The organism is Dyadobacter sp. SRI_021, from assembly GCF_057586235.1.
Window position 1 is genome coordinate 57,672 of the sequence record NZ_JBYCZM010000005.1, and the last position, 57,671, is coordinate 115,342.

Consider the following 57,671-nt stretch of genomic DNA (forward strand, 5'->3'; position numbering starts at 1 on the left):
TTGCCCTAAACACAACTGCCGGAGCCTCGGAAGAGAGGCCCCGGCAGTCGGTTTTCTTAACGAGACGGCTGATCTTACATCAGGATTGTTCTACATGAAAGTGTGCTGTGCGTAGTATCAGACTCGGTTAAATCTCTGTTACCACCAGCCTTGTATACGCCATTGAGCCGTGCTACTGTGAATCTGACCAATTGAAGTTTGGACCGGGTTGATGCTTGTGTCTTCATCGGGTAGGTTATTGTTTTAAGTTATTAATAACCCGAAATAAGACACTTAAAACATTCTTTGTTAACTTTTTATACCAACATTCGCGAAGGTTCGACCAAAGTGCGAATCCTTTCGTGCAGGGTTATCGACGGGTATTTGTACGGAAACTTTAAATTCACTTTCGGTCTCTTCCTTTTCAAAGTTGTACCGTCCTGGGAAATAGATTGCTAGCCGTCTTTCAAGGTTAACCAACCCGATACCGCCACTGCCCGACTTACTACGCAGTGGTTGTGATGGCTTGCTGTTAGTTATTTCAAAATTTAATACGCCAGCGGAAACATAGACCTGGATGTCAACAAACGAATCGTGGCGAGTCGAATGCACACCATGTTTGAATGCATTTTCAACCAAAGTAATTAGCGAAACGGTCGGAACGCGGTATATATCCTTGATTTCCCCGTGCTGTTCGACATTAATATGGCAGCGGCGGTTGCTTCTCATCGATTCTAGTTCGACATACAAGTTCATATAAGCGAGCTCCGTTTCCAGTTTGATAAACTCATCGTTCATCTCGTAGAGCGAAAATCGTAATATTTCAGAAACTTTTTGAAGGTATTCAGCGGCTTCTTCCGAAACCGGCAAGACCTTGGCATACGCGGCGTTCAACACATTGAAAACGAAATGTGGGTTAATCTGCGACTTTAACGCCTTCAGCTCCATGTTACGCGCGTCGTCCTCAATCTTCTGCCTCATAAATCGCTCATTAGCTGCATACTTAGCTGTTTTTAAAGAAGCAGGCAATATAAAGAACTGCACATCTGAAATATCATTACCAAATACCAGCCATGCGGCCGGGTCGCGGTAATTAAATGATACGAGGTACATGCTAGCATACATCCTATACCTTTCAGTCATGTTTTCCAGCCCGAAAAAATGATCTACTGCCGAATATAATGCCACGGAAAACAGGTGGTTTACCGCTAATGCGAAGATGAAAAGAACCAGAAAAAGGAAGAAACCTTTTACATAGTCACGTAGAAGGTAAAAGAACCAGACACACAGGTAGTATTCCGGAATTACCTTCATGAAATACCCAAAGCTCGCAATGGATACGGTCGGATCAGCATTCTTCTTTAAAATCGTGGGCAATGCATAGGAGTAATGCAGCAAAATGAACAAGACCCAGAAAAGAACGTGATAGGAAATTCTTAGTTTTTGCGTTCGGGGAAACAGCAGCCTTTCTATCAATGATCCCCTTTTTGTAATATCGTTGTTCATTCAGCGAGTTATCTTTCTGTCAATTGGCGGAGCACCTCGTCGCGGGTGGGGGACACGGCGATCGACACTTTCATGCCGTTCAGCATGGTAACCATGTTTCCTTCTATCATCTTGATCATATTGCGGTTAACAATGTAGGACCTGTGTGTGCGTACGAATGTGGGTGAAGGCAGGCGGGTCGTCATGGCCGCCATGGAAGCCAACGTAACCAGCACTCCGTCGGTATAGTACACTTTAACATAGTCTTTCAATCCTTCCACAAAATAAATGTCCTTAAACCAGACACAATACATCTTGCGATCGGCGCGAATCCACATATATTCTTCCTGCACGGTCTCTGGGCGCTGTTCGGAAGGTTGCGGGGCTGGCACCTGCTGGCGATCCGCCACATCATCAGCGGCCGGCTCAGGAACCGACCGCACCCTTTCACGTGTCAAATGGCTGTCACCTATCAACCTCCTGACCTTCGTGACAGCCTTCAAAAACCGGTCGAACCCGATGGGTTTCAACAAAAAAGCGGTAACGTCGAATGAAAAACCGTCCACTGCATACTCAGGATAGGCGGTGGTCATGATCACGTGCGCATCCGGGGCGTGAACGATATTCAGCAGGTCAAGGCCCGACAGCTCAGGCATATTTACATCCAGAAAGATAATATCCGGCTTAACCTCCGGGATCATTTCCAGCGCCTCCAATGCATTGTAGCAACTTCCTGCGTAGGTCAACCAACTGAGTTTCGAGATCAGAAATTTAAGGACTTCATGAGCCGGTTCCTCATCATCCACAATGAGGCAACTAATTTTCCCTGTCATACTTAAACCGAGTCCGGGTAGTAACTTATGAACTTACTGCCCGCGCAAAGCAAATTCCGCTAGGCACAAACAAATGTCAAATGTGCCACTTTTTCCCTTCTTGCCAACTTAGACTCGTAATATTTTTTCAAATAATGATACACAACTAGCTCATGTTCACGCTGTTGAGCAACAAACAGCCTATTTAGGAACATATGGACCAGGCTACTGGCGAAGTGATTCAGAGAAATCTCGTTGCGAGGCAAAATCACCGACAGCGAAGCTCTGATGTGGATAGACCGCTTTTCAAGTAATGCTACGATGTCTTCGATACCGTTCAGCGCATCGTGCTCCGAGTCTAAAAAACTCCTGATTTCCCCAGTATGCTGGCGATATTTGTTGTTCAACTGGACATTCAGACAGGTATCTCCCCGAAACTCACGAAAGAAGCGCTCCTGCAACTGCTCGACGAATGCTTTTTTTTCTGTTAATGTTAAACCCAGGTCGTTCAGGAGCATATCCACTCCCCTCAGTCCTGTCAGCCACCGAAAATGCTCACCTTCGTCGCCCGAAAGCCTATTCAAAAGACCAGCCGTAGCAACGCTATCGGCAAAAAAAATGGATTCGATTTCCTCAAATGCCTGATGCCCGTATCGTTCCAGCTCACGCTTGTAAGTATCGAGCTGTATTTTGTGAACGGTCCCATTGCTCAAATACGGCTCCATCAACACATGCAATTGCACGAGGACAGTCTGCCAGAACGATTTATCGCTACCATGAAAAAAACGCAGCCGGATATGGTTGTCGGGGTCACCGTAGCGGATAAAAAACCATTTTTCGATGACACTTTCAGCCAAAAGACGGTCGGCAAACGGTTTAATGACCGATGTCAGCAGCCGATCAGCCGTGCGGGTCCCTGCGTAGATTTTCACATACAACCATTCACTACCCGTCATAAAATCGCGTCTGACGGCGGGCCGGGCTACCGATTGCTGCTCCCCACCTTGCCTGGGCAACGAGGAATCTTTTTTGTGCAAAAGCGGCAATAGAATCTCATTCAAATAGTTTTCTCCGTCCTTGCCCAGGAACCCGTTCTGTTCATACTCGGGAAACTCTGTCAACGTAACTTTGTCAAACTTCCTGATAACATCGGAAACTATCTCCACTGCAAAATCGGAATCTCCGTCGATCAGCAATTCGCTATCCCCTTGCCGGAGCTGAACAAAACGCGGAATGTTAAATGCGCTCCTGAGCACACGCCACTCCCTGGCTGTCAGGAAGCTGCTTCCTACAAGGTTCACCACCATCTTTTTATCAATATTCCAGGTGGCGCGGCTTAATATCCAATGCTTGTATTCAACGCGCGGCAAGAAAGTATGGGAAGCAAGATGCCCCCATTCCCAGCCCAGATAACGGTAATCATGCTGGTAGGTGAGCTCGCAGAGGAAACGGTACACCGGCAGCCCATCAGAGAAATTATGGGCATTGGTAAGTCGTGGAAAAACACGTTTGTTCAACCTTTTCGACCGCAATATCACCTCCCCGGAAACTGATACCGACACCATCAGGTCTTCCGGCAGGATCTGGTTTTCGCGTGGCATCGTGGAACCGGAGAGATAGGGTATTTCAAACTCCCGCAAATGCGGGCGCATGAGCACATTCCCTACGCGCGCCTCGGGCAGGTGCGCGATTTCTGCATACACCCCTTCTTCACCCAGTGCTTCCTCCTCGGCGACGGCGCTCTTCACCCATTCGGATAGCTGGCTGTTCCCGTGGCAAAACCGCCCGATCAGTTTCAGGCCCGAAGGCCCTCCCATCGCTTTGAATGCGAATTTGAAATTTCCATTATCGACATCCTCCTGCGAACCGGCAATGATATTTCCAAACAGGTAAAAACTATCCGGCGTCTGCGCAGTGTTGTCGACCCTCTTTCGAAATTCATTCAAAATATTATCTGTGAGGCAAATGCGCATCGTCTTATCTGCCATAGATTGCAGAAAGAGCCTGTCCCGAAGCTCCGCGATCGCAGAGACATCCGCTTGCTCAGATTTAGGTCGCCCAGGCCATTGCATATCGTCCAGCAACGGGAGGTTATCAGCCCTCCCTGCTATGGCGTCGCCATAACCGATTCCGGTTTCACAGTCCAGCACTTCCAGTAGCGGCATTTCGCGTCGTTCATACCTTGCCAGAAATCTCTTTTTGAACAGATCCAATTCCGGTATCGGGTTCCGGTAGCCCAGGCATGCCAGATTCTGATATTCCCTGGTCAGCGTAGCCACCACCTTTTCATGGATAGTGCAGGATTGCGTTTGAAGAAAAAGGTCTGTCTGCACCAGATCCTTGCTGCCTGTTGTAGCAAAATGCCTGGTCAACACGGCTTCTACCTCCCGGTATTTATCCACGCTCTGTTCACCCGATTGGAGCAGGTTGGCAATTTTGTTCAGTTGTTCCAGATCCTTCGCTGCTCCTGCTATCCCACGTAATTTGTCGACAATTGTAAAAAAGAACTCTTCGCCGGTGACCGTCGCCGCGAGCTCGGAAACAAGAATTTGTGCATGGATGATCGCGTCGACAAATTGCTCCGCTTCCTCCTGGCTAACATCTTCGCACACAATGCAATCCACCAACTCATGTATAGTAGCGCCATCGTGGGCCGTGGCAATAATCTTGTCCAGATAGGCGTCGCGATCTACCGACGCCAGTATGTACAGCCTTTTTTTATTATTTAATGTACTTTCCACATAGCGGTAAGTGTCGCCAATCGGGTAGAGACTTGTATTAGGGAAAAACTTCACCTCATTGCGAATGGTGCTTTTTTGCAAAAGCCCTTCCGACAATTCGGCAACGTAATTCATGTCCAGCCGCACATGTTTACGAAAAGGCTCAGCCTCGTCGAATGCAATACGGGTTTCCTGTCCCAGCTCACCCACAGCACATCCGGCAAAGAGGCCGTACGGAGTGCTGCGGGAGGTCATCCTGACGAGGTATTTATATAAAGTCTTTAGCAACTTGTCTACGCCGGTTCTAACCCGGCCCTCGATCAGCCCGGTGAACGAATGATATAATTCCGGCGAGGCTACATAAAGCGCCTCCAACATTGATGATTGCGAGAAAAAACGGATCAGTTCCCGCTCGAACAGCTCCGGCCGGTTGCCGGCCCGCTCATTGAATGTATAAAGAACGCTTAACGGCAGCCGGGGGCGTCTCAACACGAAGAATCCTTGGGATACAATTGACATATAATAGGAAGGTTTACAATCTCTGGATGAAGCTACCCACCAGAACTCACTGAAACCAAACTATTTATGCCAACGAGAATATTTTATCGACAAAGCTCCCGATACACAGGTCGGTCATTCCCGCATACTGTTTTGCAGTTCGTCGAACTAGATACATGGTTGGTCTAAAAAGTTCAGATCACACTCCCGTTTGTATTCACATTTGTGTATAAAAACCAACGGGTATCATGACGACATCAACAGGAATATCGGGGCTTTCGGCGATGATCGCTGCTGCTAAAATCGATGAGATCTACGAAGTTGTAAGTACACACAAAAAACAGCTGAGCAGTTTCGGTTTTACCCGGGGGTACCTCGGCGTTTCTGTTTTCACTTATTTATATGCGGTACATTCCGGCAAAAAGCAATACCTCGGTGCCGCCCGGGATGCATTCGATCATGCCTGCGACCTGGTCGATAGCGATCCGCTGAAAGCTTATCCGCTGGACTTCGCCAGTCTGGGGGCCGTCGCGCAATACCTCTGCCAGGTGAATGTGCTGGACCTTGACCCCAATGTTTTCCTGAGCGATATCGATGCTGTTCTGCTCAAAAAAATGCGTTCCGAACTGTATATCGGGAACCTGGGAGATTTTGACAGCGGGGCACTCGGGTATGGCATTTACTTTCTTCAACGGAGCTATTTCAACAGAGCATTGGCACAACCGGTTGTGGATGAACTTGTTCAGGGCATTGTGCGCTATGCAATATCCACGGGCGAGGGTTGTTACTGGAAATCGGGATTCAGTGGACGCCATTCGAAACCTGCCGTGTTCTCTCCTTCCGAAAATACAGCGGTGCTCATTTTTCTGGCACGGGCAATTGACATGGGCCTTTGCCCTGCCGACTTCCTGGAAGGGGTCGTCAATGAAGCGGTCGTTTATATAGAAAATCAGGAGATCGACGCAAATGCGGAAACCGGTTATGCGCTACTCCGTGTCGGTGCCGCATTCGGCAACCCTTCCTGGACGCGGGAAGGACTGGAAATGCTGAGAAAATTTGCAAAACGCCGACAAGGACATCCGAGCTCTACCCGAGATGCCGGAATACAAAACGGTGCCGCCGGCCTCGCATTACTTTTCGATCGCATTGCACGGCTTACCTACGACCAAACGCTTGAAAATGCCGCCGGCTTCTGGTACCGGCAAATCCTGCGGTTCGATATCCATCCCGACGGATTTGCGGGTTATAAAACGCCTGAAAACTCCTGGAACATGCAAAAAAACCTGGCGTTTGGCGAGGGCATCGCCGGCATCGGGAGTGCATTGGTGAAAGCGCTGCATCCCGAAAAAGTCGACTTCGACGACCTTATCTGGCATTTCTGACATAACGCTTCTTCAACATCCTAAGTAAATAGCGCCGGAGAAATTCCCCGGCGCTATTTGCATAAAAAGATTTAACACATGAAGCAATTATTTTGCTACAATGATCTTCTGCGACCTCACGCCTCCATCCTGGTTAACGACTTTCACCAGGTACATACCGGCACTAAGTCCGTCGACCCGGAACGTGCCACCTGCCGTAATGCCGGTTTCCTTCACAGTTTTCCCATTCATATCGATCACCGAAACGCTTTTCACATGATCCGCATGCTGAATGTACACGATGTCGCGTGCAGGGTTCGGATAAGCGAGCTGGTTAATGTTATCGAAAGTCACGCTTTTGATCGAACTGTAAGCGAATGTTGCGTCTTTATCCACCATTTTCAGGCGGTACAGGTTTTCACCGGCTAAGGGAGCAGTATCAGTAAAGGTGTATTTCACCAGCACTTTGCTTTCTCCGTTAGATGCCACAGCGCCTATCCTGTTCCAAACTTTACCATTCGCACTGCGCTCGATCTCAAAGCGGTCACTGTTGGTTTCAGCGGTAGTTGACCAGGCGAGTGAGGCCGTCGAACCTTCCTTCCGGGCTTCGAATGCAACCAGTGTGACCGGGAGCGCGATATTTGCTCCGAACGTGAATGCCGAATAGTTGTCGGGGATGACGCCGATAGCGGTAATACTACCCGTGCCGGCCAGTGTACCGGTGGTACCGCCCGCTTTGCCCAGACTTTCCCATTGAGAGGTAGCCGGATTGTACCCCACAATGATCAGATTCACCATGTTCGAGCTCGCGAGTGTGTTCAGATTGCTGGCGGCGTCCCAGGTAAGGGTGATGTTGACCGGCCCCGCGCCGTCCAGGTCCCAGTATTCCACAGCACTTACACCGGTAACATCGGAGTTCATGTTCGTCAGCGGAAACGGTGCCCCTGCTGGCAAAGTAGCCGCACCAGCGCTTTCTGACCAATATGCCGCCTTGTATACGCCAGACGTTGCAGGAGCTGAAATTCCGATTGTACGCAGTTTTGTGCCGTCACCGATTGGGAACACAAATGCACTGTTGCCGTCCTTGGACACGTAACCGTCGACATGGTTTGCATCATCCTGGCCAGTATAGGAAGCGGTAGTCCCGAAGCCCAGAATACCGGGTGACAGGGCACGGTTGGCTTTAATGATGCCAGGTTGAATGCCCGCACCGCCTGTGAGGAAAGTATGCGTACCGAACACGGTCATCTGCGTGCCTTCCGAGATGACCGTATTTCCCTGGCTACTCGACTGCGCGGCCGCGGGGTCGGTCATTAGCGTGAGCGACAGGCACAATGCCGCGCTCAGGCCAAAGAGCTTTTTATGGATGATTTTGCGCATAATTCACTCATTTTGAAATGATAGCCTCAGATTTCTGCTGTTCGGCATTGCCCAACATCGCTTTGATGCTGGCTACCTCAGCTTTGAGCGCATTCATTTCGCTCAATTGCACTTTCAGTGCGGCGATTTCCTTTTGCTGATCTTGAACGGCTTTTACGAGAAGTGGGGTGATTTTACCATAGTCAACCATCCAAGGCTTTTTACTGACATCATCACTACCTTTTGTGACAGCGTCAGGGAATACCTTGAAGAGATCCTGGGCGATAAAACCAGTTATTTGCGTTTTTGTCTCGTCATTGATGTAATTGTAGTCCACCACACCAACTTTCATGAGGTCTTCGATTGAGTAATGCGTGTTTTTAATGTTTTCTTTCAACCGACGGTCAGAAGTTAAATTATAGGAAACGCCTGTACCTGTGCGCGAAATACTTCCTATCGGATTGGGCTGGTTACCAATCACGAATTCAACAAAGTTTTCTCCACTAGCAGAACCCTTTCTGGCCAAAATCATGTTTGCGTTTTCGCCAGAAGCCTGATTGATGATTTGAGCCCTATCATTGTCGGATGGAGCGTAAACAAGCATTGTCCCATTTGTTCCCGAAGTACCAGCGACAAGACCATTTCCAGTTGCATTTTCAGCTCCGGAAAATATTACGCCGGCAACGTGCAAGGGCCGTGCTGGGGTAGACGTACCGATTCCAATCTGGCCGTTTTTATTCATAACCATCCGCATCACATTAGAACTACCACTGCCAGTCTGGAAGGCAAGCGCACCTTCATCGCCGGCAGCATCATTCCGAACACCAATTCTAAACTGGTTCAATTGAGTAGACGTATTGGTAAAATCAATGGCGCCTCCCGCGTTCGCACCCAGCGTCGGCGATCTGTAAAGTTGTAGAATGCCACCCGGCGAAATGAGCGTCTTACCCAAGTTATTTTCGCGCAAGGCTACAATTTGCCCTCTTCGGGAAATCAAACCGGTCTTGTTTGACCCCGCATCGCTGGTCGTTGTAAGTCCAGAGTAAAAGGGGGTACTGGCCGGAGCACTGTATGGGTCCCAGGCGCCATTTCTGCAAATCCATTGCTGGCCTTCGGTGGCACTTCCCTCCAAAACATCTACCCAAATATTTCCTTCTGTACAGCCTCCGGTCGCCGGTGCCGGGCCATTTTCATATTGATAACGATCAGGAGAAATTTCACTTACCAGTCTTACCCAGCGGTTACCGTCGTAATAATACTCGCCCGGTGAGATCCCATTATCGCCAGCGACAGTGGCCGTATTGTACACATGCATGCCCGCTACGGCGTTGTCGACCGGTGCTTTGGTACCAAGGCCCTGAAGTGCGACCCGAGGCAACAAAAGCGCCCTAGTAGCACTTTCCAGCTCTAGAATCGAACTTGGATTAATCGAATTCGGGTTATCCCCGATCTTCACCTGTGCCATCAAAGGCGAACCGACAAAAAGCAAACCGGTGGTAACTCCAAGTGCACCGGCAGTGCGTGTTAGTAGTTGTTTTACTTTCATTGTTCAATTGGTTTTAATTAATAATCATTGAAAACAGTATGGAATTGAAAGGGTGATTAATGCTGGATAAAAGGATACACCGCTACCGCTCGAAAACAGGGCTTTGCCGCCTGCTTTTAAATGGACATAGACGATCTTCTCGTAAAATGAATGGGGCTTAAATCAGGCCGCCGTCCCGAGGAACAGGGGCCTTGTTTGTTGCATACCTGCGATGCAAACTATATCTACAAAGTAGCGGGAAAAATGTATCCGATTCGATGGACGGACAAGGCGAAGCGAACCCAGCAATCGTACAATAAACTCATTTACAGTTAGTTGAAAATGGAATTTTTCACAAAGCATAGAAACACTTCTATTCTTTTTCCTCGTCAGAAATAGAGTATCAATGGAGATATTTTTATCCCGGTATTGAACCGGGAAAGGTATCCTATTTCTTACGGGTTGAAATAACATCACCCTTGGACAGATGATACATCTCAACCCGCCTGGCCAGATCCAGCAGATTAGTTACACCCAGCTTTTTAAAAATGCGGGCCTTGAAAGTGCTGACTGTCGTGCTTTTTAAATTCAGCTGACCGGCAATATCTTTCGTCCATTTACCTTCCAGCAACATCTCCATGACCACCAGTTCTTTGGCCGACAAAAGCTCGGCCGGGTCGGATACACCCTGTTGCAGCATGGAGCCCAGCATTTGTGCCCGGACCACCGGACTGAGGTATTTCTGCCCGCTGAGCACAACCCGGATCGCCTCCTGTAATTCAGTTGCTTTAGATTCCTTGGAAACAAATCCGGCAGCTCCCGCGCGTATGCAATGCACGCCATATAGTTCTTCTTTTTGTCCGGAAAAAACGAGTATGGGCGCACCAGGTTGCTGTCCACGCAATTTTTCGATCGTCAGTAAATGGTCGGTACCCGGGATATTCAGGTCGAGAATAACGAGTTGGTAGCGCTGCGAAGAGACTGCCCGTGCCGCTTCCTTGAAGTTAACCGCAGTGTCAACGACCGCATCGCTGATCATTTCCTGGATAAGCATACTGGTGGCGATTCGGACAATATCGTGGTCTTCAACGAGTAAGATTCGGGTGGGGAGAGATTGCAATGGTATCGTGGTTCTCAATAATGTCCCCAATTAACAAAAACTCCCTGAAATTCCATTGAAAAGTGTAGTACTATGTTTACATCCCAAGACCAACATCTCCATTGTGTGGACAGCTCTCCCTGCCTAGTTTTGATCCATAAGGCCTCATCCGCCCATGTTATGAATCAAATATACTACCATTAATGAATGCATTACTTATTGAGGATCACGCCGTTGTAAGGATGGGCATGCGTCTGGTGCTACGCGAATTATTTCAAAATGTAACGGTTTGGGAATCGGAAAATTATAATGAGGGTCTACGCACCGTTCAGGAGAAACCGGTCGATCTGGTCATTCTTGACATTCATCTTCCCGGCGGCCAGGATGTGAAGATGATCGATATGATCAAAAGAGCGAGCATAAATATAAAAATACTGATATTCAGCGGATTACCTGAGGATAAATATGCACTGAAATATGTACAGGCTGGGGCGGATGGTTATTTGTCGAAGCGATCGGATCCTGGGATGTACGGGGAAGCGGTATGGGCGGTGGCGAACGGAAAGAAATACCTCTCCGACGCGGTCCGACAGCAACTGGTGACGCAGTTGCCACATAATTACAACAAAATAAAACGACGGAAATGGATCGGATTGACGGACAGGGAGTTGGAAATCAGCAGACTGCTCATCAAAGGTTTGTGGACCAAGGAGATCGCTACCCAGTTGGAGCTGAAATTAAGTACCGTCAGTACGTTCAAGAAGAAGATTTTCCAGAAATGCGGCGTCACGAGCGCGATCGAACTTTCCAAAATCATCGACGACGTCGCTTCCACGTCCTGCTGACTTTCAGCCTCCTGCCGGGCAGGTTACCGCAACATTTCCATTTTCTCCGACAACGCCACCAGATTGCTCACTTGCAGCTTTTTGAAAACATTCGCTTTGAACGTGCTGACAGTACTTTCTTTGAGGGTAAGCATCTCGGCAATAGCCCTTATTTTGTTCCCTTCCAACAGCAAATGTACCACCAGCCGCTCCCGTGATGTCAACATTTGTAGTGGGTTGTGGTCAGAAGCGTCCACGTTGGCAATCACCTGCGAAAGCAGGCTTTCCTGTATCGCTTTGCTAAAATACGTCTTCGAATCCAGCACCATATCCATTGCAATCCGCAATTCGTCGCCAGAAGCATCCTTAGACAAGAAACCATGCGCACCGGAAGAAACCGAGGGAAGCGCATAGGTAGCTTCGCTCATCGAGGAATACACGAGGATCTTGCTGCCCCGAGCGATCGCCCGCATTTCCCGTATCGTGTGCATACCCCCGCCGGGGATACCGATTTCTACGATAATCAGGTCAAAAAATTGGTTTTCAATGGCTCCCTGGGCTTGCTCAAGCTGTGCCATCAGCGTAACCCTGGCCTGCGGTTTGTGGTCTTTTATTTCCCGTTTAATGGCCGATCTCATCAGAGGATGACCGTCAATAACGAGCACTTTCATAGTACGATGGGTTAACGCTTAAAATGGGTAAAATGAACGGCTCCGGAGAGCCGTTTTTCAGCGTGTGTATAGTGTCTTGTTTTATTGCAAACCTGCATTTCAGGATGATAAAAACTTCTTTCAGACCACCAAAATCAAACGATTGTCACTATACGTCAATATCAAAATTACTCCCGGTTATGGTATGCTATCAGATTATTATTGCACCAAAACTAACTAGAAATACATCGTATTAGCTCGTGCCGATCAAAAGTAGGCCATAGAAAGATTTCTATTAGTTTCTAAAACCGACTGCTTTTTGCGACAATTCAAATGTATCGGTCACATTCATTTTCTTATAAATGCGCTTTTTGTAAGTGCTTATGGTGTTGCATTTTACGTTGAGCAGAAAGGCAATCTCTTTTGTCGATTTTCCCTGCACCACCTCGTTCATTACCATCCGCTCGCGCTGCGAGAGCATTTCGAGCGATTCCAGGCCTTCTTTCCGATGGTTCGAATCCATCATTGAAACCAGCGAAGTCTGTAAATCCACGCTCAGATACTTGCCGCCGAAACCTACAATGGCAATAGCCCTGGCGAGATCGGCGGGCTTTTCACGCTTCATGATGAACCCATCGGCACCGGCCCGAAGCGCCGGCAAGGCAAATATCCGCTCCGACAGGCCAGAATAAAATAATATAGAAACACCCGATCTGACAGACCGAAGCACCTGGATGATCTCAGACGGAACCAGTCCGTCTATTTTCACCTCGGTGATCACCAGTTTGATATCAGGATTTTCCCGGAGAACGCTTCGGGCTATTGTCAGGTCCGCCGCCTCAAAAAGCCTGTAATCGTCGGAAATGGTTTTCAAAAATAGCCGCATTCCGGTGCGCAGCAGCGTTTGGTCGTCGATGATGAGGATTTTCATGATGGTAAAGGCCTATGGGCCGGTCAATACAGACAACGGCGCACCAGAGAGACGCGACGCGAAAGAGAAAAAGTTTATACCGGTGACATCAGTAAAAGTAGGATGAAACTATTTTTGTTACAATGGCTCTATGGTAAATAGGGCATAGAATGATTTCTATCATTTCCGAGCGGGTATTTACGATTGCTGATCATCCTTTTATTATTAGGCACGGAACGATTTCACTTACTTTGTCTGAAAATCCAGACACGCCTAAATCAAAACTGTACTTTCAGTGAAGGATCAGATACAAGAGAATGCGACGGTAGCAGCCCACGCCGGCTGTGTCGTGAAGTTGGCGGGAATCTGTATCTGTGTCTTACTACATTTTTTCACACTGTCAGCCGCTTCGCAGCCTCCGGCAAAAACTGCGGGATACGCTCTTCGGCACTATACCAGCGAAAACGGCCTGCCTCAAAATTCGGTAGCCACCATCGCGCAAGATCGCGACGGCTTTATCTGGCTGACAACCTATAACGGGCTGGTCAGATTCGACGGACAGGCGTTCCTTACGTTCGGTAAAACGGGGCTGGGATTGAAGAGTAATATGTTCGTGGGCTTTCTTCCTGACGCCGGCCGGCTGTACGCGCTGACGAATGAGCACGACTACGTTAAAATCACCGATGGCCAGGCCGTGAGTGAGGTACCCTCGCCGGTTAGACGCATCCGTTCGATGTTCAAAACCAGGGAAGGGTTTTATGACTTGTTCTTTTCCAAGGGACATGCCGATAGGCTCAATATGAACTGGTTTCTGCTCGACCACACGGATTCGTTCAAAAAGCTCTGGTTCCCGTCCCACTATGTATTTTTCGTCCCGCAATCAAACGGCCATTTTTTCATATGGCAGAAAAACGGAGGCATTGACTTTTACGCCAATTGGAAAAAAGAGAAAAGCTATCCCACACGGATAAGCTGGCCAAGAGGTGTTTTCAGGATCGGAACCAGTTTGTACAACGACGACCAGGCTGGCAATATCGAACTGCTGGCACCCGGCCCCGGAGCGGACGTTTCGGCCGGAAAAATCAAACTAACGGCCTCGCTGTCTCACGATCCAAGGCTGGACCTGGGCAAACCATACCTGGTTTATGCCCCGGATTTGTCGATGAACGCATTCATTTACCAGGATAACAAATTGTTCATGCTTTCGGAGAAGCGTCCGGGAAACATTCAAACAAGACTTTTGCTCGACGACTTCGACTTTCAGAGGAATAATGTAGCTTCTGTATTCTTTGACGAAAGACATCGAAGGCTCTTCCTCGGAACGCTCAGCAACGGGCTGTTTATCTTTGATTTTCATCCATTCGAAACACTGACAGTCAGCAGTAATGAACGGGAAGCAAATGTCTATTATGCGCAAACGGCTTTCTGGGATAGCACCGTAATTACACCGTCCTTTAATGTACTGGGCAAAAGTACTGCCGGCAACACGATCGCCTTCCAACTGTCCCGACCGGCGGGGCTTACGATGAATAAGCGTACTACGCTCACCAGCAGGAATGGTGACATTTGGTGCGTAAGCAATGATATGCTTTACCGCTTCGACGCAAAAGGCGGCAAATTGAAAAGACAATGGAATGCTGGCGGCGAAATATCCCATATATATGAAGACAAAACCGGAAGAATCTGGCTGGGCACCCGGTTCGTTGGTTTGCGTTACATTGATCCCACAGAAAAGGGGATGCCTGTGCGCCTGTTCACACCCAAAATCCCACGCATTACCTACATGCTGCAAGAAGGCGCGGAAACGCTCTGGGTCGGCGCAGACACGGGATTGTTCCGCGTTAACTTGGGTCGGAAAACTTTTTCACTCATACCACACACCGGGAACGTTTTCGTTAAGAGCCTCTGCATTCCGCATCCGGGAGAGCTCTGGTTCACTACCCGCGACCATGGCCTTTGCCTTTATCAAAATGGCAAACTCACAACGTTCCCTGTGGATAAGAACCACTTTATGGTCTCGGGACATTGCCTGGTTTTGGATAAGAACGGCTATTTCTGGATGCCCACGAACAATGGCCTGTTCCGCATTCTTCGCAAAGACTTGCTGGATTTTACCACTCACCGCGACAGCACCCGGCTTTACTACCACCGTTACATCAAGCGGGACGGTTTTCGGATCGACGAATTCAACGGCGGTTGCCAACCGTGCGCGGTCCGTCTAGGCAACGGTTATGTATCACTGCCTTCCCTCGACGGGCTGGTATTTTTCGAACCGGAGCAAACACCGGTCGATGTGCCGGATTCAAAAATCTTCATCGACCGCATTGAAAGCAACTCTCAAAACGTGCCCATGGAAGGTACCCAGGTAAAACTGCCGGCAACGGCCACCGATTTGAAGGTATTCATTTCCTCACCTTACCTCGGCAACCGGGAAAATCAGCAGCTTTACTACGCGGTAACGAGCGACCGGAGGGCGGAAACCCCTCAGATCTGGTTTCCGATTGAAAACGAGCAGCAATCCATTCACCTCAACAACCTGGAATCGGGCACCTACACGCTGAGAATCCGTAAAACTGGCGGCTTTGGAAGCAATTCGGAGCGATTAACTTCCCTGACCGTCATCGTTCCCTATCAATGGTACGAGACCTGGCCGTTTAAAGTGCTGATGGTAATTCTCGCAACGGCGACCCTGGGGATGTATTTCAAAAGCCGGCTAAAAAAGGCGGATAGACTTAACAAGGTGCTCGAATCCCGCGTATCCGAAAAAACACAAAACTTACAGGACACGCTAAACGTTCTCAAAATTTCGGAACAGGAGCTAGTCAAACAAATACGACTTCAAATGCATCTGATAGGCTCTATCAGCCATGACATTCGCAGTCCGCTCCGGTTCGTGCAATATACGTCATCACAAATCCCCGTCTTGATTCAAAAGGGTGAATACGATTTGGCGGAAAGCATAGGCGCCAGTGTGAGTGAGTCTTCTGAAAAAATCCTGCTGTTGCTGGAAAATATGCTTTCGTATGTTAAATCCCAGGTTTCGGGCGGTTCCGTGGCATTCGAGGCCGTAGCTATTCGCAAACTGGTGGATAACGTCGCTGCCATTTTCAAAGACGCGTTTATAATCCGGCAAAATACATTTGTCAACGACATCCCGGATTCGTTGATCGTCAGGTCGAACCAGCAGTTGCTGAAAGTGATCCTGCACAACCTGATCGACAATGCCAACAAATTCACATATCAGGGAGCTATTACTGTAAGTGCCCGCCAGGACGACGGCATAACCACATTGTCGGTATCAGACACCGGCGCCAATCTTCCGGACGCCGTGCGGGACTGGTTCAACGATGGCAGCACGGCATATCCGGAATCATCAGATGGTGAACAGGGTGTTAACGGCATCGGTCTGCTGATCGTCAGGGAGCTGGCCGAACTGCTGAATGCAGAGGTCCGTGCGGATGCAGGTCCCGGGGCAGCATTTTTGATAAAGTTCGGCAAACCCGGCGAATGGTGATCTGAAAGCAGTTGCTCCGGCCTCAACGCCAGCCCACACTCATCCCCACGCCCGCGTGCGAAGCGAGCGCATTAGGCAGCAGTGGCGGGGTGTAGCGTAATCTGAGCATGTAAATCCATTTTCGGGATACAATGTGAAAGCGAAAACCGGCCACACCGGAGGGCGTCAATAATCGCTGCTTCTTTGTATCGTAGTAAATGCCGTTGTCGTAGCGGTCGACGAGGAAACCACCTATTCCGGCTTCAAAATAGCTTTCGACCAGATAGTTGCCCGGCTGAGGAATGCACGATCTCCGTTTATAAGGATTTAATACGAAACAATGCGTCAGAGCCGCTAAGACAGTAGGGCTCCGAAAATTTACGCTGGTAATGACCCCAATACCCGCCTGAACATTCCAGAATGATTTTTTGAGATAACCGAAAGCTGCTTCGGCAGTAACCGCTGCCTTGGGCGCAATACCGTATGCGTCAACTCCAAAAGCCCCGCGCGTGCGCGTATAGTACGGCTGCGCGGCGGCATATTGAGAAAAGAAGAAGAGGATTACGAAATATCTTGATAACACGTATAAAGGCTTTGCCTCTTAACGGTTGAGAGTGACTGATAATTATCCCGGTTTTAATTTTGAATTATTCAATTACCTATACCAAAACTAACTCCCTAATAATCAATAATAAGAATATGTAGAATATACTAATTTCTTGTCGCCGTTAAAGCACAAATACCAGCGCTCATTCTTGCCGTTGCTGAGATCGAATGTATAACCCCGGTTGTCTTCATATTCATTGCGAAAACTACTGTTGAAGTTTACAAAGTTGTCGAGGTTAAAACCCATAAACTGCGAAGACGCAGCGAACAAATCGCGGAAATAGGTGATTTCCTTGTTAGTGAGGTTTGATGCTCCAAAACCCGGCCCACCATTGAAATCCTGATTAAACTGACGTATCCTGTTAAAGGCGCCGACCCATAACACCTGCCCATCTTCCTTAAAAAGAATGGGAAGGCTAGTCGCACCAAGGAATTTGACAGAAACCATATACTGCTTGGTTCCGTCGGGCATTACATTGACCGTACACTGGGAAAAAGCCAATTCATTATTATTGATAATGTACTGGCGGCTCGCCTCATTAAGGTTGGTGAGCGAATTCACAAATGCCGGGTTCGGCTTGTTTCGTGCAGCAATATATTGCTGGATCACATCGGGCAAATCCTGAATTTCGTTTGTAACAAATCCTCTTTCATAACTTGTAAGTGTTGCGCCCCCATTAACGAACCGCACTAAATATTTCAACCCATTCAATTCATAATCAGCAGCATACAAATTCTGTTCATTGAGATATGTAAGCTTTCTGTAATTGCTCAATTTACCTCCCCGGATTGTCAGGCGCTGGATCGAAGCAACCAGTGAATCCGGTACCGCTTCTCCGACCGTAGCAGCCAATCTGAGAATATCGGATGTACCGACGATTGCATTATAGCCGGTATTGTTATTTTCAAAAGACAGCTCATACACCCGCCCTTTTTCCACCTCTGAGAGGCCTTTCAAATTGGTTGCCGACGGGTATGATTCATAAATCAAATCCTGAACTGACTGCGGTAATTCCAAAGAAGGCTGAGGCGCAGTTCCTGGATTTTCAGGGGATTTACATCCATGAATGGCTAACAGTACTATTGCGAAAAGTAAAAAGAATCTCATTGTTTTTCGGCGTAGTTTTGCGGACTCAAATCATAGACCTGTTTTCGAGTTTCAAACGTTGCCCGATATGGAAATAAATCATTTCCGATTTTAGTCCTCAAAAACATTTCAAAAAAATTCCTCGGCTCAGGCAACATTTTCCAGCGACTCCCCTGTCTGTTAGGCAAACATGTCGGTAATACGCTCTATTATATATTAATGAACTTCGAAAAGATTGCACTTTTTGTCACAATCCTCTGCTTATCGATTCTGATCGGCTGCAATAAGGTTGTCGATGTGCAGGAACCCGATACTGAAACCGTTCCCGAGGCCACCATTACGGCTATAAAAAACGACTACCCGAATGCCGAGAAGTTTGTGTTCAAAACTTTATTGAAAGACAAATTATGGAAAGCAAAATTTGTCAGCAATGCTTCCAATTTTGAAACGCAGGTGAGCCCTACGGCGATCGTTGCCCAGGTTTACCGGGAGTCTTCCGATATCACATTATACAAAGACCTGACCGACAAGCTGAAAGTAAGAGGAGGAGCAATTTCCGGCGTTCAACTGGCCGACAAGGCCACCGATAACGGGGCGAGAATGAAATACGTTTTCAATGGCAAGCCGTTCCTGCTGGATTACTATATCCTCAACGACTGGCACATTATTAAACTGACTTCGAAAGCTCCTTCCGAGTCCATTGCACTGGAAGTCGTGGATTTACCAGAGAATATTCAATCGTTCTGCCAGCAAAAGGCCATATCGCTGACCAACGCCACTATCAATCTGATCACCGATTCCGAAGGCAAAAAAGCCTATTACATCTATCCCGTGGCGCAATTGTATCCGGTTATCTTCAATGAGGCAGGCGAATTGTTGTGGATAGCCCGCAATTCCAATGGCTCGAATGTCGTCAACAAGCCTAATAATGAGGTAGGCAATGCGGAACTGCTTGCGAAAGTGAGCGAGGGATATGAGGACTTCACGACGCCCACCGCTGTCGCTTTCGAAGCGCAGTTCGACAGCCTGAAAAGTATCCGGTATGTATTCCAGAAAAAATCCGGGGTGGAAGGCACACGCACATTCATTAACGAACTGAGAGAAGTTTTTGTCAACGCCGCCACAGGGGAAATCATTTATGACCAATACTCATCCTATGTTTTTAGATAGCTTGTTCATGCAGGACCTTCGAACAGTCAGCAATTAACAGCCTCTGTTTCGATCATACTTGCGAATGGCCTTATTTCAAACAAAAACCAAAATGGAACTAGCGGAGCTCGTGAAGGCTTGCCAAAGGCAGGACTCGCGGGCACAGGCTGTTTTCTATGACCGCTATAAAAGCAAATTGCTGGGCGTTTGCCTGCGCTATGCAAAAACCGTGGCCGAGGCGGAAGATATTTTTCAGGAGGGAATATTACGGATTTTCGCAAAGATCAACGACATCCAAAATCCCCAGGCGATCGATAATTGGGTCAAGACGATCATGGTCCGCCATGCGATCGACTACTACAACCAGGTGACGCGCAAGGAAATGCTGAGCACATCCCACGAGGATGTAAAACTGGATTGGGAAAACAACGACTATACGCTCTTGTTCAGCAAACTGGACATCAGCCTGCTTCTCGAAGCCATCAACGAACTGCCCGACGGCTACCGGATTGTGATCAACATGCATTTCATTGACGGGTACAAACATGCGGAAATAGCTGAAATGCTGGGCATTAAAGAAGTCACATCCCGCTCTCAATTATTGAAGGGCCGGAATCTTTTAATTAAAAAACTGGAACAAAAAGGGATCAAGCAGCATGAAATCTTTTGATGACGAATTAAACGATGCCATTCGAAAGGCCCTTCACGATTCGTTTGAGAATTTTGAAAGAAAGCCTCGTGCATCCATTGACCAGAAAATATATAACACCCTGGACAAACCGGCCAGAGTAAGACCTTTACTCCTTTCTACCGCTGCGGTTCTTTTATTGCTGCTCGGGTTCGGAGTGAAGGAAATAAGCGAACGCTATGCTTCCTTTCGATCAATTACCCACTCCCGGGTCACGGACAGGGGACTCAAAGAAAATGCCACAGTAGTGCCTCTTCATGGCAGCATCGTGGTCAGCGCCGACCAACCATCGCATCATGAAAATGCTACCCAGGCAAATGCAGCCAAAACGACCATCCGGAGACCTTTAAAAACAACAGATCCGGAAAAACCGGCAAATACCCTGCGTGAGCATTCTAAGCCGGTACTCAATAAGGTTCACACTGGCGCGAGTCCTGCTCCTCGGGCCCAAAACCATACACTGCTTTTCAAAGAGAGCGGGCACACATTGCCTGTTCAAATGCTGGGAAGTCCCGTTAATCCCACTAACATGCACACTATTACTGCTGGCCATCTGACGCCGTTCCCTATCGATCTGGCTATGCCGGAAATCAGCCGTGTGGTAAATGCGGGAGACTCGACATTGCAAGCGCCAGAGCCTCAGCCGGTGCGCGAAAAGCTCGATTTCCCACGCTACCAGCCTTCCGACAAAAAGTCGTTTGCCTGGCTGTTTAATCTATCCGCGACCAATACTTTCCAAAGCATTTACCTGCTGCCCAATGCCGAATCTCGTATCCTGAAAGTCTCCTTTCCGGTATCGGCTGCGAATCTGGGATATAAGCTCAGTGCCGGGTTCCAGACGCTGGGCTTTCAATGGCTGTTCCATTACAGCCATCTCAGCTGGAAAGCGGAATACGTTTATGCGATCGATGAATTTAAAGCCGACGAACAAGGTGCGAATCGCTATGTTTTTGAGCGGCTGGGGAAAGCAGAAACGGTAACCAGCAAAGTGGAATTGGCAGGAATAGGCATTAAAAAACAGTTCGATTTCAAAGGCAAGCGTACCGGGCGCTTTTTCGCAAGAATCGGTGCCGACTATTCCCGTCAGCTGCAATCCAGCGGACAGGATTTCGTCACGGGCGCGATTTCAGCAGGAAAGATTTTTACCGTGAACAAAACCACGGACCTGATCATCGGCCCTTATTTCGAATACAATTTCAACAAGGTACCGACCGCCGAATACAGTATCAAAGTACGGCCTAATCAGGTTGGTTTATCGGTAGGTTTAAGGATCAACAGAACGAAGTAACGGCACTAAAACTGGCGCGGCAGGCAGCTCAGCGCAGCGCTTCCAGATAGTTTTTTAACTCATTCAGATAAGGTAAGTATACCTCCTTGCTCTTTTCCAGTTTGCCAAAGTTGCGAATGCCCCAGTAGCCCGACAGGACGAACATGGTTATCTGCCGCGCATTTACGTCCTTGCGAACGGCACCGTTCGCTTTGCCACGCTCGATCAGATCGATCATCGTGTCGATCCATTGTTGGGTCAGCTCGTTTAGTGCTTTGTTGAAATCTGCATTCCAGGAGGTCATTTCATGGGTGAGATTAGCTGCGGGGCAACCGTACTCCACTTTGAGAAATTCGTTTTCCATCAGCAGATTGTACATTAGCCCGTAAATGGCGGTCAGCGGATCGGCCCCGGTTTGCAGAGGCCCGATGAAACTGCCTGCGAGCGTCGGTCTCAAAAGCTCATTGATGATCGCCAGGCCCATTTCGTCTTTGTTTTTGAAATGGTAATAAAAGGCGCCTTTTGTAACCTTGGTAGTCGCGATGATGTCGTCGATACTCGTGGTTTGGTACCCCTTTACGTAAACCAGCTCAAATGCCTTTTCAAGAATAGTCAACCTGGTCGCTTCTGCCTTCTTCATTGGTTTGCTCAATCCATTTTTCCCAAACCTACAATTTTTACAGGTCAAATTAGTCCGCAAGGCTTTTAATATAGTCCCTGATCAGTTTTACCCCTTCCTCGTCGGGCGTCGTCGTGCCGATTTGGGGCATATGGTATTCGCCCATCGTGCTCATCCGGATCACCATATTTTCCTTGTTATAGCCAATACCTGTTTTCTCAAACGGCGTGTTATAACTCAGGTCCAACGAGGTCCCGGCGGCCGAGCCGGCGTCGCGGTGACAATGAGCGCAATTCATTTCAAGGTAAGCCCTGGCCCGTAGCGCCAATGCCCCCGACGAATCTTTATAATCCGGAAGCGAAGCAATTCCCCCGACGTCTGCCTTGCTCAACACCCCTTTCTTCATAAAGTAGACCAACTGATTGACATTTTCGCCTCCTACATTGACATCGATATTCAAATTTCGTATCTGAGGGCCCAGCGGGACAAGCTCATCACCTGAACGGTGGCAGGTACCGCAGTCATTTTGCGTCGGAATCTTGTATTCCAGATGCCGGTATTTCCCATACTTGTCCTCGAAGTAAACCGGTACCGTGGCCCCTTCTACCAACAGTTCCGCATCGGTTTGCGCTTCGTTCCATCGGTAAGTAGCGGCGTTCCATTTGCCGCTGGAATACAGTAGCAAGCGGGTTTCTACAATCAGCCTCCTTCCCTTCCCTCCTTTTGAATAATAGAACGTCTTCGCGAGCAGCGTGCCGTCGGGGAATGACGGAAGTCCGTCGCCTTGAATGACCATCTTCCGGCCTTCGGGAATTTTCAGGAGGCGCTGCTTTTCGGCGTAGTCGGTGAACAATGAGGAGCCGATCAGGATCGGCACCACGCTGTCGGCCGGAACGAGATCCGGCATTTTGCCCTTGAACAATGCATATTCCGACAATCTCGCTTTAAAGGAAACATTGTTGCTGATTGCATGCGGGCCATTGTTGCAAGCCTGCATTAATACAACCGCCAACACCAGGCATAGCAGCATCGCCAATCCTAGTCCCTGCTTACCTCCTGTTTTAAACACCTTGGTCTTTACGATTATCCCAAACAGATTGTTCACGGGCCAGGACGTACTTATCGATATAAAAAGTCCCGAATGGAATCATACAAGCGAGCAGGACCTTCCAGGAAGTTTCTGAAAACTTCCAGCTATAAGTCACTGCGGCGCTTAATGTGGCCAAGACGAACAACGTAAAAAGCAAACCATGAATAGGCCCGATCACTTTTACGAGCAAAGGCTCGCCACCCCAATATTTTAGGGGAACAGCAATAAAAACCAGTAAAATCAACGAAATACCTTCGAAAAAACCGAGTATTCTCAGGCGCCCAATGGGCGTTTTGAATAGTTGAAGCATAAGAAATGCGTGATAATTAAAATGTTCTGAAATAGGGCCTGTTAACCAGCGGTGAGAACGGCCAGGGAATGGCGGCCAGGATGATCAGCAAAGCAATCCCAAACCAAACGAGCATGGTCCTGAATTTTTCCCTGTCCGAATGGACGCGCTTCGCTCTGGCCGACCCGACGGTGATCACGACCACTGCAATGGCCATGAGGACAATGTGAATCAGCCGGAAGAAGGTGTGCTCGCTGACAAGTCCGGTACCCACGGTTTCGGCGACATCGAACTTTACGACAGGGCTAATCATGTAAAGCGAGAGTCCCAGCAGCAACTGGACGTGCGCAATCGTGGCTGTAACGTGCCTGACTATATTGTCGGCAACGGAAAATGCCCTGCCCGACCGGCGGCCGGACAAGGCGATCCCGATCGCGTAAAGAAGGCTTGCCAGAACAAGCCATCGGTTGATGGAGTGTAAAATGAGAAGTGTTTGATGCATGGTTTCAGAGTTTCCATGCAAAGCTAAACCAAAAACATACTACTTAGTATGTTTTTGGTTTAAGATATTTTTACCGGTGCCGCTTAATCGACCATTCAATGCCCTGGCGCAACAATTTCCGGTAGTTGGAGTTACCAAAAGCCTCCGGCCCGTGGCCCAGCTGAATGAAGAGCACCTCGCTGCGGCCGAACGGGTTGGTCCACGCAATGTATTTTGAACTGCCGGGATGTGTCGTACTCAGCAGTGGCCGGATGGTTGGCAGGGTGAGGAAACTCCCGTAAACCTCGTCATAGATCTCAAAGTCGGCGAGCCCTTTCGTGACCGGATGGGCCGGATTCTCGACTTTTACCGGAATGATCACGTCATGCTGATAGCTCGATTTCACCGGACTTCCATTCACCATCGTAGCCTTTTCATAATACTTACCGCCGATTATTCGCTGGAAATCGTCCCAATTCTGATAGGAAACCAATGAATGATGCAGAAAGACCATCGCTTTGCCTTTTTGCAGCAAGTGCAGATAGGCTTGCCTTTGAGCAGGCGTAATCGAATCGTTCATGTCGTAAAAAACCAGCGCGTCGTATCGGCCCACCTCAGAGGAAGCGATCAGTTCATTCGCTTTGGGCTGCTCCAACTGGTCATAGGTGAAATTACCCAATGAATCCATCATATTGTAAAACGGTACTTTCTCGAAACCGTGCCCGCCGGTGATCACCAGCAGGTGGTACTTATTCTGGGAGAAGGCCGCCAGCTGAACAATGCATAGTAAAAGGGTCATCGACAATGATTTCATAGCAAATCAATTAATTGAGAATGATGCTTAAAGGCTAATGAGCTCCAACCGTTCCCCCTGCGAAGTTGCGAAAGAAAACATCTTGCCGCTTAGCTGCTCCGCTTTCTTTCCATTCCGAAGCAATTGTACCGGGCGACCCGGCCAGGGGTTTTCCATAACACAAGGCCTTCCCGCTTCACTCAGCAGCTTGACAGACCCAATTTTTCCCTCCTGCAAAGCGCAGCTGACCAGAAAGGCACCATAGGCACGGAGCTGATCAAAGTTGGCATTTTTTGTTCTGTTCCAATTGGGGAATACCCGGATGACGCCTTCATAGCTCTGCATCATCATTTCATTGATCGTCAATGGAACTGCCGATAGCGTCTCAATGCCGCCGCCTTCCGCAGTAATCCAGAGATTAGGCAGGGACTGGCGTTTGATACGGTCTGTGAGTTGCTTCATCACCTCGTCAGAGTCATATCCTACTCTGATAGCTGCCGGAAAACAGGTCTCGACACCATTGCCTAAGGTATTTGCCCATTCCCCCGGTGCTTTCATTTTGTCTTTCCAGCGACCGACGTCCCTCAACAATATCTGGTTGAATGCAGAATCGGTCACAGGCCCGCATACACCTCCCGGTAGCACCAGTCCGTGGATCGACACCCTGGCGAGCCCCTCAACCTTGCTATGAATCGGTGAAGGGCTGGTTTCGACATTTTTGAGGCTCAACTTCCCGTCTACCTCGCCTACTGTGAACTGGCTCATATGCTTGACAATATGCTCCCACTTCTTCCGTCTTTCCTGGTCGACATTTAGAAATCCGCTCACATCTATCATCCCTTTGAACAGCATTTTGACCAATCCCACCGATAATGTCGAGTTGAAATCGCCCAGGAGCTGGCGCCATTGACCTTTATTTTTAAGGTTGGGCATCACCTCATTATAGTGGTCCATATAAATCACGTACCGCCCGTTCTCGAATTTCAGATAATCTTCCCAAAAATTCGCGCATTCGCGAATGTATGGATACACCCTGCGCGCATACGCAGCGTTATATGTGCTGTAAAAACGCATGAGCATATTGCCCACGCTGAACACTGCATTGATTTTCTGTCCCAGGAATTTGTATCCTCCGTCAATTGTATTTTCGCGGGAAGCGTACCTTGTCTCCATCTCGTCGGCCGTCAGTGGCCAGCGGGTAGTGACCAGCCCCATCGGACCGATCCCAACCGGGTAATAGATCCCCCTGATACCAAGAAGCTCTCTCGCGTGCCGCTTCCCGTTTTCCATGTAATCGAGCAGGGGCTTGTCGAAATTATCGGTTTCATCGATATGGTTTGAAGAATAGGCGGCCCAAAAAGGGGCCTGATAGTTGTAATTCAGGTGGTAGTCGCCACCCCATGCGGCAGAATCCTTCGTAATAAATGGTCCCCAAATGCCTGGTGCAAATTTGCCCGCCCGCGAAGTCGCCCCGAAGAGGTATTGGGAGGCATAATAGTATTTTTCCAGAAACGGGTCGCCTATCTGCACGGACGACCGGCTCCAATACTTTGCCCACCATGCCTGGTGGGCCTTCTGTAACCCGTTAATTTTCGCCAGCGTCATGGCTTTCGCCTCCGCTATCGTCTTTTGTTTCCACTCTTTCGAATCGTGGTTGGAATACATGGTTACTACCAAAGTCACCTTGCTGCCGGGCGTCAGGGTAATGGCGCCATCGTTTTCCGGTTTAGTGCCTAATACGCTTACGCCCATCGCCACGTGCGACGGCCATGCAAGCAATGGGGTATTTTCAAAAGAGCGCGTAACCCAATGCACGCCTGCCTCGGTCCCTTGCGCATTGACGGATGTGTTTCCCTCCGTCGCTCTCAATGCAAAATACATCGCGCAAGCTTTGTTAGCTTCCAGCTCTATCACAACCGTGTTGGTCGTTGCGGACACCCAGGTTTTCACCGACACCGAAAGGGTATTCTTTGAAAACCGGGCGGCGATTTCTGCTTTGTCCTGTATTTGCTCGGCATAATAGTCGGCCCCTGCAAGTGCGGGAATATTGATTTCCAACCATCCGGGCAAGGCAATGCCACCGCCTGGGTAAACCGGATAAGCACGCCAGAAATCATTCTTTCCGAGGTAGAAGCGCAGCTTATCCGGGTCGCCTCCCAATGTAAGCCCGATATCCCCGTTTCCCGCCAATGGCCCGTCCGGCGTTTTGGAAGTCGGTACTTTACGAGGCGGACTAGTGAAAACGGCTTTGTAACGTCCGGCATAGATATCCTGAGCATTGACCGGTTGCTGTAAGCTTAGCAGCATCACCATAAACAGGCCGAATATTGCAATGGTTATGATCCTAAAAATCGCGCTCATGGGCGTATAAATTTTGCAATGAAACCACCACCTTCTCCCAGGTTCAGGTGAATGCTACCATTTTTGTCATAGCTCCCCTTTTCAAGCGTTACACTCGCAGGGTTCTCATCTGAATCCCTTACTTCCGAAGCAGTGAAAGTACCCTCCCCCAGGAAGCTCAGCGGAATATCAATGTTCTTAGGGGTAGCACCGTTCATGACAGCCAGAAACCAGCGCTTCCCGCTCCGGCGCGCAAATACGGCCGCCTCGCCGATCGCAGACCCCGGCAGTACGATAGTCTCGTCCCAAACGGACGGAATACTTTTGATCATGTCCACCGCCGGATTTTCCAGCAAATGCTCAGGGCTTGCTGAATAGGTAAGCAGCGGAGCCGAAAAGATGGCGGCACTTGCAATCTGATGCGCCCAGGTCGTGTTTTTCCGGCGCTCGCCGAAATGTACGGGTGTGTACTCCGCGTGGCCGGTCACGAAACGGGTAAACGGCAACGTCACATTATGCCCGGCCCGGTCTTTCAGCTTACTTGCCTCCATTCCCTTCACTGCTTCGCGGGTCAGCTCATTGGGCCAGGTGCGTTCCTGACCTGTGGGCTTGTTGGCACCGTGGAAATCCACCATGAGCTTCAACTCCGCGGTTTCCCGCAGGATCGATTGGTACAAATCAATCTCCTCTTTCGCCTCGTGATCGAAAAAATCGAGCTTTAAACCGCTAACGCCCAGATCACGGCAATGCCTGAAAAACGCCTGCCGCGTTTTCGCATCCCGAAGCTCCTTCGAATGCGCCCACAACCAGATGTGAACCCCTTTTTCGCGGGAATAATCCACGAGCGATTTCAAGTCGCTATCCGGCCATTTTTTCCAGAAACCTTCGAGAATATTATGCCTGAAACCCAGCTCGGCTGCCTGTCGGGAGTATTCCTTCATCGTTTCCAGGGTACCTTCACCCACGTTATCAAGGTATTTCCAAACTGCGGAACCGGGCTGTATCCAGTCGGTTTTAATGCCCTGCGGGAAAAGCTTCTTATCCGGCGGCGGGCACAGGTTGTGCACGATATCACTGTTGACCAACGCATTCAACCCATTTGCAACTACAATCACGCGCCAGGGAGTGGTTACCGTTCCGTCGATGGCAGCAGGTTGCGACAGCCGGAGCACATCCTCTGCGCTGTAACGCAATTTGTAGGGATAGGAAGTCGGTTGATGCTGGGGTAGCCTCAATACCATTCCTTTGTCGCCATCGGTCTGCAAAGCCATTCCACCATAATTTTTAAGGTCCGCCTCCGTCACCGACAAGTAGAGCTGGCTGTCGGGCAGCCGGAATGTCACCGAAGGCGCAGCCCATTGTCCCGCTTTCACGGTATCCATGCTTTTTCGTGCATATTCGCCTTCATAATGCATGTACAGGTCGTGGTACCAGGCCGTGGTCCCCGCGGGCAGCCTGAAAACGGTGGATTCGTCGGCAATGCGTTTCGCGTCGGACTTGCCGGGAATGGTCAGTTGAAATGCCGCGCCATCGTTAAATACCCTCACATCGACGGTGTACCGTATTCCGCCCCGGCTAATGCCGATCTTCGAGCCGTTGCAATGGTTCCTGGCTACGGAATGGGCGCCATTCCAGGGATATTCTTCCTTCACCTGATAGTTCTCCGCTTTCCCTATACTGACTTTGTGGGTAATGCTCTTCCCGTCCAGCGACATACACATGGGCGAAGCTTCGATCACATCCTTGTTTTCATAGGAAATGCGGTAGAACAGGGAATCATTTTTCGTGAAAAGATGGAACGAAATCCTGTTATCGGGGCTCTTGATCGTCAGGTCTTGCGCAGACAATAGCCGGGTGGACGCCAGAAGTACCAGCACCACCAATCTTTTGATACCAAACATCATTTTATGTTATCAGTAATTTTCGTTTTGTGTCCAAACCCCTTTCATAATGTCCATTTGCCCCAGCGGAATGGGTAATAGGTAGGATTTGAATTTTCTTTTTGTGCCTTTCGCGTCGTACGCAACTTGCGGGATCACTTTATCCAACAGCTTCCAGCGGACCAGGTCGTTGTACCGTAATCCTTCGAAAGCCAGCTCAACGCGCCGCTCATTTCGGATCACGTCGCGCGTGAGGACAGTTTTGGCAGGCATTCCTACGCCTGGCCTGGCGCGCACGTCGTTCAATGCCTTCAATGCATTCGCGTCACTCCCTTTCCCACTTTCAAACATCGCTTCGGCGTACATGAGCAGCAAGTCGGCGTAACGAATTTTCACCATATGCTGCTCGCTTAATGTGGAGCCTGATCCGTTGTTGATCGCCAGGTTAACCCACTTTTTGAAGGCCATGCCTGTGTAAGGAATTTGTCCTTCGGCGAGGCTTCCGGTTTGTTTGAAACCGGCTGGATTATAAGCCCATGGGTCGCCCGCTTCAAAAATGGTCATTTTTCTGCGCGGATCGTTCGGCTCATAAGCATCCCGGAGCTCGGTTGTGGGGAATACGGACATTCGGGCGCCAATCACCTGGTCGAGCGAATGGTAGTCGTCCGGTGCCTTGAACTGAACAGAAAACATAATCTCCCGGTTGTTGGCCTGGTTCCCAAAGAATATCCCCGAATAGCTGTCCGAGAGCTTGAACGGATTCGCAGGATCACCGATCAGGCTCCATGCCGCATCGGCCGCTTCACCGTACCCCTCGTTGTTCAGCAGCACCCTCGTTTTTAATGCAATAGCCGACCCCTTCACGGCACGCCCGTCTGTATACGCATTCGCGGGAAGGTATGAAATGGCAAGATCCAGGTCTTTCAGTATCTGCGCGACCACCTCCGTCTTAGGCGCTCTTGGAGTTTCCCGGATATTGTCGTCGAGTTCCGCGGGTTTCAGGAGAATGGGCAGGTCGCCGTAGAGCTGCGTAAGGTCATTGTAATAAAAAGCCCTCAGAAACAACGCTTCCCCTTTCATCCGGTTGCGGACGGCGTCGGTAGTAGCCGTTACCCGGTCGATGTTCGCGAGGAAGTAGTTGCACGCAGCGATCCCCTGGAAACCGATGCTAAACGATTTGCTGACGATACCCGTCGTAGCCGAATTGTGCTCGCCGCGCATCACGACGTCGAAAGACTCATAACCCGAGGTATTGGACGCGTTATCGGACAGCGATTCCCAAAACAGGAAGTTTCCGCTCTGCGCGGGACCATTGGATATAATGGGTTCTTTCAATTTGGCATAACAGGCAATCAGCGCCTTGTTGGCCTCCGTCTCCGTTTTCCAGAAGTTCTCAGAATTGGGATTTGCAAGCGGGTTCTTGTCCAGCGTGTCCTTGCAGGCGAACCCGACCGTTGTCAATAGAAGGAGAAATATATTTTTCGCGAATCTGGTTGTCATGGCATTACGGATTAAAATGTGACTTTAACACCAAATGAGTAGATCTTGGCCTGCGGATAAATAGCCGCTCTGCCGCTGGCCGCCGCACGCTCAGGGTCTATTCCTTTAAAAAATTTACTGAATGTCAATAAATTATCACCGGAAACATACAATCTAAGCATTTGGACTTTCGCGCGGTTGATCAGCTTGGCAGGAAAGCTGTACCCCAGCTGAAAGTTCTTTAACCGTAAATAGGATGCATCTTGCAGCCACCAGTCGGATACCTGGGTGTTGGGCGCGTAGTTTTCGTTGAAGATATGCGGGATCGTGTTCGACGTACCTTCGCCGTCCCAGGCCTTCTCCCAGAATGTAGGCGGCGGTCCTGCCTGCCGGAAAGGCGCTATCCCCCACTCCTTAATGTAAATCTTGCGGCCTTCTACGCCTTGCAGGAAGATTCCCAGGTCAAAGTTCTTATAATCTGCATTAAAGGTCACTCCGTAGTTGAACTTCGGGAATGCACCGCTGACAACCATACGGTCGTCGGTCGTGATTTTACCATCCGGGACACCGTTCGGCCCGCTGATATCACGGTATTTCATATCGCCGGGTTTGGGCTTCACGAGCGGCGTGGGACCGTTGTCGATTTCACCCTGATTTTGGTAGATACCATCAAAAACATACATGAAGTAGGAGTTATAAGGCAAGCCCTCCTGGGTTACGGTGCCGTTTCCATTGTTCACCTCCCGTGCGCCAAACTTCACTACCTTGTTTTTGTAGGTTTCAAAATTCCCCTGGATTTTGTAGCGGAAGTCCTTGATCCTGCTCTGATAACCCAAAGAGATTTCGACTCCCGTATTGCTCATTTCGCCCAGGTTGACTGTCGGGCCGGCAACACCTATAAAATCAGGCACCTGCAAAGGTCTCAGGATATTCGTCGTCTTTTTGGAATACCAGTCCACACTCCCGAACACCGATGCCCGGAACAAGCCAAAGTCAAAACCCACGTCCGTTACGGTCGTGGTCTCCCAGGTAATGTTGCGGTTAATGAGGTCGGTCTGCGTGACACCTTGCTGCAACGAGCCGCCGATATTGTACACTACGGGGTTCAAAACCTGCTGGTACGGGTATGGTACCGATTCCCCGCTCAGCGACCGGTTTACGTTTTGGTTACCCACCTGCCCCCATGATACGCGTGCTTTCAAACTTTCGAGCCAGGTAACCTGTTTCAGAAATTGCTCTTCCGAAAGTCTCCAACCTGCCGACGCCGACGGGAAAAAGCCCCATTTGTTACCTTTCGGGAACCGCGACGAGCCGTCGTACCGAAAATTCCCTTCGAGCAGGTACTTCTCTTTGAAATTATAACTTACCCGGCCAAATACCGATTGCAATGCCCACTCATAAGCCAGACCATCGGCCAATTGCCCGCCGGGAGAATACGCGCCCAGTTCCAGGAGATCGTTCGACGGGGCATTCCGTTTAAAACCCTGCAAACGGTCGTACCGGAAAGTCTCCTGGCTCACACCCAGCAATGCATTGAGGTCGTGATTGGTGCCGATTTTCTTTGTGTAGTTCAAAGTACCAAATACTGTATACTGCACGTCGTTTTCCTTGCGGACGGTCAGGTTGTTTTCGCCCACGGTGCCATTCCACTGCGTGTTGTACAGATATTGCCCGCTGGCGTCCGGCAAAAACAGATAGGCCGGAATGCCTACTACATGGACTTTGGTTTGCCGGTCGTTGAACTTGACGGCACCTTTAATCTGCCCTTTCAAACCCGGTAAAATGTTGACATCCATAAATGCCGATGCCAGTGCGTAGTAGTTCCTTACATACCGACCGCCGTTTTCGGCAAGCGCGACGGGGTTTTTGTTACCGCCTTCCTGAATATAGGCCTTGGCAGCATACCGGCCGCTTCCATCGGGAAGCTTCGGTGTAAATGTGGGGTGCGCAGCCAATGCGCTCAGAATCTGGTCCTCGGTTGAATTGCCGTCGAACTGGGTGTTCAGCGCCGTCTCATTCCGGTCGCCTTTGGAAAAAGCGAGGTTGGTGCCGAAAGTGATCGTCTTGTTCAGACTCGTCTTGAAATTGAACTGGGCGTCGTACCGTTTATAACCGGTCGCGATCAAGATCCCCTCCTGATTGAGGTAACCTGCTCCGAAATTGTAAGTGGTATTTTCCTTCCCTCCATTCACGCTCACGTAGTGTTGCTGCATCGGGGAAGTCCGGAAAACGGCATCCATCCAGTCATAACTCGGATACTGCGCGGGATTGGTAATACTTCCCTGCCGGTATTCCTCGATCTGTGCGGGTGTGTAGAGCTGGTTTGCATTGGTTCCCGTGTGGGCGATGGCCTTGTTGAGCAGCTCCATAAACTGTACCGAGTTTGTGATCCTGTCGTAAACAGACGTAGCGCGCTGACTGCCGAAATTGTAGCTGTAATCAACATTCAACCGGCCGGCGGTCCCAGCTTTGGTCGTCACCAAAATTACCCCGTTCGCTGCCCGCGAACCGTAAATGGCCGCCGAAGCCGCATCTTTCAACACGGAAATACTTTCAATCTGGTTCGGATTGACATTGTTCAGGTTACCTTCCACGCCATCGATCAGAATGAGCGGATCGTTCCCCGCGCCGCTGAATGTCCCCTGCCCGCGGATCTGGATGCTCGCGTTCTCAGCGCCGGGCTGCCCCGAGTTCTGCGTTACCTGCACGCCGGGCATTCTTCCCTGCAAAAGCGAAGTCGTGTTCGGCGCTTGCCGCGTGGTCAGCTCGGAACCTGTTACGTTGCTCACCGCTCCCGTAAGGTTCACCTTTTTCTGGGTACCATAACCAATCACGACTACCTCCTCCAATGCCTTTTCGTCCGTTGCCAGTACTACGTCCAGCACTTCTCTTGTGCCCACTTCCAGCTCCCGGGCCACATAGCCCACAAAACTGAATATGAGCACCGCGTTGTCTTCCGGTAATTCAAGATTGTAACTGCCATTCTGATCGGTAATGGTCCCGTGGCTGGTTCCTTTGATAATCACACTCACGCCCGGCAAGCCTTGCCCGTCCTTGTCGGTCACTTTACCCCTGACCGGCGCCCGGCTCTTGGTTTCTGGGATAACGACCTCCCGTTCGGTGAGAACAATATTTTTGCCCTCCTGCCGGAACGCCAGGTTCGTTCTGTCCAGAATCAATTCCAGCGTTTTCTGAACAGTGCGTGATTCTTTTCGGAGGCTGATATTGTCAAAAGCCGAGACAGCTTTTGAAAGATAGAAGATATTGTAGCCCGACTCCTGTTGAAGCGTTTGAAGCGCTTCCCTTAAAGAAGACTTTTCCAAGCCCATGGTGACATTGACATCCCGGATGTCCTGCGCGCCGCTCACTCCTGCGAGCAGCAGCTGGGTTGCCATGATCAAAACACCGACGCCATAAACACTGATCTTCATTAGATTGCAGAGATACCGGCACAAGATACCTTGCCGGATAGGCACAGTTCTCCTGCCTACGGATATAGGTTTTTTCATATATTTGTATTGTCTAGAAATTTGTTTTCGCGAATTTTCTATTCAAAGCTCCCTATTGCTGTCCAAGGCCGGGGAGCTTTTCATATGACTGCCGGGAAGCTACGGGGCCCGGCCCGAATGGATGGAAATCTGTTTCATAAGAGTTTAGTTATTAGTTAATTCAGCGGCATCCTTCCCCACTTAACACCAGTTCGCCGCTTTCCAGGGTATATTTCGTATTGCTTGTCAGCGTCAGCACCTTAAAGACTTCGTCCAGGGTTTCCGTCCCTGAAAACCGCCCGGTAATGAGGCATTGCTGCAATCGGGTATTTTGAAAAGAGATTTTCACGCCGTAACGTTTTTCCAGCATTTCGGCCAGGATCCCAAAAGGCATTTCCTGAAACACCATATCGGCCTGTACCCAGGCGGTAAGATCCTGTGATTTAACCACTTTCTCGTCCGCGACAGTCGTGCGGGTGTTGTACGTCACTTGCTGGTTCGCGGTAAGCAGACTGGTGTGTTTATTACCGTCGTCTACCCGCACTTTACCCCGCGTAACCGTCACCACCACTTCGCTTTCCGAAGGAAGGGATTTGATGCTGAATGCCGTTCCGAGTACGGTGGTGCTGATCTTACCGGTTTTAATCACAAAAGAAGCCGGTTTTCTGTCACCCACATTTAAATGCACGACATCGAAGTAAGCTTCTCCGGACAGCGATACCTCCCTGGTTTGACGGTTAAAATCTCGATCGTACTCGACGCGCGTATCGCCGTGCAAAACAACCCGGCTTCCGTCCGGTAGTACCACAAATTTCGTCTGGCCTTTTACAGATTGGTGAACTACCGTCCTCGACGCCGAAAGATTAACTACGGGCTTCCGCTGTTCCCTTACCAGGAAGAAAACCCAGCCCGCACCGATCAGAATGAGCATAGCAGCAGCCACACGCCAGAAAACGCCCGGCAGAAAAGGTCGTGACCGACCCGGCGGCGCAATACGTTTGGCAATATTCCCCTTCATTCGCTCCCGGACATCCGCAAGCTCGTCGTCCGAGAGCTTCGACAACCGGTCGGGCTTCCCTGCGAAAAGCTCATAGTATTTCTCGATCATGTCCGATTCTTCCTCATCGGCATTCCCGCTGAGGTACCTGGCGACGATCGACCTGAACTTATTCCTATTTCCACTTGGCATGTTTATAGAATGCTGTTTATTTACCAGTGGAGGGATTTCTGAAAAAGTCCCAAACGAACTTCTAATTTTTTTAAAAAAATTCCAGGAAACTCCGGAAACGGTCGGGAACGGCTACGGGCGAAGCAGCAAAATGAGAAGGGCAAGAAGCCTTCCAATGCTTTCGCGCAGGCTTTGTTGGGATGTATTAAGCTGGTTTTGGACGGTCTTTCTTGAAATATCGAGCTGCTCGGCAATTTCCAGGGTGGAGAGCCCTTCCAGGTAGCGTAGCCGGAAAATTTCACGGCGCTTTTCCGGCTGCGTTTCCAGCCAGAGATGAATGCTCGATAGCAATTCGTCCCTCAAATAACCGGAATCGGCATCGTCGCTGGAAAACGCCATATAATCAAGCGGCTCTTCGAATGCAGGGAGGGTTTTTCGCTTGTGGTAAATGGCAAAAACCTGGTATTTCACCGCTCCCAGCAAATATCCACGAAGATTATCGATCTGCCGGTTCTCTCTTTTATTCCAAAGGTCGACAAAAACATCCTGGACGATTTCCTCGCTATCCGAAGCATCGCTGAGCCTTTTGTAGGCTTCATTATAGAGTTTTTTCCAGTAGCGCTCGTAAATCAAGTCGAATGCCGCCTCCGAGCCATCCATGAGCATAGCCACCAGATCTTCGTCCGCTGCATTTTCGTCGATATACATGTAAGAAAGTGTCGAGATACGAAAACAAAAATAACAAAAAAATAAAGACGTTATGTCCTATTTTTCTCCCCTACACAACATGCAAAACCGTAGAAATCAGTTTAAATCCAAGAAGCTCCGCTACCGACATTCTATATACGCAAACGACAACCCAGCCTGTAACCCTCCCATTGACAGGAAGAACGTTTTATACAAATCAGGAAGGCAACGGTTTAAGTGAACAAATCCGTCTATCATTTGGTTGACATGTGATCCAACGTCAATCGAACATTTTCGGTAAAAGCATTGACCAATACTTTGAAAACGAATTCTGCACGCTGTTCATCGAAACATCATCCCATTTCCTGTCGGCTAACATTGTTTGCACTGATCCTGCTTCCACTCATGTATGGTTGTACAATGAAAGAAGCCGCTCCAAACCAGGATTCGGCCATTTCCGGGCAAATCCAGCGTTTAGTCTTCGAGAAATATCCTGATGTCCAAAACTTATCGGGCAAGGTCGTTGAAAAAGGGAAGGTGTTTGAATTCGCATTCACCGTGGATGATGAACGGTATTCGGCCATTGTCAATAATACCGAAATCATTTCCACGGCCAGAACAAGCGGGGAGCAAATACCGGACTCTTTGGTCAGCAGACTTCAAAATTCCACGATAAAGGGAGGCACGATCTCGGATTACCGGACCATTACTCTGTTCGACGGATATGTCTCTAATCCTGCGGTAAACTACCGGTTAAACGGAATGGATTTTGTGGCATCCTTTGGCGTGTCGTCGATATACATGTCTCCTTATCCAAGATGGTACTATATTAAAAACATCAACGACCTGCCGGATCCGATTATCGATTTTATCCAAAAGCGAAGCAAGCCCAATCCTGCATTTGTTAATACGCTCACTAATTTCAATGAAGAAACCAGGCAGATGATCGCCCGAAATAACGAATTCGAATTCGGGGGAGCTACCGTCTACATTAACCTCGATGGGACAAAAACATACGATGTTATTGTCAGATTTCTGGGAGTTGATTCACAAAGCCTGCTCTTCGATCAGGATTACAATTTGACATGGGTAGGCAGTTTTAATCAGATCCGGCAATACAATGAAGATTTCACGGGGCGTAACTTCGATACTAACCTGACGCGAAAAGAGATAGCGACCTTTACTGACATTTTCGGAGCTCCCTCTCACTTCCTCAATTTCGGACTGGATGTAGGTTATAACCTGATGAGAAGCTACCGGAATGAATACGAGGGGGTTACAAGCTACATTTTCTGGCTCGATAACGGCCGGGGAGAACAATGGATGCTTCGTTATAATGCCGACAAAAAAATTGTGTTTTCTTCTTATTCGAAGCCGTGAGTGGGGTTATGCAACAAAAAAAGCACTTAGAAACTAATCTAAGTGCTTGATATTGAAGTGATCCCGTTTGGATTCGAACCAAAGACCTACTGCTTAGAAGGCAGTTGCTCTATCCAGCTGAGCTACGGGACCGATATTTCAAGTTTAAACTTTATTCTAAAAAAATAGGCAGTCAGCGATTCACAGTTTGCACTGCTACGGCTTACTGCCTTATCTTTTCTGTCGGGGAGACAGGATTCGAACCTGCGACCCTCTGGTCCCAAACCAGATGCGCTACCGGACTGCGCCACTCCCCGATAATTTTCTCCTTCTACTTTAAGAAAGAGCACTTTTTCGAACGTTCGGAAACCGCGTGGAGGAAGCGGGATTCGAACCCGCGGTACCCTTGCGAGTACGGCAGTTTAGCAAACTACTGGTTTCAGCCACTCACCCATCCCTCCTTCGTCCGTCGTTCTTGGGTGCAAATATAGCTGGTTCGTTTTCAGAAAAGCAAACATTGAAAGAAAAAAACTTCGCCAGAAGCGCGAAATGCCTATTTTTGCCCAAGTTTAAATCACACAATACGTTCATTATGAACTGGAATTACCCCTTTGAGAGCACCGAATATTTTTTTATATTTTTTTTCATTTTCGCTTACACAGCCTATATAATACGTACTGTCCGGGTTGCCCGACAGCTTCAAACGACTGCCCGGACACTCATCATTAAACTCTTTTTGCGCACTATTACCTTCTCTCTTTTGATCATTAGTCTGCTCGGGCCGTCCTTCGGGGAGGCCGAACGCGATATTCAGGCAAAGGGCAAGGATATATTTATGGTAGTAGATCTTTCGAAGTCGATGGACGCGGCAGATGTGACTCCCTCGCGCCTGGAAAAGGTAAAGTTTGAGCTGAACCGCTTCGTCGAGAACGAGCGGGCGAACCGGATCGGGATCATTATTTTTTCAAACGACGCGTACATTCACGTACCGCTCACGTACGACGCGGCCGCGCTCGAACTGTTCATCCAGTCGCTGCAAACGGATTTGCTCCCGACTAATGGCACCAATATATGCGGCGCCATTGAAATGGCCTACAACAAGCTGATGAACGCAGCCAACCCGACGAGCCGCGCCAAGATGATGGTGCTTTTCACCGACGGGGAGAACAGTTCAAGTTGCAGCAATGCATTGTTCAATAATCTACGTCGCTTCGGGATCGGGGTATATTCGGTGGCCGTGGGCACGAAGGTGGGCATCAGCATTCAGCAGAACGGCAAGCCGCTTATGGACAAGAACGACAAACTGGTGATCAGCAAACTGGATGAGAATTTCCTGCGCGGTGTCGCTAATTCGGCCCGCGGATCTTATTATGAACTCAACAATTCAAAAAACGACGTCCAGAAGATGATCAGCGACATTAACCAGGCGGAAGGCGCATTGGTGGATTCGCGGACGATCACCGTTGTTTCCAACAAGTACTATTATTTCCTGGGCGCGGCGCTGGTACTGATCTTGCTCGACGTACTAATTACTATCGGAACGTTCCGACTCTGAGCGCAATTCCCTATTTTTGCACGCAAATGTGAACCGATATGACGTCTTTGATCCTTTATGTCCTGCTCTGGCTTTGGGATAACCGTACGTTCGATTCCATTACCAAGGCAAACCAGAGAAAGCTGGATGCCGAGCAAGCCTTCCGAAAAAAAGAGTTTACGAAATCGGCCGAGCTGTACCGGCAAATCACCTACGGCTCGATCTTTTCGGATCCCGCTGCAAGGCTGAACCTGGCCCATTCATTATATAAGGCAGGCGACTACAAGCAGGCTTTGAAACATTACCGGCTACTGAGCGATATTGAGGACAATAGCATTGCCTCGGTAGCAAACGCACAGATCGCATTGATCCTTGTCAACCGAAAAGATACGGCCAGCGCTTTGACAAACCTGAGAACCGCATTGCGCCTCGAACCTGGCAATGCGCTTGCTAGGACCAATTATATTATCCTGAAAAAGAGCTTCTCGGGTGTTGATCAGCAGTCCGACATGACCACGCGGAAACGCCAGTCGAACCAGCAGCAGACAAACCAGGTACAACCGGCACCTCCGCCGGCTCCCCCGCAGGAAATACGCGAGGTGAGCGAGGATGTCAAAAAGGAAGAATTGCTCAAAAGTCTCAAGGCTATGAACATGTCCGAAGAACAGGCGAGGGCAATCCTAGATGCCATGAAATCGAACGAATCCCAATATATTTACCAGCTCCGGCGCAAGCAGTACAATGCGAAACCGGGACAAAAGAGCGAAATCGAGTGGTAATTTTACCCATAATCTAATGAACAGTATACCAGCAACCAACTTCCAGTTCCCCGGCCAGACAGGCTTTTATAAAGGGAAAGTCCGTGACGTTTATTCGTTTGAAAAACGTCTGGTGATGATCGCCACCGACCGCATTTCGGCATTCGACGTGATCCTGCCGCGCGCTATCCCATATAAAGGACAGGTTTTGAACCAGATCGCCGCGCATTTCCTGAACGCCACTTCCGACATCGTGCCCAACTGGCTCGAAGAGGTGCCGGACCCGAATGTGAGCATTGGTATCAAATGCCAGGCCTACCCGGTGGAAATGGTCGTACGTGGTTACCTGGCAGGCCATGCCTGGCGCGAATACAAAGCCGGAAAACGAGAAGTGTGCGGCGTTGCATTGCCCGAAGGTCTGAAAGAGAACGACAAACTCCCCCAGCCTATCATTACGCCTACCACCAAGGCACATGAAGGCCACGACGAAGATATTTCCCGCGAGCAGATCCTCGCGCAAGGGCTCGTGAGCGAGGACGAATACGAGCATCTCGAGCGTTACACGCTCGCCTTGTTCGCGAAAGGAACCGAAATGGCGGCCGATCAGGGCCTGATCCTGGTAGATACCAAATATGAGTTCGGCCAGCTGGATGGCACGATTTATTTGATCGACGAAATCCACACACCGGATTCCTCACGGTACTTCTACAAGGACACCTATGAGGAAAATCAGCGCGCCGGCGTGCCCCAAAAGCAGCTTAGCAAGGAATTTGTAAGGGAATGGCTCATCGAGAACGGCTTCCAGGGCAAAGAGGGCCAGACCGTGCCTGAAATGACCGACGAAAAAGTAAACTCGATCTCCGAACGCTACATCGAGCTGTTCGAGAAAGTGACAGGTATGAAGTTTCAGAAAAACAACCTGGACCACCCGCTCGAAAGGATTGAGAAGGCCATTTTGCGTGCGATTGCCTGAGGCGGACTACTCACTTAGCAAAAAATTGTTTGACGAAACGACAACCGAAATGGATTTTAAACTGGAAAAGAAAGAACAATACGTCTATATCGAAACGGATGCAGCCGCTTTCGCCGGTGATGTGCCCGCAGCGTTTGAAGAAACGGCGCGTGGCCTCTTCCGCGAAGGCTACCACAGCCTGATTGTGAACATGCAGACCGTGAAGTCACTGGACGCGACAGGAATCACGACATTAAAGAAGGTAAACCGCCTCTGCGCGAACGACCTCGGCCTACTCGTGATCGTAACCCGCGACGACGATTTCATGGACACGCTGGAAGACCTGCGTATTCCCGACCTCACCGTTCTGCCCACCAAAGAGGAGGCGATCGACGCTGTTTTCATGCACAGCCTTGAAAACGAGTTCGGTGCGGGCGATGACGATTATGACGACGAAGATTACGAAGGTGTGAGCGAATCGAAAGAGCCTTAATATTTGAATAGTATAATTTTCAGTCACTTACCAAAACGTCCCGCCGATATCCGGCGGGACGTTTTTTTGATGCCATTCTTACATTTTTTATATTTTCCTTAGGCGCTTTTTGTAATCCTCCAAGGCACAGAAAACGACGTTTGCAGCTTTCCAAAATGGTAACCAATACGGGTATTCGTTACATGTTTATCAATATTTTGATAATAATTGTAATAATTCGGCCAAATGCGTATTAGTGATAGAAAATTTTGCCATTCCCATAATAAGCCAAATATTTTTTATGGGTATATTGCGTGGCTTTACCCAAAACATCACACACTGGCGTTTTCGCTTTCCTTTTAAAGTGCTTATTTAAACAGATTCTAATTACGAATTTGTTAATTACCTACAATTCGATAAATGTCGCAAATGTCTGAACAAATGGTAGAAAATCAGGGACTGTACCGCCCGGAATTTGAGCATGATGCATGTGGAATCGGTTTCCGGGCTAACATCAAGGGTCGTAAGTCGCACCAGATCGTGGCTGATGCCATTCATATGCTCGAAAGGATGGAGCATAGGGGTGCAACTGGTTTTGACCCTAACACCGGAGACGGTGCTGGTATTTTAATTCAGATCCCTCACGAGTTCTTTGTAGAAGAATCTACCAAGTTAGGCTTCCACTTGCCGCCGGCAGGTGAGTATGGTGTGGGGATGATCTTTTTCCCGGGCAACGAGCTTGCCAGGGAGGAAAGCAGGGATATCCTGAACCGAAAGATCAAAATGCTGGGCCTCCAACTGCTCGGCTACCGAAAGGTACCTACCCTGAACAACACCCTGGGTGAAGGCTCTCTCTCCGTTGAACCGGCAGTAGAGCAGGTTTTCATTAAACGTCCGGACGACATTACGGATGACATGGCGTTTGAACGCAAGCTGTTCATCCTCCGCCAGGTTTCTGCACGAATCATCAAAGACACGGTAAAGGGCGCGAAAAACTTCTATTTCTCGTCGCTTTCATGCCGTACCATCTCATACAAGGGACAGCTCACTACTGCCCAGCTGAAATATTACTTCCCGGACCTGGAAAACGAATCGGTCGTATCTGCATTGGCAGTTGTACACTCGCGTTTTTCTACTAATACCTTCCCTTCATGGGAGCTGGCCCAGCCGTTCCGCTACATTGCGCACAATGGGGAGATCAACACCGTGAAAGGAAACGTGAACTGGATCCGCGCCGGGGAAAAATCTTTCGAGTCGAAATTCTTCACCAAAGAAGAAATGGATATGCTCCTGCCGATTTGCGACAGGAATCAGTCCGACTCCGCCAACCTTGACAATGCGATCGAATTGCTGCACCTTTCTGGCCGCTCATTACCACACGTGATGATGATGCTGATCCCCGAAGCATGGGACGGCAATGAGCAGATGGACCCGGAACGTAAGGCATTCTACGAATACCACGCTGCCATTATGGAGCCGTGGGACGGTCCGGCGTCGATCTCATTCACCGACGGTAAAATGGTAGGCGCTACGCTCGACCGCAACGGTCTGCGCCCGTCGCGCTACTGGGTACTCGACGACGATACCATCATCATGGGTTCGGAAGCGGGTGTGCTGGAAGTGGATCAGTCGAGAGTTGTGACCAAAGGCCGCCTGCAACCCGGACGTATGTTCGTGGTGGATATGGAACAGGGCCGCATTGTTCCTGACGAAGAAATCAAGAAGCAAATCTGTACCGCGCAGCCTTACCAACAATGGCTGGACGAGAACAAACTGCACGTGGACGCGCTCGATCACCCGATCCGCACTTACCGCGCATATGACGAGAATGCATTGCTGAAACGCCAGGTGGCATTCGGTTATACTTCGGAAGACCTACGCATGATCCTCGGCCCCATGGCTCAGACCGGTATGGAAGCGATTGGTTCAATGGGTACCGATTCTCCGCTGGCAGTTCTCTCGGATCAGTCTCAGCATTTGTCTACCTATTTCAAACAGCTTTTCGCACAGGTTACCAACCCGCCGATCGACTCGATTCGCGAGCGTGCGATTATGTCTCTGATCTCTTTCGTAGGCAGCACCGAGAACATTCTGACCGAGACGCCAAAACACTGCCGCCAGATCGCATTGCCGCATCCGATCCTTTCGGTGCAGGAATTCGATAAGCTGCGTTTTGTAGATAAAGACGGCTTCCAGGCCAAAACCATCAACACCTACTTCCGCGCCGATGAAGGAGGAAAAGCGCTGGAAAGAGCATTGGAAAGAATCTGCCGTTACGCGGTAGATGCGATCGAAGACGGATTTGAGATCCTCATCCTCTCCGACCGCGCCATCGACTCCGACCACGCCCCGATCCCTTCATTGCTCGCCACCGCGACCATTCACCACCATTTGATCCGCGAAGGATTGCGTGGCAAGGTAGGTCTGTTGGTGGAAGCGGGAGATGTCTGGGAAACCCATCACGTAGCGACGTTGATCGGCTACGGCGCTGCGGGTATCTGCCCTTACATGGCATTCGAAACGCTTTCGTACATGAACCGCAAGGGCATGATCGAAGGCGAGTTCACTGATGAAAAACTGCATTACAACTACATCAAGGCCGTTAACAAGGAGCTTTTGAAGATATTCTCGAAAATGGGAATCTCTACCCTGCAGTCATACCAGGGTGCGCAAATCTTCGAATGCGTGGGCTTGAACAAGGACGTAATCGACAAATATTTCACAGGAACCATTTCGCGTATCAGCGGTATGGGTATTCCTGAGATTGCACGCGAGATCCTGGTGCGTCACAAAGTGGCTTACCACGAGAGCGCGGAGCAAAAGCCAAGACTCGAAGTGGGTGGTGTTTACCAATGGAAACAACGTGGTGAAGCGCACATTTTCAACCCGCAGTCGGTGCATTTGCTGCAACAAGCTACCCGCAATGCAAGCTACGAGCAGTTCAAGAAATACTCTAAACTGATCGACGACCAGAGCCACAAGGCGCTGACATTACGCGGACTTTTGAGATTCAAAAAAGGCAACCCGATTCCATTGAGCGAGGTAGAGCCGGTTGAAAATATCTTCAAACGCTTCGCTACCGGTGCGATGTCCTTCGGATCTATTTCCTGGGAAGCGCACACGACGCTGGCGATTGCGATGAACCGCATTGGCGGTAAGTCCAACTCCGGAGAAGGCGGCGAAGACGAACTGCGTTACAACAAGCTGCCGAACGGCGACAGCATGAACTCGCAGATCAAACAGGTTGCTTCGGGACGTTTTGGTGTAACCAGCCATTACCTGAGCAATGCGGGAGAGCTGCAAATCAAAACTGCGCAAGGTGCCAAGCCGGGTGAAGGTGGCCAGCTTCCGGGCTTCAAAGTGGACGACTGGATCGGCCGTACCCGTCACTCGACGCCGGGTGTAGGGCTTATCTCCCCTCCTCCTCACCACGACATTTACTCGATCGAGGATTTGGCGCAGCTGATTTTCGACCTTAAAAATGCCAACCGCGCCGCACGTATCAGCGTGAAGCTGGTGTCGGAAGCCGGTGTAGGAACCGTAGCATCCGGTGTTGCGAAAGCACACGCCGACCACATCCTGATCTCGGGTTACGACGGTGGTACCGGTGCCTCTCCATTGAGCTCGATCCGCCACGCGGGTCTGCCGTGGGAGCTTGGTTTGGCCGAAACGCACCAGACATTGGTACGCAACAAATTGCGCGGACGGGTAACCGTTCAGGCCGACGGACAGCTCCGTACCGGCCGCGACCTCGCGATCGCCGCATTACTCGGTGCCGAAGAATGGGGTGTAGCAACCGCTGCATTGGTAGCTGCCGGCTGTATCATGATGCGTAAATGCCACCTGAACACCTGTCCGGTGGGTGTGGCCACGCAGCGCAAAGAACTCCGTGCATTGTTCTCGGGCAAACCCGAGCACGTAGTGAACATGTTTACCTACATGGCGGAAGAGCTGCGCGAGATCATGGCCCAGTTGGGTTTCAGAACTGTGAACGAAATGGTGGGTCAGGCTCAGTACCTTGAACTGCGCAATGATATCAAACATTGGAAATACAAAAATCTGAACTTCGACGCGATCCTGTACAAAGAAGGCGACCTTTCGGTGGCCCAATTCAAGCAGGAAGAGCAGGATCACGGTATCGACGCCATCCTCGACCTCGACCTGATCCGTTCGGCGCAGCCCGCATTGGAGAACAAGGATGAGGTTTACGCAGAATTCCCGATCAACAACCTCAACCGGTCGGTGGGAACCATGCTTTCGAATGAAATCTCGAAGAAATATGGCGGTGTGGGCTTGCCAACCGGCAATATCCACTTCAAATTCCGCGGTACAGCGGGCCAGAGCTTCGGTGCATTCAACACCTTAGGCGTACGCCTCGAACTGGAAGGTGACGCGAACGACTACTTCGGAAAAGGCCTTTGCGGCGCCGAACTGATCGTGTACCCCGACAGAGATGCGAAGTTCAAGCCGGAAGAGAACATCATCATCGGTAACGTGGCATTCTACGGGGCTACTTCGGGTGATGCCTACATCCGCGGAACCGCGGGCGAGCGCTTCTGCGTACGTAACTCGGGTGCGAAGGTGGTAGTAGAAGGTGTCGGCGACCACGGTCTGGAATACATGACGGGCGGTCTGGCGATCATCCTCGGCGAAACTGGCCGCAACTTCGCGGCAGGTATGTCCGGCGGTGTGGCTTACGTGCTCGACAAAAACGGAACCTTCGAAGAGAAAGTAAATAAAGAAATGGTGTCGCTGGAAGCGCTTACGGATGAAGACAAAGGCATCCTGCGCGAGTACCTGGATAAACACTTCCAGTACACGACCAGCAACATCGCTTTCCAACTGATCCAGAACTGGGAAGAATCTGTGAAGCAATTTGTGAAAGTAATGCCATCCGACTTCCGCAAAGCGCTGGAAGGACGCGGTATCACGCTCGCACAGCAGATTGCCGATAAGAACGTGGTGTACAAAGACATCGTCGTAGACGTGGTACACCAGTAATTTTCAGTTTCAAGATCAACTATCAGAATTTTTTAAATCAGTAATAAGAATGGGAAAACCAACCGGATTTTTAGAGTTTGAAAGGGAGTTGCCGAAAAAAAGAAGCGTAGAAGAGCGTCTGAAAGACTACCGTGAGATTGAAACCGCACCGACCGACTCTAATTCCAAACAGCAGGCAGCCCGTTGTATGGACTGCGGAATTCCTTTTTGCCATAATGGTTGTCCGCTGGGCAACATCATCCCCGAGTTCAACGACGCGGTGTATGATGAAAACTGGGGACTGGCTTACGAAATATTAGCGTCTACCAACAACTTTCCTGAATTCACAGGACGCATTTGCCCAGCTCCTTGCGAAGCATCCTGCGTACTGGGTATCAACAAGCCGCCGGTAGCGATCGAGTACATCGAGAAATCGATCATCGAAAAAGCATTCGAATTGGGTTTGGTCAAACCACGCATTCCGAAAACCCGCACCGGCAAAAAAGTGGCGGTGGTAGGTTCAGGACCTGCGGGTATGGCTGCGGCTTATCAGCTCAACCAGGCTGGTCACTCGGTAGTATTGCTCGAAAGAGCGGATAAAATCGGGGGTCTGGTACGCTATGGTATCCCTGATTTCAAGCTAGATAAAAGCATTATCGACCGTCGTCTTGCGGTTATGGAAGCGGAAGGCGTTGAATTCCGTACCGGCGTGAATGTAGGTGTGGATATCAAAGCCGAAGAACTTCAAAATGAATTCGACGCGGTGCTTCTGACCGTTGGATCGACTGTCCCCCGTGACGTAAAAATCCAGGGCCGTCAGTTCAAAGGCGTTCACTTCGCGATGGAATTCCTGAGCCAGCAGAACAAGCGCGTAGCGGGTATCGACCGGGTAGTAGATCACCGCGGCGTAGCATATGCGAATGGCGAAATACTAGCTACCGACAAGCACGTAGTGGTCATTGGTGGTGGCGATACAGGTTCCGACTGCGTGGGTACTTCGGGCCGTCACGGTGCGAAATCCGTTACGCAGATCGAACTCATGCCGATTCCTCCGAAAGAGCGTGATGCGAGCACGCCTTGGCCAAACTGGCCGATGATGCTCCGCACATCGACCTCGCACGAGGAAGGCTGCGACAGGCACTGGTCTATCAACACCAAAGAATTCATCGGTGATGAGAACGGGAACCTGACCGCATTGAAAATCGTCGATCTCGACTGGCAGAAAGACCCTGAAACGGGCCGTATGCAAATGAGAGAAGTAGAAGGCAGCGAGCGTACCATCCCATGCGACCTGGCATTCCTGGCAGCCGGCTTCCTGCACCCGCAGCAAGAAGGCTTGTTGAACGACCTCGACCTGGAATTCGACGAGCGCGGCAACATCAAAACCAACGGGTACCAATCGACTTCCAACGAGAAGATTTTCGCAGCCGGCGACTGCCGCCGTGGACAATCGCTCGTGGTATGGGCGATCAGCGAAGGTCGCGAAGCGGCACGTTCGGTAGACGAGTACCTGATGGGCGAGTCATTCCTCGAAGCCAAGGCTGTATCCATGTTGAATCCTGTGTTTGCGCATGCGTAATTGACACAAGATTTAAGCCAGCCTCTATATATTGTTATTGCAAGAAAGCTGCCCCAACCGGCAGCTTCTTGTTTTATATCCCTTTATATTTGAAGTGCAAATTTCATCGACAGCATGTTCCTGCATCATTCTCCATTCTGGCTGAAAGCATTTTTCCCCGGTTTTACCTGGCATATTCCTACGCAAGAGAAAAGCATTTTCCTGACGTTCGACGACGGGCCTATTCCTGACATTACCGAAAATGTGCTGGAACTGCTGGACAGATTCAATGCAAAAGCCACGTTTTTCAGCATTGGCAACAATGTGCTCAAACACCCCGACGTGTACGAAATGGTCAGAAATGGCGGGCATTCGATCGGTAACCACACATTCAACCATATGAACGGTTGGAAAACCGAAGACGCAATTTACCTCGAAAATATCCGGCAATGCACTGAGCAGCTGAACCTCGAAACCAGACTGTTCCGCCCGCCTTATGGCCGCATTAAGAAGAGCCAGTCGAGAATGGTTTTGCGCGACAAGCAAATCATCATGTGGGACGTCCTTAGTGGCGACTTTTCAGCCGAAATCAGCCCTGAAATTTGTCTAAAAAAATCCATCCAACACACCCGCCCCGGCTCTATCGTGCTATTTCACGATAGCATTAAGGCATCAAAGAATATGCTTTATGCATTACCGAGGTATCTGGAAACTTTTACGGAACGAGGGTACAGGTTTGAAGCGTTGAAAATGCAGTAGGCTTTAAGCTGTACGCTTTAAGCTGTAAGCCTTAGGCATTTCATGTTCTGCCCAACTATTTAAATAACTTAACTCCAAAAAGCTTAAAGCTTACGGCTTATAGCTTAAAGCATAAAATCGCTTACAGCCCCAAAATGATAGATTCGCACGCCCACATATACAGCGGCGATTACGCCGAAGACCGCACTGCAATGCTCGACCGTGCCTGGAATGCCGGTATCGAGCAGATATGGATGCCCAACTGCGACCACGAGACCATCGACGGCATGCTCGAACTCGCCGAAAAATACCCCGGCAAATGCCTCCCGATGATCGGACTGCACCCAACTTATGTGAAGGCAGGTTTTGAAAAAGAATTGCAGATCATGGAGGAATGGCTGGGCAAATATGAGTTTATCGCCATCGGGGAGATCGGGATGGACCTTTTCTGGGACGTTACGTTTAAAGAACAGCAGGAAAAAGCATTTTTATACCAATGCGGCCTCGCTCGCAGGCACAACCTCTGGATCGACATTCATAGCCGGAGCGCGTTTTGGGAAACAGTAAAACTCATCGAAGATTTCGCCGATCCTGCATTGACCGGCATTTTCCATTGCTTCACCGGCACGCTGGAAGAAGCGCGGAAAGCCATTGAACTCGGTTTCAAGCTTGGTATCGGAGGCGTGGCTACATTTAAGAATGGAGGTTTGGATAAAGTGATCCCACATGTCGGCATCGAACATTTAGTACTCGAAACCGACGCGCCCTACCTTGCGCCCGTCCCCTACCGCGGCAAACGCAACGAAGTCGCCTATATCGACCTCGTAGCCCAACGCGTAGCCGATTTGAAAGAAATGACCAAAGCCGACGTGATCGCCGCCACTACCGCGAACGCGAAAAGCATGCTCAACAAACTATCCTAATGAGTTATACCAAAATACACATCAACCCCATTTCTCCCGAACCTACCACCGGTTCCGTCCTTGTAATTTATACAGGAGGCACACTCGGGATGGTGTACGAAACGAAAGGCAAGCAGCTCGTGCCATTCAACTTCCAGCAGATCATCGAGAAAGTGCCGGAAATCAGTCGGCTCGATTTCGACATTACCTTCCTCTCGCTTTCCGAGCCGATTGATTCATCGAACATGCATCCGTCGATCTGGATCGAACTGGCGACCATTATTGAGGAGCATTACGAGCAGTTCGACAGCTTTGTGATCCTGCACGGCACTGATACGATGGCTTACACGGCGTCCGCGTTGAGTTACCTGCTCGAAAACCTCAACAAACCCGTGATCCTCACGGGCGCGCAGCTGCCCATAGGCGTGGCCCGCTCGGACGCGCGCGAGAACGTGATTACCGCGTTGGAACTCGCTGCGGCCAAGAATGCAGAAGGGCATCCGATCATCACAGAGGTTTGCATTTATTTTAATTCCAACCTGCTCCGCGGTAACCGTTCCAAAAAGAAGGAAAGCTCGGATTTCAATGCATTTCATTCCGAAAATTACCCCGCACTCGCGAATGCAGGCGTAAATATCGAATACAACCTGCCGTACATTAAGCCTTACAAACCTGGCTTGAAACTAAAAGTCCACAAAAGCTTCGACAGTAATGTGGCCTTCCTGAAGATGTTCCCGGGCATCAGCCAGCGGGTCGTGGAATCGATCCTGAACATCGATGGCCTGCGCGGTATTGTGCTCGAAACCTACGGCGCCGGCAACGCCACCACTGAGCCCTGGTTCCTGAATGCGATCAGCAACGCCATTGAGCGCGACATCGTGATCTTCAACGTCTCCCAATGCGACGGCGGCCGCGTAGCGCAAGGCCAGTACCAAACCAGCAAGTTCCTGCAACAGATCGGCGTCATCAGCGGCTCAGACATTACCGCAGAAGCCGCCATCACCAAAATGATGTACGTTTTCGCCTGCGAACGTCCCGGCGGCGCGTGCATCGACCTGCTCGGCAAACCATTGCGCGGAGAAATGAGTATTTGATTTGGGCGCAGGGTTTGGAAACAAGAATCTCTTACTTATATTTGCACCCCGATAGAGAGGTGCCCGAGTGGTTGAAGGGGCTACCCTGGAAAGGTAGTATGTGGGTAACTGCATCGAGAGTTCGAATCTCTTCCTCTCTGCAAAATGCCTCTGCTGGTAACAGCAGGGGCGTTTTTCGTTTTCGGGACAATTAGCGGGACAGAAGGCGATCATCTGAAACTTCCAAAGAAACCGAGCAATGAAGTTAATGGCTACTGTTTGGCAGCATTGAATCATCCACTTCTAATTCCTCACAAATTTGGAATTCAAACCGCTATCAGATACAAGAACGTAGGCCCCGCTGGCAGGACACTGATCGGAATAGTCGCTTTCTCAGCATTGAATCTCATTTGCATTACCTGCCGCCCGCAACTATCGAATATTTTCAAATATCCTCTCGCTTCCCCGAGATGGTTACCGGGCTGGTAGCCGGGTTGGGATGTAACCTTGACGCAATGCCGCAAGAGGGGAAACCACACGTTATAGGAAGAATACAAACTTGTTAAAAGTTTGTTGGAACGATTCTTGGTTATTTACTTTACCCTACCTACGAGAGGTTGGGACAGTAAACTGTTTTAAATGGCATCAGGATTTTTCGCAATACTCGACGATATAGCCGCACTTATGGACGATGTCGCGTTGGCTACCAAAATGGCTACACGCAAGACAGCCGGAATTTTAGGGGATGACCTGGCGGTTAATGCAGAAAAGGCAACTGGATTTCTGGCAGAAAGAGAGCTCCCAATCCTTTGGGCGATTACCAAAGGGTCATTGATAAACAAACTAATTATCGTCCCGATCGCGCTCCTGCTCAACGCGTTCGCTCCGGTAGCCATCACCTACATACTTATTTTAGGAGGATGTTACCTGGCTTACGAAGGGGTCGAAAAAATCATAGAATTTTTCATTAAACCCAAACACGGTACACCCGTGGCAGCAATGCAGGAAAAGCCGCAAATACCCGCAGCGGAACAGGAGGGGGCCAAAGTCAAATCAGCCATTACAACAGACTTTATCCTTTCCGTTGAAATTGTAATCATCGCGCTGGGTGCTGTTGCAACCCAACAATCGATGATACAAATCATCACCGTTTCTGCGGTCGCTTTGATTGCCACTGTCGGGGTGTATGGGATTGTAGCATTGATTGTCAGGATGGATGACTTAGGGTATAGCCTCATTCGCAGAACAAATAACTCCGGACCGCTTGCAAAGGTTGGGAATTCGCTTGTTTTGGGGTTACCGGTTATCATCCGTGTCCTGGGCGTGGTAGGGACTTTGGCACTTTTATTGGTTGCAGGCGGTATATTTGCGCATAACATTCAATTCTTACACGACGTTTATCCAGGTCTTCCGGACATCATCAAAGAATTCGTGCTTGGAATAATAGCTGGTCTACTGGTGGCCATAGTTGTAAGCTTCTTTAAACGAATTGTCAAAACGTTCAATAAGTAGGAAGGGCTACGTAATGCATCCATTACACCGGTTTCTCACATTGACTAACGGTACAAAAGACAATACCGCCCTATCAATGGGGAATGGCTGTGACGCCTGAATTCTCCTGCAATGTAGGACTTCGTACTAATCCCTATGGCACGCAAGCTCGTTCAAAAGTCAATTTCCATACAGGCACCCGCCGAGAGAATCTGGCGGGTTATCACTGACGTGCAATACAATAGCATTTGGCTTACCGCTTTGGGCAAGAGGAGCATCCCGCACACCGACTGGCAGGAAGGAAGTAAGGCAATTTTCGTCGATGGTTCTCAAACCGGTTTGATCACCGGGATCAGAGAGGTCCGGCCTTTTGAAAAAATACGCATGCAGAACGTCGGTATCATCACCAACGGTAAAGAGGATTATACAAGTGACGCTGCAGTGGAGAGCCGGGAGTTCTTTGAACAGTATCTTCTGACGCCCGAAAACGGATCGGTCAGGATGCATGTTGAGGTAACTGTGGAAGACGATTTCTATAACGAAGTGTCGGACTGCTGGGTGAACGCACTCGAAATGATCAAAAAACTGGCCGAATCGCAGGCGCCGGCTGGTATGCCTTGATCGCCGCCAGGTATTAACCTGCCTGCGGTCAATGTGGCACGCTTATTTACGGGTTTGCCCGATTTAAACCCCTAACGCGGGGTTAGTACTGAGTCGAATCCATTCACGCCTATGATTTTCAGACCCAAGGAACGACTCTCCGAACAGGAGGTCCACAGCGGATTGAATACCATTCTGAAAGAAGGCCTGACTACCGAGGCCATGACCACCCTCACCGGTGGAACCTTTCTGGTTGCATTCGCATTGCTGCTCGGCGCCAACAACTTTCAGATCGGGTTACTGGCCTCGTTGCCGACATTCACCAATGTATTTCAGCTCACATCCATCTGGCTGATTCGCAAGTACAACAACCGGCGCGCGGTGTCGGTGATCTGCTCCATATTGGCACGGGTACCGCTCTTGCTGATCGGTTTGTTGCCGTTTGTGTTTGGAAAGGAAGCCCCGGTGAATCTGCTGCTGTTTTTTCTCTTCTTCTTTTACCTGTTCGGCTCCATTGCAGGGCCAAGCTGGAATGCCTGGATGAAAGATCTCGTCCCCGGCGAAATGCTGGGCGTTTATTTTTCGAAACGTGGCCGGTATGCCCAGATACTGAACGTGATCCTGAGCATTATACTGGCGATTGCGGTTGATAATATCCGTAAAAACTATCCCCAGTTTGAACTTACCACCTATTCGATCATGTTCGCGCTGGCTGGGATCATCGGCCTCTCCGGAGCGTGGCTACTCTCCACGGTCCCGGAACCTATGTCGATTCTGGACCGCGACAATATTCTCAGAATGTTTGTGCGCCCGCTGAAAGACCTCAATTTCCGAAAACTGCTGGTGTTTAATTCGGCCTGGCTCTTCGCGGTGAATATCGCAACGCCGTTCTTTACGGTATTTATGCTGAAGACCCTCGGACTCACGCTGCTCTACATCGTTCCATTGACGATCCTCAGCCAACTGAGCAGCATTCTCACGATCGGGTTATGGGGGGTGTTCGCCGATCGTTACAGCAACAAGACGATTATCGCCATTTGTGCGCCGCTGTACCTGCTGTGCGTGATCGCGTGGTGTTTTGTAGGAATTTACTACAACCTCATTTCAAACATGGTCCTGCTCGCGCTTATTCATATACTGAGCGGGGCGAGTAATGCGGGCATCAACCTCGCATTGACCAACATCGGGCTTAAACTGGCGCCATCAAAAGAAGCCATCATTTACCTTTCAGTCAAAAACATCATTACCTCCGTCTTTTCATCCCTGGCGCCCATGATCGGCGGTTTCCTGGCCGATTACTTTACGTTGCGGCAATTGCGCATTATGGCCGAATGGACGGGCCCTACCCTCCAAAAAAGCTTCCGGTTATTGCTCTTGCACGAATGGAATTTCCTTTTCCTGATCGGGGCGGTGCTTACGGTGCTGGCTATCCAGCTGCTGCCGCGCGTGCGGGAGGAAGGTGAGGTACATAAAAGCATTGTCAAGCGCATTCTGCGGACAAGTATTCGCAGCAACTTGCGAGATTTCTTTGTCATTGACGTGCTCCTCAACTGGCAATCGTCATTGAATGCATTGTTTAAAGGCAAGCGTGTCAGTAACGCGCCTGTTCAATCAGGACCGGATGCGCCGCCTTTGAACTAAGCAGCCGCTCCACCGCCCCTATTACGTCAGACGGGTCCGGATAAGGAGTTATTTCGCGATACAAGTGCCCGGCAACGTGCCGGATAACGGCATTACGGCTTTGCAAGTGAGCTGGAACAGAAAAGGGCAACACTTCGTGAGGACTTTTCCAGGGCGTATGCTGCGGATTGGTTTGAGCATATAAAACAACCACCGGCGTTTGCACGGCAGCCGCAATATGTATTGTGGAAGTATTTACGGAGATTACGCAAGTCGCGTTGGCAATCAACGCAATGAACTCACCCAACGATAGTGCGCCGGCAACCGAATGGGCACCATTGCCAATGTCTGCGGCGATAGAATCCGCGAGCGTTTTCTCCGATGCCGATCCTGATATCAGCAGTGGTAAACCAAACTTCGCTTTCAAAAGCCTGCCGGTTTCAACCCATAGTTCTGCCGGATATTTCCGTTTCTCCTCCGAAACACCGGGATGCAGCACCAGATAAGGCACATTTTGACGAATCGGAATAGAAGACAGTTTATCCTTCAATCCGGCCAGCATATGCGTATGCCGGGTCAAAAAAAGCCGGTCATCAGTAACGTCGGCACCAATGCTGCGAACCAGATGCAGGTCGCGCTCGACCTGATGGCTGATCCGCTCGTAAGGTTCACCGTCGGGAAGCCAGGTAGTGAGCAATGCATAAGGATTTTCCCTCGCGTATGCAATGCGCATGGGAATGCCCGCCATGTACGCGAGCATGGCGCCCGGAAGCGCGCTTTGGCTGTATACAGTAAAAATGACGGCTGCGTCGAAATGCATCGAAGCGATTTCATTCGCCAATGCGGGAAGGTCGTAATCTGTCGCTATGGCATGCCCGGCCCAGGGCAAATCGGCTGTAATCAGCCCGTCCACGCAATCAAGATAAGGGACTACTAATGCCCCCGCCCGGGAAGTGAGTAAGGTAACTTGGCTTCCGAAGGTCTCTTTTAGTGCGCGCATGGCCGGCGACGACATGATAACGTCGCCCATATTATCGGCGCGGATGCAAAGTATATGTCGCAATGGCTTATGTTCGTTCATTTTCGGCAACAGTTTGGCTGGTAATGTAGTCGGCGGCATCCTTGAAATGCCGCGTGGTATAATGCGGAACCCGGTACGGGCCTTCCAACCATTCCGTCTCGTTTCCATTGTCGATCAGGACTGTGCGACAACCTGCCCGGTTACCCGCTTCCACATCATTAAGAATATCTCCGATCATCCAGGAATGTGCAAGGTCGATATGCAGGTCGGAGGCTGCCTGAATCAGCAAGCCCGGCTCGGGCTTCCGGCATTCGCATGCATTTTCAGCAGAAGCAGGCAAATGCGGGCAGTAGTAGAACCCGGAAAGCACCAGGCCATTCTCTACGAAAACATCTTCGAAATACCGTATCAGCACATCCAGCTCTATTTTTGAGAATAGACCCATCGCAAGGCCGGGCTGGTTCGATACCACCACGAGGCGGTATCCGTCGGCCTGCAAAGTCCGCAGGCCTTCGAATACTTCATCCTCAAAAACAACCTTGGCGGGATCGACATTATAGGGTTCGTCCCGGATCAGCGTGCCGTCTTTATCCAGAAAAACCGCCTTGTTAACGTGGTACTGCATAGGCTCTTATACTATTGCGGTAGTCGGCGTGCCGCATAACGCCGGCGTTACGCATGTAAAGCAGGGAAGCGGCTGGCCGCGACACGGTACGCCGGTTGATGCGATGATAGAGATCGTCGGCTTTCCGCGCCACATGCTCCCAGGTAAAATACGCATGTACGCGTTTGAGCGCATTGCGGCACAATGCCCGGTATTTGTCGGGACACGAAATACCCTCCCGAACAGCCAGTGCCAATGCCTCAGGATCATGCGGCGGCACCAAAAAGCCTGTTTCACCGTCTTTAACTGTGTATTTGATCCCTCCTACTGCGGAGCCTATAACCGGCGTACCGCATGCCATCGCTTCCAGCGGGGTAATGCCAAAGGGCTCGTACCAGGGCGTGGAAATAAAGAAATCTGCCGCCTGGTAGTATTGTTTGAGCTGCTGCCGGTTTCGGCGACCGGTAAATTCGACCTGTGCCAAAACGCCCTCAGCCCGGGCAATGTCACGAAGGCGGATAAACTCCTGATCCTTTTCAAAATCGGGGACGTCCGCAGCTCCTCCGACAACGAGCAATCGCAGTTTGGGAATGTCGCGTAGGTAACGTAGCGAGCGGATCACATTATCGATCCCTTTGCGGGGCACCACCCTGCCCAGTTGCAGCAATACCAGTTCGTCCTTTTCCAAACCCAATTGCCGGCGTGCTATCGACTTGGCTACCGGATGAAACTCGTCGCTGCTGAACCCACAGGGTATAATGGAAATATTCGACGGGTCGGCCTGGTAGTGCTCTACGAGGTCCTGCTTATCCTGCGGGCATTCCGCAATGATATAATCGGCATCGTCGACGATCATCTGTTCGATTCCCAGGCGCTCCTCGGGGAAGGCGTCCTGCTCTTTCTGATGCAGCTTCCGGATTTTCCCCAATGCGTGAAACGTAATCACATAGGGAATGCCCAGCCGCCGCTTCACGAACGATGCCACCAGTCCTGACATAAAGAAATTGGCATGTATCAATTCATAATCCATATGAAATCGCTTGATGAAGCTGATCATGTTCTTGCCGAATTCATCCATAAAACCCAGCAAGCGCTCTTTCGGTACATCCGTAGCCGGCCCGGCCTCGATATGTATTACGCGGATACCCGGCAGCCATTGAACGATCTCGGGAAGCCCGGCGCTGTCCTTTCTCGTAAAAATGTCGATCACATAACCCAACTTCGCGAGCGATTTACAGAGTTCGGCTACATACACATTTTGTCCGCCACTATCAACTCCCCCTAATACGGCCAATGGGGAGGCATGCTCACTGATAAATGCTATTTCCCTTTTCATAATTGTGTTGGATAGTTTGTCTGAAAGTGCTTTCCCAATCCGTCACGAACCGGGTAATGCTGAATTTATTGCTGGCCACTTCTCGGGCCCGTTCGCCAAGCTGCCGCGCCCAGACCGGGTCGGCAATGAGGCGGTTCATTCCTTCGATAAGGCGGTCGATATTCGTGTCGATCAGTCCGCATTCGCGGTCTTTGATCACGGTCACATACTCGGTCGTAGCCAGCGCGACCACGGGCATTCCGGTCATCATGGCTTCGCAAACGGCGAGGCCAAAGCTGGTGTACCGAATCGGGTTGAAGAAAAAGCGGTAATGACTGATAAACTCCGGTAACTGCGGATTGAGCACCTCCCCCAGCCCGCCCGAGCCGCTGGTCCCCATGCCGATCAAGTCTAACGGCACCTGCTTCCGGACTTCCTCGAAGACATCCCAGCCAGTGATCCGTCCGCGCTGCTCGATGTGATTGATCACCACAATGCCGCGCGGAATATCGCCACGGTAGGAAACTGCCGGAATGCATACGCCATGCTCGATGACGCACACGTTGCGCGAGCTGCCATTGTCCCACATAAGTTTATTGAAATGGGTCACATGCACCATTTTCACGGCCGGGTCCGTCATTACGTGCCGGGTGTTGGTAGGGTGCTGCACAGGCGTATTGTGTTCCACGTAGACGCGCGGAAGCTGCTTTTGCCAGTCGGCCAGAATATCGTGCTGGTCAATCAGGTAATTCCGTTCCGACTGGAACAGGATACAGTCGAATTCCATATTACGCACGTCGGCAGCGTCCACTTCGATCACATTGGGGCCGAAAGGAAATGTCTCTCCACGCCCGTAATAGCCCTCGCT

Annotated in this window: 44 protein-coding genes and 4 tRNA genes (1 of these 48 only partly in view); 20 read left to right on the forward strand and 28 right to left on the reverse strand. The window is 49.9% G+C overall.

Annotation, left to right across the window (positions count from 1 at the left end):
* Window positions 1–288 precede the first annotated feature (288 nt).
* From AC2YIT_RS16380 to AC2YIT_RS16390, 3 genes are read right to left on the reverse strand one after another with little or no spacing between them, the layout of a single operon-like run.
* Window positions 289–1,485, reverse strand: a complete 1,197-nt coding sequence (locus tag AC2YIT_RS16380) for a sensor histidine kinase (RefSeq protein ID WP_487279851.1) — start codon at window positions 1,483–1,485, stop codon at window positions 289–291.
* 8 nt (window positions 1,486–1,493) lie between these two features.
* A complete protein-coding gene (locus AC2YIT_RS16385; RefSeq protein WP_430848697.1) occupies window positions 1,494–2,297 on the reverse strand; it encodes a LytR/AlgR family response regulator transcription factor in 804 nt (267 codons plus the stop codon).
* Window positions 2,298–2,356: 59 nt separating this feature from the next.
* Window positions 2,357–5,515 (reverse strand): lantibiotic dehydratase, encoded by a 3,159-nt coding sequence (locus AC2YIT_RS16390; protein ID WP_487279852.1) that lies wholly within the window; start codon window positions 5,513–5,515, stop codon window positions 2,357–2,359.
* 227 nt (window positions 5,516–5,742) lie between these two features.
* Between AC2YIT_RS16390 and AC2YIT_RS16395 the strand changes: the two genes are divergently transcribed.
* A complete protein-coding gene (locus AC2YIT_RS16395; RefSeq protein WP_487279853.1) occupies window positions 5,743–6,876 on the forward strand; it encodes a glycoside hydrolase family protein in 1,134 nt (377 codons plus the stop codon).
* 87 nt (window positions 6,877–6,963) lie between these two features.
* On the opposite strand, the gene AC2YIT_RS16400 is transcribed toward AC2YIT_RS16395, so the two are convergent.
* From AC2YIT_RS16400 to AC2YIT_RS16410, 3 genes are all read right to left on the reverse strand, one after another.
* Window positions 6,964–8,235 carry a T9SS type A sorting domain-containing protein gene (locus tag AC2YIT_RS16400; protein WP_430848703.1) on the reverse strand — a complete coding sequence of 424 codons (1,272 nt, stop codon included), beginning with the start codon at window positions 8,233–8,235 and terminating at the stop codon, window positions 6,964–6,966.
* A 7-nt stretch (window positions 8,236–8,242) separates the two neighbouring features.
* Complete coding sequence (locus AC2YIT_RS16405; RefSeq protein ID WP_430848705.1) at window positions 8,243–9,760, reverse strand: tail fiber domain-containing protein; 1,518 nt, start codon at window positions 9,758–9,760, stop codon at window positions 8,243–8,245.
* A gap of 427 nt (window positions 9,761–10,187) precedes the next feature.
* Window positions 10,188–10,889: a response regulator gene (locus AC2YIT_RS16410; RefSeq protein WP_430848707.1), complete on the reverse strand. Its 702-nt coding sequence runs from the start codon at window positions 10,887–10,889 to the stop codon at window positions 10,188–10,190.
* A gap of 152 nt (window positions 10,890–11,041) precedes the next feature.
* Between AC2YIT_RS16410 and AC2YIT_RS16415 the strand changes: the two genes are divergently transcribed.
* Window positions 11,042–11,683, forward strand: a complete 642-nt coding sequence (locus tag AC2YIT_RS16415) for a response regulator (RefSeq protein WP_487279854.1) — start codon at window positions 11,042–11,044, stop codon at window positions 11,681–11,683.
* A gap of 23 nt (window positions 11,684–11,706) precedes the next feature.
* Here AC2YIT_RS16415 and AC2YIT_RS16420 read toward each other — a convergent pair whose 3' ends face one another.
* Together AC2YIT_RS16420 and AC2YIT_RS16425 are read right to left on the reverse strand one after the other, a co-directional pair.
* The gene (locus AC2YIT_RS16420; protein ID WP_487279855.1) at window positions 11,707–12,333 is read right to left on the reverse strand and encodes a response regulator; all 627 of its coding nucleotides are present in this window, start codon (window positions 12,331–12,333) and stop codon (window positions 11,707–11,709) included.
* Window positions 12,334–12,607: 274 nt separating this feature from the next.
* Window positions 12,608–13,243, reverse strand: coding sequence for a response regulator transcription factor (locus tag AC2YIT_RS16425; RefSeq protein ID WP_430848713.1), 636 nt, complete (start codon window positions 13,241–13,243; stop codon window positions 12,608–12,610).
* Window positions 13,244–13,517: 274 nt separating this feature from the next.
* Between AC2YIT_RS16425 and AC2YIT_RS16430 the strand changes: the two genes are divergently transcribed.
* Entirely contained in the window at window positions 13,518–16,736 is a 3,219-nt protein-coding gene (locus AC2YIT_RS16430; protein WP_487279856.1) for a two-component regulator propeller domain-containing protein, read from the forward strand.
* 22 nt (window positions 16,737–16,758) lie between these two features.
* Here the strand turns inward: AC2YIT_RS16430 and AC2YIT_RS16435 are convergent, their stop codons facing one another.
* Window positions 16,759–17,298 (reverse strand): hypothetical protein, encoded by a 540-nt coding sequence (locus AC2YIT_RS16435; RefSeq protein WP_487279857.1) that lies wholly within the window; start codon window positions 17,296–17,298, stop codon window positions 16,759–16,761.
* A 102-nt stretch (window positions 17,299–17,400) separates the two neighbouring features.
* Window positions 17,401–18,429, reverse strand: a complete 1,029-nt coding sequence (locus AC2YIT_RS16440; protein WP_487279858.1) for a hypothetical protein — start codon at window positions 18,427–18,429, stop codon at window positions 17,401–17,403.
* A gap of 198 nt (window positions 18,430–18,627) precedes the next feature.
* Between AC2YIT_RS16440 and AC2YIT_RS16445 the strand changes: the two genes are divergently transcribed.
* The 3 genes from AC2YIT_RS16445 (at window position 18,628) to AC2YIT_RS16455 (ending at window position 21,533) form a co-directional block, all read left to right on the forward strand.
* Complete coding sequence (locus AC2YIT_RS16445) at window positions 18,628–19,578, forward strand: hypothetical protein (RefSeq protein ID WP_487279859.1); 951 nt, start codon at window positions 18,628–18,630, stop codon at window positions 19,576–19,578.
* A 91-nt stretch (window positions 19,579–19,669) separates the two neighbouring features.
* On the forward strand, window positions 19,670–20,227 hold the full coding sequence (locus AC2YIT_RS16450; protein ID WP_430848723.1) for an RNA polymerase sigma factor: 558 nt from the start codon (window positions 19,670–19,672) through the stop codon (window positions 20,225–20,227).
* On the forward strand, window positions 20,214–21,533 hold the full coding sequence (locus AC2YIT_RS16455; protein ID WP_430848725.1) for a hypothetical protein: 1,320 nt from the start codon (window positions 20,214–20,216) through the stop codon (window positions 21,531–21,533). Before AC2YIT_RS16450 ends, AC2YIT_RS16455 begins: the two co-directional genes overlap by 14 nt.
* Window positions 21,534–21,561: 28 nt before the next feature.
* Here AC2YIT_RS16455 and AC2YIT_RS16460 read toward each other — a convergent pair whose 3' ends face one another.
* The 11 genes from AC2YIT_RS16460 to AC2YIT_RS16510 form a co-directional block, all read right to left on the reverse strand.
* Window positions 21,562–22,152, reverse strand: coding sequence for a TetR family transcriptional regulator (locus tag AC2YIT_RS16460; protein ID WP_487279860.1), 591 nt, complete (start codon window positions 22,150–22,152; stop codon window positions 21,562–21,564).
* A gap of 49 nt (window positions 22,153–22,201) precedes the next feature.
* Window positions 22,202–23,200, reverse strand: a complete 999-nt coding sequence (locus AC2YIT_RS16465) for a hypothetical protein (protein ID WP_487279861.1) — start codon at window positions 23,198–23,200, stop codon at window positions 22,202–22,204.
* Window positions 23,193–23,531, reverse strand: coding sequence for a DUF3817 domain-containing protein (locus AC2YIT_RS16470; protein WP_487279862.1), 339 nt, complete (start codon window positions 23,529–23,531; stop codon window positions 23,193–23,195). Before AC2YIT_RS16470 ends, AC2YIT_RS16465 begins: the two co-directional genes overlap by 8 nt.
* Window positions 23,532–23,547: 16 nt before the next feature.
* Window positions 23,548–24,012 (reverse strand): hypothetical protein, encoded by a 465-nt coding sequence (locus AC2YIT_RS16475; protein ID WP_487279863.1) that lies wholly within the window; start codon window positions 24,010–24,012, stop codon window positions 23,548–23,550.
* A gap of 70 nt (window positions 24,013–24,082) precedes the next feature.
* A complete protein-coding gene (locus tag AC2YIT_RS16480; RefSeq protein WP_487279864.1) occupies window positions 24,083–24,790 on the reverse strand; it encodes a ThuA domain-containing protein in 708 nt (235 codons plus the stop codon).
* Between the two features lie 42 nt (window positions 24,791–24,832).
* Complete coding sequence (locus AC2YIT_RS16485) at window positions 24,833–27,145, reverse strand: glycosyl hydrolase family 95 catalytic domain-containing protein (RefSeq protein ID WP_487279865.1); 2,313 nt, start codon at window positions 27,143–27,145, stop codon at window positions 24,833–24,835.
* Window positions 27,142–29,028, reverse strand: coding sequence for a glycoside hydrolase family 97 protein (locus AC2YIT_RS16490; RefSeq protein WP_487279866.1), 1,887 nt, complete (start codon window positions 29,026–29,028; stop codon window positions 27,142–27,144). Before AC2YIT_RS16490 ends, AC2YIT_RS16485 begins: the two co-directional genes overlap by 4 nt.
* A 9-nt stretch (window positions 29,029–29,037) precedes the next feature.
* Complete coding sequence (locus tag AC2YIT_RS16495) at window positions 29,038–30,504, reverse strand: RagB/SusD family nutrient uptake outer membrane protein (RefSeq protein ID WP_487279867.1); 1,467 nt, start codon at window positions 30,502–30,504, stop codon at window positions 29,038–29,040.
* A gap of 11 nt (window positions 30,505–30,515) precedes the next feature.
* Entirely contained in the window at window positions 30,516–33,914 is a 3,399-nt protein-coding gene (locus tag AC2YIT_RS16500) for a TonB-dependent receptor (protein WP_487279868.1), read from the reverse strand.
* Window positions 33,915–34,152: 238 nt separating this feature from the next.
* Window positions 34,153–35,160 carry a FecR family protein gene (locus AC2YIT_RS16505; protein ID WP_487279869.1) on the reverse strand — a complete coding sequence of 336 codons (1,008 nt, stop codon included), beginning with the start codon at window positions 35,158–35,160 and terminating at the stop codon, window positions 34,153–34,155.
* A 111-nt stretch (window positions 35,161–35,271) separates the two neighbouring features.
* The gene (locus tag AC2YIT_RS16510; protein WP_487279870.1) at window positions 35,272–35,847 is read right to left on the reverse strand and encodes an RNA polymerase sigma factor; all 576 of its coding nucleotides are present in this window, start codon (window positions 35,845–35,847) and stop codon (window positions 35,272–35,274) included.
* Window positions 35,848–36,204: 357 nt separating this feature from the next.
* On the opposite strand from AC2YIT_RS16510, the gene AC2YIT_RS16515 reads away from it, so the two are divergent.
* Entirely contained in the window at window positions 36,205–37,206 is a 1,002-nt protein-coding gene (locus AC2YIT_RS16515; RefSeq protein ID WP_487279871.1) for a hypothetical protein, read from the forward strand.
* 58 nt (window positions 37,207–37,264) lie between these two features.
* Here AC2YIT_RS16515 and AC2YIT_RS16520 read toward each other — a convergent pair.
* The 3 genes from AC2YIT_RS16520 to AC2YIT_RS16530 form a co-directional block, all read right to left on the reverse strand.
* Window positions 37,265–37,338, reverse strand: a tRNA-Arg gene (locus AC2YIT_RS16520).
* A 90-nt stretch (window positions 37,339–37,428) separates the two neighbouring features.
* Window positions 37,429–37,502 (reverse strand) — tRNA-Pro (locus tag AC2YIT_RS16525).
* A gap of 57 nt (window positions 37,503–37,559) precedes the next feature.
* Window positions 37,560–37,646, reverse strand: a tRNA-Ser gene (locus AC2YIT_RS16530).
* Between the two features lie 275 nt (window positions 37,647–37,921).
* Here AC2YIT_RS16530 and AC2YIT_RS16535 point away from each other — a divergent pair.
* The 13 genes from AC2YIT_RS16535 to AC2YIT_RS16595 all read left to right on the forward strand — a co-directional run bounded on the left by AC2YIT_RS16535 (window position 37,922) and on the right by AC2YIT_RS16595 (window position 53,884).
* Window positions 37,922–38,740: a vWA domain-containing protein gene (locus AC2YIT_RS16535; RefSeq protein WP_487279872.1), complete on the forward strand. Its 819-nt coding sequence runs from the start codon at window positions 37,922–37,924 to the stop codon at window positions 38,738–38,740.
* A 38-nt stretch (window positions 38,741–38,778) separates the two neighbouring features.
* Window positions 38,779–39,498, forward strand: a complete 720-nt coding sequence (locus AC2YIT_RS16540; RefSeq protein ID WP_487279873.1) for a hypothetical protein — start codon at window positions 38,779–38,781, stop codon at window positions 39,496–39,498.
* Window positions 39,499–39,514: 16 nt separating this feature from the next.
* Window positions 39,515–40,450 (forward strand): phosphoribosylaminoimidazolesuccinocarboxamide synthase, encoded by a 936-nt coding sequence (locus AC2YIT_RS16545; RefSeq protein ID WP_430848755.1) that lies wholly within the window; start codon window positions 39,515–39,517, stop codon window positions 40,448–40,450.
* Between the two features lie 49 nt (window positions 40,451–40,499).
* A complete protein-coding gene (locus AC2YIT_RS16550) occupies window positions 40,500–40,922 on the forward strand; it encodes an STAS domain-containing protein (RefSeq protein ID WP_430848757.1) in 423 nt (140 codons plus the stop codon).
* Window positions 40,923–41,321: 399 nt separating this feature from the next.
* Window positions 41,322–45,902, forward strand: a complete 4,581-nt coding sequence (gltB, locus tag AC2YIT_RS16555) for a glutamate synthase large subunit (RefSeq protein WP_487279874.1) — start codon at window positions 41,322–41,324, stop codon at window positions 45,900–45,902.
* A gap of 49 nt (window positions 45,903–45,951) precedes the next feature.
* The gene (locus AC2YIT_RS16560; RefSeq protein ID WP_487279875.1) at window positions 45,952–47,460 is read left to right on the forward strand and encodes a glutamate synthase subunit beta; all 1,509 of its coding nucleotides are present in this window, start codon (window positions 45,952–45,954) and stop codon (window positions 47,458–47,460) included.
* A 114-nt stretch (window positions 47,461–47,574) separates the two neighbouring features.
* On the forward strand, window positions 47,575–48,198 hold the full coding sequence (locus AC2YIT_RS16565; protein WP_487279876.1) for a polysaccharide deacetylase family protein: 624 nt from the start codon (window positions 47,575–47,577) through the stop codon (window positions 48,196–48,198).
* 134 nt (window positions 48,199–48,332) lie between these two features.
* The gene (locus tag AC2YIT_RS16570) at window positions 48,333–49,100 is read left to right on the forward strand and encodes a TatD family hydrolase (RefSeq protein WP_487279877.1); all 768 of its coding nucleotides are present in this window, start codon (window positions 48,333–48,335) and stop codon (window positions 49,098–49,100) included.
* Complete coding sequence (locus AC2YIT_RS16575) at window positions 49,100–50,173, forward strand: asparaginase (protein ID WP_430848767.1); 1,074 nt, start codon at window positions 49,100–49,102, stop codon at window positions 50,171–50,173. The genes AC2YIT_RS16570 and AC2YIT_RS16575 overlap by 1 nt, the downstream gene beginning before the upstream one ends.
* Window positions 50,174–50,226: 53 nt before the next feature.
* A tRNA-Ser gene (locus AC2YIT_RS16580) sits at window positions 50,227–50,313 on the forward strand.
* 478 nt (window positions 50,314–50,791) lie between these two features.
* Complete coding sequence (locus tag AC2YIT_RS16585; RefSeq protein ID WP_487279878.1) at window positions 50,792–51,664, forward strand: DUF808 domain-containing protein; 873 nt, start codon at window positions 50,792–50,794, stop codon at window positions 51,662–51,664.
* Window positions 51,665–51,799: 135 nt separating this feature from the next.
* On the forward strand, window positions 51,800–52,264 hold the full coding sequence (locus tag AC2YIT_RS16590) for an SRPBCC family protein (protein WP_487279879.1): 465 nt from the start codon (window positions 51,800–51,802) through the stop codon (window positions 52,262–52,264).
* Window positions 52,265–52,375: 111 nt separating this feature from the next.
* Window positions 52,376–53,884 carry an MFS transporter gene (locus AC2YIT_RS16595; RefSeq protein ID WP_430848773.1) on the forward strand — a complete coding sequence of 503 codons (1,509 nt, stop codon included), beginning with the start codon at window positions 52,376–52,378 and terminating at the stop codon, window positions 53,882–53,884.
* Here the strand turns inward: AC2YIT_RS16595 and AC2YIT_RS16600 are convergent.
* The 4 genes in view from AC2YIT_RS16600 to AC2YIT_RS16615 are tightly spaced (each overlapping or abutting the next) and all read right to left on the reverse strand, a layout consistent with a single transcriptional unit that may run on beyond the window.
* On the reverse strand, window positions 53,835–54,944 hold the full coding sequence (locus AC2YIT_RS16600) for a glycosyltransferase family 9 protein (protein WP_487279880.1): 1,110 nt from the start codon (window positions 54,942–54,944) through the stop codon (window positions 53,835–53,837). The two genes, AC2YIT_RS16595 and AC2YIT_RS16600, sit on opposite strands and share 50 nt — an antisense overlap.
* Window positions 54,931–55,509 carry a D-glycero-alpha-D-manno-heptose-1,7-bisphosphate 7-phosphatase gene (locus AC2YIT_RS16605; protein ID WP_487279881.1) on the reverse strand — a complete coding sequence of 193 codons (579 nt, stop codon included), beginning with the start codon at window positions 55,507–55,509 and terminating at the stop codon, window positions 54,931–54,933. The genes AC2YIT_RS16600 and AC2YIT_RS16605 overlap by 14 nt, the downstream gene beginning before the upstream one ends.
* Window positions 55,493–56,824 (reverse strand): glycosyltransferase family 4 protein, encoded by a 1,332-nt coding sequence (locus tag AC2YIT_RS16610; RefSeq protein ID WP_487279882.1) that lies wholly within the window; start codon window positions 56,822–56,824, stop codon window positions 55,493–55,495. Before AC2YIT_RS16610 ends, AC2YIT_RS16605 begins: the two co-directional genes overlap by 17 nt.
* Window positions 56,796–57,671 carry the 3' portion of a glycosyltransferase family 4 protein gene (locus AC2YIT_RS16615; protein WP_487279883.1) on the reverse strand. 219 nt of this gene lie beyond the right edge of the window, so only the last 876 of its 1,095 coding nucleotides appear in the window; its start codon lies off the right edge, out of view; the stop codon is at window positions 56,796–56,798. Before AC2YIT_RS16615 ends, AC2YIT_RS16610 begins: the two co-directional genes overlap by 29 nt.

What these genes read in the sequence shown, in the direction of transcription:
- AC2YIT_RS16590 (WP_487279879.1), top strand. Translation starts at nt 51,800, where the DNA reads ATGGCACGCAAGCTCGTTCAAAAGTCAATTTCCATACAGGCACCCGCC.
- AC2YIT_RS16470 (WP_487279862.1), bottom strand. Translation starts at nt 23,531, where the DNA reads ATGCTTCAACTATTCAAAACGCCCATTGGGCGCCTGAGAATACTCGGT.
- AC2YIT_RS16490 (WP_487279866.1), bottom strand. Translation starts at nt 29,028, where the DNA reads ATGATGTTTGGTATCAAAAGATTGGTGGTGCTGGTACTTCTGGCGTCC.
- AC2YIT_RS16605 (WP_487279881.1), bottom strand. Translation starts at nt 55,509, where the DNA reads ATGCAGTACCACGTTAACAAGGCGGTTTTTCTGGATAAAGACGGCACG.
- AC2YIT_RS16440 (WP_487279858.1), bottom strand. Translation starts at nt 18,429, where the DNA reads ATGAGATTCTTTTTACTTTTCGCAATAGTACTGTTAGCCATTCATGGA.
- AC2YIT_RS16505 (WP_487279869.1), bottom strand. Translation starts at nt 35,160, where the DNA reads ATGCCAAGTGGAAATAGGAATAAGTTCAGGTCGATCGTCGCCAGGTAC.
- gltB (WP_487279874.1), top strand. Translation starts at nt 41,322, where the DNA reads ATGTCGCAAATGTCTGAACAAATGGTAGAAAATCAGGGACTGTACCGC.
- AC2YIT_RS16610 (WP_487279882.1), bottom strand. Translation starts at nt 56,824, where the DNA reads ATGAAAAGGGAAATAGCATTTATCAGTGAGCATGCCTCCCCATTGGCC.
- AC2YIT_RS16455 (WP_430848725.1), top strand. Translation starts at nt 20,214, where the DNA reads ATGAAATCTTTTGATGACGAATTAAACGATGCCATTCGAAAGGCCCTT.
- AC2YIT_RS16385 (WP_430848697.1), bottom strand. Translation starts at nt 2,297, where the DNA reads ATGACAGGGAAAATTAGTTGCCTCATTGTGGATGATGAGGAACCGGCT.
- AC2YIT_RS16460 (WP_487279860.1), bottom strand. Translation starts at nt 22,152, where the DNA reads ATGAAGAAGGCAGAAGCGACCAGGTTGACTATTCTTGAAAAGGCATTT.
- AC2YIT_RS16595 (WP_430848773.1), top strand. Translation starts at nt 52,376, where the DNA reads ATGATTTTCAGACCCAAGGAACGACTCTCCGAACAGGAGGTCCACAGC.
- AC2YIT_RS16380 (WP_487279851.1), bottom strand. Translation starts at nt 1,485, where the DNA reads ATGAACAACGATATTACAAAAAGGGGATCATTGATAGAAAGGCTGCTG.
- AC2YIT_RS16600 (WP_487279880.1), bottom strand. Translation starts at nt 54,944, where the DNA reads ATGAACGAACATAAGCCATTGCGACATATACTTTGCATCCGCGCCGAT.
- AC2YIT_RS16445 (WP_487279859.1), top strand. Translation starts at nt 18,628, where the DNA reads ATGAACTTCGAAAAGATTGCACTTTTTGTCACAATCCTCTGCTTATCG.
- AC2YIT_RS16395 (WP_487279853.1), top strand. Translation starts at nt 5,743, where the DNA reads ATGACGACATCAACAGGAATATCGGGGCTTTCGGCGATGATCGCTGCT.
- AC2YIT_RS16420 (WP_487279855.1), bottom strand. Translation starts at nt 12,333, where the DNA reads ATGAAAGTGCTCGTTATTGACGGTCATCCTCTGATGAGATCGGCCATT.
- AC2YIT_RS16485 (WP_487279865.1), bottom strand. Translation starts at nt 27,145, where the DNA reads ATGAGCGCGATTTTTAGGATCATAACCATTGCAATATTCGGCCTGTTT.
- AC2YIT_RS16400 (WP_430848703.1), bottom strand. Translation starts at nt 8,235, where the DNA reads ATGCGCAAAATCATCCATAAAAAGCTCTTTGGCCTGAGCGCGGCATTG.
- AC2YIT_RS16565 (WP_487279876.1), top strand. Translation starts at nt 47,575, where the DNA reads ATGTTCCTGCATCATTCTCCATTCTGGCTGAAAGCATTTTTCCCCGGT.
- AC2YIT_RS16500 (WP_487279868.1), bottom strand. Translation starts at nt 33,914, where the DNA reads ATGAAGATCAGTGTTTATGGCGTCGGTGTTTTGATCATGGCAACCCAG.
- AC2YIT_RS16540 (WP_487279873.1), top strand. Translation starts at nt 38,779, where the DNA reads ATGACGTCTTTGATCCTTTATGTCCTGCTCTGGCTTTGGGATAACCGT.
- AC2YIT_RS16545 (WP_430848755.1), top strand. Translation starts at nt 39,515, where the DNA reads ATGAACAGTATACCAGCAACCAACTTCCAGTTCCCCGGCCAGACAGGC.
- AC2YIT_RS16560 (WP_487279875.1), top strand. Translation starts at nt 45,952, where the DNA reads ATGGGAAAACCAACCGGATTTTTAGAGTTTGAAAGGGAGTTGCCGAAA.
- AC2YIT_RS16495 (WP_487279867.1), bottom strand. Translation starts at nt 30,504, where the DNA reads ATGACAACCAGATTCGCGAAAAATATATTTCTCCTTCTATTGACAACG.
- AC2YIT_RS16390 (WP_487279852.1), bottom strand. Translation starts at nt 5,515, where the DNA reads ATGTCAATTGTATCCCAAGGATTCTTCGTGTTGAGACGCCCCCGGCTG.
- AC2YIT_RS16480 (WP_487279864.1), bottom strand. Translation starts at nt 24,790, where the DNA reads ATGACCCTTTTACTATGCATTGTTCAGCTGGCGGCCTTCTCCCAGAAT.
- AC2YIT_RS16405 (WP_430848705.1), bottom strand. Translation starts at nt 9,760, where the DNA reads ATGAAAGTAAAACAACTACTAACACGCACTGCCGGTGCACTTGGAGTT.
- AC2YIT_RS16415 (WP_487279854.1), top strand. Translation starts at nt 11,042, where the DNA reads ATGAATGCATTACTTATTGAGGATCACGCCGTTGTAAGGATGGGCATG.
- AC2YIT_RS16450 (WP_430848723.1), top strand. Translation starts at nt 19,670, where the DNA reads ATGGAACTAGCGGAGCTCGTGAAGGCTTGCCAAAGGCAGGACTCGCGG.
- AC2YIT_RS16475 (WP_487279863.1), bottom strand. Translation starts at nt 24,012, where the DNA reads ATGCATCAAACACTTCTCATTTTACACTCCATCAACCGATGGCTTGTT.
- AC2YIT_RS16570 (WP_487279877.1), top strand. Translation starts at nt 48,333, where the DNA reads ATGATAGATTCGCACGCCCACATATACAGCGGCGATTACGCCGAAGAC.
- AC2YIT_RS16575 (WP_430848767.1), top strand. Translation starts at nt 49,100, where the DNA reads ATGAGTTATACCAAAATACACATCAACCCCATTTCTCCCGAACCTACC.
- AC2YIT_RS16585 (WP_487279878.1), top strand. Translation starts at nt 50,792, where the DNA reads ATGGCATCAGGATTTTTCGCAATACTCGACGATATAGCCGCACTTATG.
- AC2YIT_RS16425 (WP_430848713.1), bottom strand. Translation starts at nt 13,243, where the DNA reads ATGAAAATCCTCATCATCGACGACCAAACGCTGCTGCGCACCGGAATG.
- AC2YIT_RS16550 (WP_430848757.1), top strand. Translation starts at nt 40,500, where the DNA reads ATGGATTTTAAACTGGAAAAGAAAGAACAATACGTCTATATCGAAACG.
- AC2YIT_RS16510 (WP_487279870.1), bottom strand. Translation starts at nt 35,847, where the DNA reads ATGTATATCGACGAAAATGCAGCGGACGAAGATCTGGTGGCTATGCTC.